This is a genomic window from Pseudomonas sp. MEJ108 (genome assembly GCF_030208985.1).
GTDB classification, from domain to species: Bacteria; Pseudomonadota; Gammaproteobacteria; order Pseudomonadales; family Pseudomonadaceae; genus Aquipseudomonas; species Aquipseudomonas fragariae.
Map to the genome: position 1 here is coordinate 1 of NZ_JARVSW010000027.1, position 57671 is coordinate 57671.

Sequence of the window (57671 nt, forward strand, 5' to 3'; positions counted from 1 at the left end):
AAGGCGTGATGATCGAACACCGCAACACCGTTAACTTCCTGACCTGGGCGCACACGGCTTTCGACGGCCCCGCACTGGGAAAAACCCTGTTCTCCACTTCGCTGAACTTCGACCTCGCGGTCTACGAGTGCTTTGCGCCGCTGACGTCGGGCGGCAGCATCAACGTGGTGAAAAACGTCCTTGAACTGCAATACGGCGAACACGATATCGGCCTGATCAACACCGTGCCGTCAGCGCTTAAAGCACTGCTGGACGTTGATGGCCTGCCAGAATCGGTACACACCGTGAACGTGGCCGGTGAAGCGCTGAAGCGCAGTCTGGTTGAGTCGCTGTTCGAGAACACCGGCGTGCAGCGCCTGTGCAACCTCTATGGCCCGTCTGAAACCACTACCTACTCAAGCTGGGTGGCGATGGACCGCGAAGATGGCTTCGCTGCGCACATCGGCAAGCCGGTTGGTAATACGCAGTTTTACCTGCTGGACGAGCAACAGCAGCCCGTGCCACTGGGTGTTGCCGGTGAAATCTACATCGGTGGTGCCGGTGTGGCACGGGGCTATCTGAACCGCGACGACCTCACTGCCGAGCGCTTTGTCAAAGATCCGTTCAGCTCGCAGCCAGCGGCACGCATGTACCGCACCGGCGATCTGGGCCGCAACCTGCCAGACGGCAATATCGAATATCTGGGCCGTAACGACGATCAAGTGAAAATCCGCGGCTTCCGCATCGAGCTCGGCGAGATCGATGCACGCCTGGCCAAACACCCGGCGGTCCACGAAGCGGTGGTCACTGCCCGCGAAGACATTCCCGGCGACAAGCGTCTGGTGGCTTATTACACCTTGGCGTCCGGGCACACCTCGGCGGACATCGACAGCCTGCGCGGCTGGCTGCAGGAGCAATTGCCGGCCTACATGATCCCGGTGGCCTATGTGCTGCTCGATGCACTGCCACTGACGCCAAACGGCAAGCTGGACCGCAAGGCCTTGCCGGCACCGGAAGCCGATGCACTGATCAGCCGTAGTTATGAAGCCCCACAAGGCGAAACCGAAACGCAGATCGCGGCTATCTGGCAAGACCTGCTGGGCGTTGCTCAGGTCGGTCGTCACGACAACTTCTTCGAGCTGGGCGGTCATTCGCTGCTGGCCGTCAGCCTGATCGGGCGTATGCGTCAGTCGGGCTTGAGCTCGGACGTACGCGTGCTGTTCGGTCAGCCGACGCTGGCGGCGCTGGCAGCAGCAGTTGGCGGCGGCACGGAAATCGTGGTGCCCGCCAATCTGATTACCGAGCACTGCGAACACATCACCCCGGACCTGCTGCCGCTGGCCGACCTGACCCAGGCGCAGATCGATCAGGTGGTCGCCACAGTGCCGGGCGGCGTGGCGAATGTGCAGGACATCTACCCGCTGTCGCCGTTGCAGGAAGGCATCCTCTATCACCACCTCAGCGCTGAGCGTGGAGATCCGTATTTGCTGCAATCGCTGTTCGCCTTCGACAGCCAGGAACATGTCGACGACTTTGCCCGCGCCTTGCAGTTCGTTATCCAGCGCCATGACATTTTGCGCACCGCACTGGTCTGGGAGGGGCTGGACGAACCGATGCAAGTGGTCTGGCGTCAGGCGTTGCTGATGCGTGAAAGCTTTGAGCCGGACCCGCAAGGCGGTGACGTCGCGACACAGTTGCACCAGCGTTTCGACTCCCGCCACCAGCGTCTGGACATTCGTCGGGCGCCGATGATGCGTCTTGTACATGCCTGGGATGAGCCAAACCAGCGCTGGCTGGGCTGGCTGCAGTTCCATCATCTGGTCATGGACCATACCACGCTGGAAGTAGTGCGCCATGAGATGCAGGCCTGCCTGCTGGGGCAGGGTGCTCAACTGGGCTTGACGGTGCCATATCGCAATTACATCGCTCAGGTCCGCCTGGGCCTGAGTCAGGAGGAACATGAGGCGTTCTTCCGCGACATGTTGAGTGACGTTGACGAGGCGACGCTGCCGTTTGGTTTGCAAGAGGTGCAAGGTGACGGTCATGACATCGAAGAAGGCTGTCTGGCGGTGGATCTGGAGCTCAGCCGTCGTTTGCGCGCTCAGGCCCGTCAACTGGGCGTAAGTGCCGCGAGCTTGGTCCACCTGGCCTGGGCGCAGCTATTGAGCAAGGCCTCGGGGCGTGACGACGTGGTGTTCGGCACCGTGCTGCTGGGCCGGATGCAAGGTGGTGAAGGCTCAGAACGGGCGCTGGGCGTGTTTATCAACACCTTGCCGCTGCGTGTGAGTCTGGGCGACCAAGGCGTGCGTGACGGGGTCAAGGCCACGCACCGACGGCTGACCGCATTGCTCGGGCATGAACACGCGTCTCTGGCGCTGGCCCAGCGTTGCAGTGGCGTGGTCGCACCGGCGCCGTTGTTCAGCGCGCTGCTCAACTATCGCCACACCAGCGTTGCCGTGACCGATGAGACGCTGACGGCCTGGAATGGCATGCACGCCCTGGCGCTGGGCGATGAAGAACGCACCAACTATCCATTGACCCTCAACGTCGATGACCGGGGCGAAGACTTCCTGTTGACCGTACAGACTGTACCGCTGATCGACGGCGCACGTATCTGCGCCTACATGCAGCAAACCTTGAGCAATCTGGTCAACGCGCTGGAGCAGGCGCCGCAGACCCCGTTGCACGCTATTTCCATACTGCCGGACAGCGAGCGCGAGCAGCTGCTTGAACAGTGCAAGCAGCCCGGCACTGCCTATACGAGCGAGACACCGATTCACCTGCAATTCGAAGCCCGCGCCGCACAACAGCCAGACGCCGTGGCGCTGGTGTTCGAAGCGCAGACCCTGAGCTACGGCGAACTCAACGCCCGCGCCAACCAGGTTGCCCATCGCCTGCTGGCTCACGGCGTTCGTCCGGATGATCGGGTGGCGATCTGCGTCGAACGCGGCCCGGCGATGATCATCGGCTTGCTGGGCATTCTCAAATCCGGCGCTGGATACGTGCCACTGGACCCGGCATACCCCCTTGAACGGCTGGCCTACACCCTTGGTGACAGCGCGCCAGTAGCGTTGTTGAGTCAGCGGTCAGTGCAGAGCACCTTGCCAGCCTCGGAAGTGCCGGTGATCCGTCTCGACGATGACTTGCAGGGCGAATCCGTCTGCAATCCGCAGGTGCCGGTAAAGCCCACCAACCTGGCCTATGTGATCTACACCTCCGGCTCCACCGGTCTGCCCAAAGGTGTGATGGTCGAGCATCGCAACGTTGCGCGGCTGTTCTCGGCCACCGAAGAGTGGTTCGGTTTCAACCAGCAGGATGTCTGGGCGCTGTTCCATTCGTTCGCCTTCGACTTCTCGGTCTGGGAAATCTGGGGCGCATTGCTGCACGGCGGCCGTCTGTTGATCGTCCCGCAACTGGTCAGCCGTTCGCCCGAAGACTTCTATAACCTTTTGTGCAGTGCCGGGGTGACGGTGCTCAACCAGACGCCAAGTGCGTTCCGTCAGCTGATTGCTGCCCAGGCTGAGAACACTCAGGCACATTCGCTGCGTCAGGTGATTTTCGGTGGTGAAGCGCTGGAAACGGCGATGCTCAAGCCGTGGTACGCCCGGCAAGCGAACGCCGGTACACAACTGGTGAACATGTACGGCATCACCGAAACCACGGTGCATGTGACCTATTACCCGTTGCAGCCTGAAGACGCCCGGCGCGTCGGTGCCAGCCCGATCGGCAAACGCATCCCTGACCTGCAGCTTTATCTGCTCGACGCCCATGGCGAACCGGTGCCGGCAGGCGTGATCGGCGAGCTGTACGTGGGCGGTGCAGGTGTCGCACGGGGCTACCTGAACCGAGAAGCACTGACGGCCGAACGTTTCCTCGACAACCCGTTCAGCCACGCAGCGGATGCGCGGATGTACCGTACCGGCGACCTGGGACGCTGGCTGGCCGACGGTAGCCTTGAATACCTGGGGCGCAACGATGAGCAGGTGAAGATTCGTGGTTTCCGTATCGAACTGGGCGAGATCGAAGCGCGTCTGGCTGAATGTCCTGACGTCCGCGATGCCGTTGTGTTGTGTCGTGAGGATGTGCCCGGCGACAAGCGTCTGGTGGCCTATGTCACGGCGCAGCAGCCGGAGAGCCTGCTGGACATCGAAAGCCTGCGCGAGCATCTGCAGAGTGCATTGCCGGAGCACATGGTGCCCGCAGCCTACGTGCAACTCGATGAGTTGCCACTGACGGCCAACGGCAAGCTCGATCGCCGGGCGTTGCCGGTGCCCGACCGCTCGGCGCTGGCCAGTCGTGGCTACGCAGCACCTGAAAACGACACCGAGATGGCCATTGCGCGGATCTGGCAAGACCTGCTGCAACTGGAGCAGGTCGGTCGGCATGACAACTTCTTCGAACTGGGCGGTCACTCACTGCTGGCCGTGAAACTGATCGAGCGCATGCGCCAGATTGATCTGGTTGCCGATGTGCGCGTGCTGTTCAGTCAGCCGACCCTGTCCGCCCTGGCGGCGGCGGTGGGCGGCAAGGGTGCAGTGGAAGTACCCGCCAACCTTATTCCCGCCGGCTGCGAGCGCATCACCCCGGACATGCTGCCTCTGGCAGCGTTGAGCCAGGATGATATCGACCGCGTGGTGGCAAGTGTGCCCGGCGGTCTGGCCAACGTGCAGGATATTTACGCTCTGGCGCCGCTGCAGGAAGGGATTTTGTATCACCACCTTGCCGCGACCGAGGGTGACCCGTATCTGCAATACGCACTGTTTGCCTTTGACAGCCTCGAACGTCTGCACAGTTTCGCCCAGGCACTGCAAGGCGTGATCGACCGGCACGATATCCTGCGCACCGCTGTGCTTTGGGAGCGTCTCGATGCAGCGGTGCAAGTGATCTGGCGTGAAGCGCCTCTGGGTATGGATGAGTGGGTACTGAACCCGGCCGATGGCGACATCGCCGAACAACTGCTCAAGCGTCTGGACCCTCGTCACACGCGTCTGGACATTCGTCAGGCGCCGATGTTACGCATCGGCTATGCACATGACACGGAAAACGACCGCTGGCTGGGCATGCTGCTGTTCCATCACCTGGTGGACGACGCCACATCGCTGCGCACTCTCAGCAGCGAAATCGAGTCGTACATGCTCGGGCAGCAGGCCTCTCTGCCACCGTCCGTGCCTTACCGCAATTACGTGGCGCAAGCCATGCTCGGCGTGAGCCGCGAGGAGCACGAAGCGTTTTTCCGCGACATGCTCGGTGACATCGATGAGCCGACGCTGCCGTTCGGCCTGCTGGACGTGCAGGGCGACGGTCGCGGTATCGAGGAGGTGCACCAGCCGGTCGATATGGACCTGAGCCGCCGCCTGCGCTTGCAGGCCCGGCAGTTCGGGGTCAGCTCCGCCAGTCTGTATCACCTGGCATGGGCACGTGTTCTGGGCGCTGTGTCAGGCAAAGAGGAGGTGGTGTTCGGCACCGTATTGCTCGGCCGCCTGCAGGGTGGTGCCGGGTCTGACCGGGCGCTGGGGATGTTCATCAACACCTTGCCGTTGCGTGTCACGCTGGGCGAGCAGGGCGTGCGCAGCGGTCTGAAGGCTACCCACGCCAGGCTCAGCGGGCTGCTTGCCCATGAACACGCCTCGCTGGTACTGGCACAGCGTTGCAGTGGCGTGGCCGCTTCAACGCCGCTGTTCAGCGCCTTGCTCAACTACCGGCATGTCGCCGGTCAGGCCAACCAGCAGACACTGGACGCCTGGCAAGGCATTGAAAGCCTGCGTGGCGAAGAACGCACCAACTATCCGCTGACCCTTTCAGTAAACGATGAGGGAACGGGCTTCAGTTTGACGATTCAAGCCAGTGCCTGCATCGATGCGCAACGCATCTGCGCGTATGTGCAGACCACTCTGGAGAATGTGGTCAGCGCACTGGAACAGTCCGGCGAGGTGCCGATGGCAGGCTTGTCGGTTCTGTCGGCGGCGGAGCGTGAGCATCTGGTGTATGGCCTGAACGCTACCGCGCTGGATTACCCGCAGCAGCAGACCATTCACGGGATGTTCGAAGCCCAGGTCGAGCGCACGCCGGAAGGGGTGGCAGTGGTCCACGGCGAGCAGCGTCTGAGGTATCGCGAGCTCAACGAGCAGGCCAACCGCCTGGCCCATGCTTTGATTAAGCAGGGCGTACAACCGGATTCCCGCGTCGGCATCTGCGTTGAACGCGGCGTGGAAATGGTCGTCGGTTTGCTGGCGATTCTCAAGGCGGGCGGCGGGTATGTGCCGCTGGATCCGGCTTATCCGGCGGAACGTATTGCCTACATGTTGCAGGATAGCGCTCCGGCCGCAGTACTGGCTCAAACCGCTACTCAAGGCCTGCTGGCCGACGTTTCGGCACCTGTCATCAATCTTGATCTTAGCGATTGGCAGGACCAATCCGTCCAGAATCCGCAGGTGCCAGGGCTGACTTCAGCGCATCTGGCGTACCTGATCTACACCTCCGGTTCGACCGGTCTGCCAAAAGGCGTGATGATCGAACACCGCAACACCGTTAACTTCCTGACCTGGGCGCACACCGCTTTCGACGGCTCTGCACTGGAAAAAACGCTGTTCTCCACCTCGCTGAACTTTGACCTTGCGGTCTACGAGTGCTTCGCGCCGCTGACCTCGGGCGGCAGCATCGAAGTCGTCAAGAACGTGCTGGAACTGCAGCACGGCGAGCACGATATCGGCCTGATCAACACTGTACCGTCAGCGCTCAAGGCCTTGCTGGACGTTGATGGCTTGCCGAGGTCGGTGCACACCGTGAACGTGGCCGGTGAAGCGCTGAAACGAAGCCTGGTTGAATCGCTGTTCGAGAACACCGGCGTGCAGCGCCTGTGCAACCTCTATGGTCCTTCGGAAACCACCACCTACTCAAGCTGGGTGGCGATGGATCGCGAAGTCGGCTTCGCTCCTCATATCGGCAAGCCCGTCGGCAATACACAGTTCTACCTGCTGGATGAACAGCAACAGCCTGTTCCGCTGGGCGTCGCGGGCGAGATCTACATCGGCGGCGCCGGTGTGGCGCGGGGTTATCTGAACCGCGACGACCTCACTGCCGAGCGCTTTGTCAAAGATCCGTTCAGCCCGCAGCCAGCGGCACGCATGTACCGCACCGGCGACCTGGGGCGCTACCTGCCAGACGGCAATATCGAATACCTCGGTCGTAACGACGATCAGGTGAAAATCCGCGGCTTCCGCATCGAACTGGGCGAGATCGATGCACGCCTGGCCAAACACCCAGCCATTCATGAAGCCGTGGTGGCTGCACGCGAAGATGTACCGGGCGACAAGCGTCTGGTGGCCTATTACACCCTGAGCGCAGGCCATGCTTCGGTAGACATCGACAGCCTGCGCGGCTGGCTGCAGGAGCAATTGCCGGCCTACATGATCCCGGTGGCCTATGTACTGCTCGATGCACTGCCACTGACCCCGAATGGCAAGCTGGACCGCAAAGCCTTGCCGGCACCGGACGCCGATGCACTGATCCGTCGTGGTTACGAAGCCCCACAGGGCGAAACCGAAACCCTGCTGGCGCAAATCTGGAGCGACTTGCTCCAGCTTGAACGCGTCAGCCGTCACGACCAGTTCTTCGAGCTGGGCGGCCATTCATTGCTGGCGATGCGCCTGATTTCGCAGATTCGCCAGCAGTTGGGCGTCGAACTGAGCCTGGCCGCGTTGTTTGCCCACCCCGAACTGAGTGCACTGGCGCTGGCCATCGCCCAGGCAGGACGCAGCATCCTGCCGGATATCGTGCCGGTGGCACGCGATCAGGCCTGGCCATTGTCGTTCGGCCAGCAACGTCTGTGGTTCCTCGCCAAGATGGAAGGCGCCAGCGCGGCCTACCACATGCCTGTCGGTCTGGGCCTGCGTGGCGAGCTGGATCGCGCGGCGATGCAACGGGCGCTGGAGCGCATCGTGGCGCGCCATGAGGGCTTGCGCACCACCTTCATTCAGGGCGATGACGAACAGCCATTGCAACGGATCAGCCCGGCGGATGCCGGCTTCAACCTGCAACTGCATGATCTGCAAGGGCTGGTGGATGCCAAGGAGAAGCTTCAGGCACTGGCCAGCGAAGAGTCGCTGCAAGGCTTCGATCTGGAACAGGGCCCGTTGATCCGTGGCCGCCTGATCCGTATGGCCGAGGACCATCACGTCCTGTTGCTGACCATGCACCACATCGTTTCCGACGGCTGGTCGATTGGCGTGCTGACCCGTGAACTGGCCGCGCTCTATGCGGCATTCAGCCAGGGCCAGGACGACCCGCTGGCGCCACTGACGCTGCAATACCTGGACTACGCAGTGTGGCAGCGTCGCTGGCTGAGCGGCGATCTGCTGCAGCAACAAAGCGACTACTGGCAGCAAACCCTGGCAGACGCTCCGGCGCTGCTGATGTTGCCCACCGACCGGGTACGTCCGGCGCAGCAGGACTACGCCGGCGCGGTGCTGCCCATCGTTTTCGACGAGGATCTGACTCGCGGCCTCAAGGCCTTGAGCCAACGTCACGGCAGCACCCTGTTCATGACCATCATGGCCGCCTGGGCTGCGCTGCTGGGGCGTCTGTCCGGTCAGGACGACGTGGTCATCGGCACGCCAGTGGCCAACCGCACACGCAGTGAAGCCGAAGGGCTGGTGGGCCTGTTCGTCAATACCCTGGCGATCCGCGTCGACCTCAGCGACAAGCCCACGGCAGAGACTCTGCTGGCGCAGGTCAAGACCAACACCTTAGGCGCCCAGGACCATCAGGACCTGCCGTTCGAACAAGTGGTGGAAGTGATCAAGCCGGTGCGCAGCCTGTCACACAGCCCGGTGTTCCAGGCCATGCTCAGCTGGCAGGACATGAGCGGCGGGGATTTGGTCCTCGGCGATCTGCAACTGGAAAGCCTGAGCGCAGGCCATACACTGTCCAAGTTCGATCTCTCGCTGGACATCGGCGAAGCGCAGGGTCAGCTGCTTGGTTCGCTGGAATACGCCACCGCGTTGTTCGATGAAAGCACCATCGCCCGTTATCTGGGCTACCTGAAGCGCTTGCTGCACGCCATGGTCGCCGATGACCGCCAGGTGCTGGAACATGTGCCACTGCTTGATGCGGTGGAGCGTAAGCATCTGCTGATCGACCTTAACGCTACCAACGTGCCTTACCCGCAAGACGCCACGATTCATCAGCTGTTCGAAGAAAAGGTCCGGGCACAGCCCGAGGCCATCGCCGTGGCTTTCCAGGCGCAGCGCTTGAGCTATGCCGACTTGAACCGTCAGGCCAACCGTCTGGCTCATCACCTGATCAGCCTCGGCATCGGCCCTGATGATCGGGTGGCGATCTGCGTCGAACGTGGGGTGAAAATGATAGTCGGCCTGCTCGGCGTGCTCAAAGCCGGTGCTGCCTATGTGCCGCTTGACCCGGCTTACCCGGCCGAGCGTCTGGCCTACATGATCAACGACAGTCAGCCAGCGGCGTTGCTCACCCAGCGCGGCTTGCAGGAGCGGTTGCCCGCACTGTCCATGCCGCTGGTATTGCTCGACGACGAGCATTGCCAGGGCTTCACCGAGTGTGATGACAACCCGGTCGTACCGACCCTCGGCGTGCGCAACCTGGCGTATGTGATCTACACCTCCGGTTCCACCGGCAACCCGAAGGGCGTGATGATCGAACACCGCGGCCTGGTCAACTACAGCGTCGATGCTGCACGCCTGTTCGGCCTGTCCCAGAGCGACACGGTGCTGCAACAAAACACCCTTAACTTCGACCTGTCGGTGGAGGAGATCTTCCCGGCACTTCTGGCCGGTGCCACCCTGGCGCCAAGCCGCGAGATATTCGGCAGTGAAGGCACTGAAAATCACGGCATTTACCCGACCGTTCTGCACTTGACCGCTGCGCACTGGCACACGCTGGTGGCCGAATGGCACAACCAGCCGCAGGCTGCTGAACAACGCCTGGCCGAGGTGCGCCTGATCAACGTCACCGGTGACGCATTGTCGGCACAGAAACTCAAGCTCTGGGATGAGGTGCGCCCGGCACACACGCGCCTGATCAACACTTACGGGCCGACCGAAGCGACGGTGTCCTGCACTGCGGCCTACGTCAGCCATGACGCTGCGGCCGGCAGCGAAGGCAGTGGTAACGCGACCATCGGCAAGCCGATGGCCAACACCCGCATCTACCTGCTCGACGAACACCAGCAGCCAGTGCCATACGGCGTGGCCGGTGAGATTTTCATCGGTGGCGACGGCGTGGCACGAGGTTACCTGAACCTTGAAAAAGTCAACGCCGAGCGCTTCCTCGCTGATCCGTTCAGCGAAAGCCTTGATGCCAGAATGTACAAAACCGGTGACCTGGCACGCTACATGGCCGACGGTCGTATCGAGTACCTGGGGCGTAACGACTTCCAGGTCAAAGTGCGTGGTTTCCGTATCGAACTGGGCGAAATCGAAGCGAGTCTGGGCAATTGCACCGGGGTCAAGGAAGCGGTGGTGATCGCCCGGGAAGACAATCCCGGCGAAAAACGCCTCGTGGCCTACGTGATCGCCCAGCCACAAACAAACCTGGACGCCGCCAGACTGCGCGCCGAACTGGCGCCGCAACTGGCCGAGTACATGCTGCCAAGTGCGTTCGTGCTGCTTGATGCACTGCCGCTGACGCCGAATCGCAAGCTCGATCGCAAGGCCCTGCCGGCCCCGGCGGACGATGCCTTTGCCAGTCGTGAACATGTCGCCCCGCAAGGCACCAGCGAAAAAGCCCTGGCGCAGATCTGGCAGAACCTGCTCAACCTGGAAGCAGTAGGGCGTCATGACCACTTCTTCGAACTGGGCGGGCACTCGCTGCTGGCAATGCGCCTGATTTCCCAGGTGCGTCAGCGCATGGGCGTCGAGCTGAGTCTGGCGGACATCTTCGCCCAACCGGAACTGGCGGCGCTGGCTCAGGTAGTGGCGCACGCTGCCGGCAGCAGCCAGCAGCCCATCGTGCCGGTGTCCCGCGATCAGTCCTTGCCGCTGTCGTTTGCCCAGCAACGCCTGTGGTTCCTCGCGCAGCTGGACGGCGGCAGTGCGGCTTATCACATTCCAGCCGGTCTGCGTCTGCGCGGCAGCCTCGATCAAGTCGCCCTGAAGCGGGCGCTGGACCGTATCGTTGCGCGCCACGAGGCATTGCGTACGACCTTTGTCCAGGAGCAGGACCAGGATCCGCTGCAGTGCATCGCCCCGGCCGATATCGGCTTCAGCCTGCAACTGCAGGTGCTGACCGGGCAGGCGGATGCGGAACAACAACTGCTCGCCATCGCCGCAGAAGAGGCCGAAGAGGGCTTTGATCTGGTGAACGGGCCGCTGGTGCGCGGACGCCTGGTGCGCATGGCCGATGACGACCATGTGTTGCTGGTGACCATGCACCACATCGTCTCTGACGGCTGGTCCGCTGGCGTGTTGACCCGTGAACTGGGCCTGCTCTATGCAGCGTTCAGCGAAGGCGCCGAGGATCCGTTGCCAGCGTTGCCGGTGCAGTATGCCGACTACGCGCTGTGGCAGCGCAACTGGCTGAGCGGCGACGTGCTGCAGCAACAGCGCCAGTACTGGCAGCAGACTCTGGCCGGCGCGCCGGCCTTGCTGACCTTGCCGACCGACCGGCCACGCCCGGCACAACAGGACTACAGCGGTCAGTTGCTCGGGCTGGTACTCGACGCCGACCTGACCCGTGGCCTCAAGGCGCTGAGCCAGCGGCATGGCAGCAGCCTGTTCATGACGGTCATGGCCGCATGGGCTGCGCTGCTCGGACGCTTGGCGGGTCAGGACGACGTGGTGATCGGTACGCCGGTGGCCAACCGCATGCGCGCCGAGGTGGAGGACCTGATCGGGTTCTTCGTCAACACCCTGGCCGTGCGCGTCGACCTCTCGGGGACACCGAGCGTGCAAAGTCTGTTGCAGCAGGTCAAACAGCAGACCCTGGCCGCCCAGGCGAATCAGGACCTGCCGTTCGAACAGGTGGTTGAGGTGGTGCGCCCGCAGCGCAGCCTGTCCCACAGCCCGATTTTCCAGGCCATGTTGTCGTGGCAGAACAACGAAACGTCCGATCTGGCGCTTGGCGACATGAGCCTGCAGGGCGTCGCAGTGGCTGGCCATACCGCCAAGTTCGACCTGACGCTGGACATGACCGAGGTCGGCGATCAATTGATCGGCACCCTGGAATACGCCACGGCACTGTTCGACGAAAGCACCCTGCAGCGCTACATGGGCTACTTCCAGCGCTTGCTGGAAGCCATGGTCGCCGACGACCGCCAGTTGCTGGAACAGGTGCCGTTGCTCGATGCGGTGGAACGCCAGCATCTACTGGTCGACCTCAATGCTACCGACGTGCCTTACCCGCACGACTGCACGATTCATCAGCTGTTCGAAGCAAAGGTTCAGGCACAGCCCGACGCCATCGCCGTGGCTTTCCAGGCGCAGCGACTGAGTTATGCCGAACTGAACCGTCAGGCCAACCGTCTGGCTCACCACCTGATCGGCCTGGGCATTGGCCCGGATGATCGGGTGGCGATCTGCGTCGAGCGCGGCGTGGAAATGATGATCGGCCTGCTCGGTGTGCTCAAGGCAGGGGCGGCTTATGTACCACTTGACCCCGCCTATCCGGCCGAGCGTCTGGCATACATGATCACCGACAGCCAGCCAGCGGCGTTGCTGACCCAGCGTGATCTGCAGAAGCGCTTGCCAACCCTGACCTTGCCGCTGGTGCTGCTCGACGATGATCAGCGCAACACCTTTACCGAGCGTGACGATAACCCGGTGGTGGAAGCCCTCGGCGTGCGCAACCTGGCGTATGTGATCTACACCTCGGGCTCCACTGGCAATCCGAAAGGGGTGATGATCGAGCATCGCGGTCTGGTCAACTACAGCACCGATGCGGCGCGCCTGTTTGGCCTGGCCCCGACAGACACCGTGCTGCAACAGAACACCCTGAACTTCGACCTGTCGGTGGAGGAAATCTTCCCGGCGCTGCTGGCCGGCGCCACCCTGGCGCCAAGTCGCGAGATCTTCGGCAGTGAGGGGACTGAAAATCACGGTATTTACCCGACCGTTCTGCACTTGACTGCTGCGCACTGGCACACGCTGGTGGCCGAATGGCACAACCAGCCGCAGGCTGCAGCGCAACGCCTGGCCGAGGTCCGTTTGATCAACGTCACCGGCGACGCATTGTCGGCACAGAAGCTCAAGCTCTGGGACGAGGTGCGCCCGGCGCATACCCGTCTGATCAACACCTATGGCCCGACCGAGGCGACGGTGTCCTGCACCGCGGCCTACGTCAGCCACGATGCTGTAGCTGGCAGCGAAGGCAGCGGTAACGCGACCATCGGCAAGCCGATGGCCAACACGCGTATCTACCTGCTTGATGCCCATCAACAACCGGTGCCGTATGGCGTGGCCGGTGAGATCTTCATCGGTGGCGACGGCGTGGCACGGGGTTACCTGAATCTTGAAGAGGTCAACGCCGAACGCTTCCTCGCGGACCCGTTCAGCAACAGCCCTGAGGCCAGGATGTACAAAACCGGCGATTTGGCACGCTACATGGCCGACGGCCGGATCGAGTACCTGGGTCGTAACGACTTCCAGGTCAAGGTGCGCGGTTTCCGTATCGAGCTGGGTGAAATCGAAGCCCGTCTCGGTAATTGCGCCGGGGTCAAGGAAGCGGTGGTGATCGCTCGGGAAGACACTCCGGGAGACAAACGCCTGGTGGCTTATGTGGTCGGTCAGCCACAAGCGAGCCTGGATGCCGCCAGCCTGCGCGCTGAGCTGGCACCGCAACTGGCTGAATACATGCTGCCAAGTGCGTTCGTGCTGCTTGATGCACTGCCGCTGACGCCGAATCGCAAGCTCGATCGCAAGGCGCTGCCGGCTCCGCAAGCCGAGGCCTTTGCCAGCCGTGAACATGTGGAACCGCAAGGCGACACCGAGATGGCGCTGGCGCAGATCTGGCAGAACCTGCTCAACCTTGAACAGGTGGGCCGTCATGACCAGTTCTTCGAGCTCGGCGGGCACTCGCTGCTGGCGATGCGCCTGATTTCCCAGGTGCGCCAGCACTTGGGTATCGAGCTGGGCCTGGCGGATATCTTCGCCCAGCCTGAACTGGCCGCCATGGCACGCATACTCGCCGACGCCAAAGGCAGCAGCCAGCCGCCTATCGTGCCGGTGTCCCGCGACCAGACCTTGCCGCTGTCGTTTGCCCAGCAGCGTCTGTGGTTCCTCGCACAGCTGGAGGGCGGCAGCGCGGCTTACCATATTCCGGCAGGGCTGCGTCTACGTGGCACTCTGGATAACCCTGCGCTGAAACGCGCGCTGGACCGCATCGTCGCCCGCCACGAAGTGCTGCGCACGACCTTCGTGCAAGTACATGGCGAGGACGTTGCACAACACATAGCCTCGGCCGATATCGGTTTCAGCCTGCAACTGCAGGTGCTGACCGGGCAGGCGGATGCTGAAGAGCAGCTGCTCGCCATCACCGCTGAAGAAGCCAACGAAGGCTTCGATCTGCTCAACGGTCCGCTGGTACGCGGACGGCTGGTGCGCATGGCCGAGGACGATCACGTGTTGCTGGTGACCATGCACCATATCGTCTCCGATGGCTGGTCCGCGGATGTATTGACTCGTGAGCTGAGTGCGCTCTATGCCGCGTTCAGTGCCGGTGCCGAGGATCCGTTGCCCACCTTGCCGGTGCAATACGCCGACTATGCCGTGTGGCAGCGCAACTGGCTGAGCGGCGACGTGCTGCAGCAACAGCGTCAATACTGGCAGCAGACCCTGGGCGGTGCACCAGCCTTGCTGACCTTGCCGACCGACCGGCCGCGCCCGGCACAACAGGACTACAGCGGCAATATTCGCGGCCTGGTGCTCGATGCCGAGCTGACCAGCGGCCTCAAGGCCCTGAGCCAGCGGCATGGCAGCACGCTGTTCATGACCGTGATGGTCGCATGGGCCTCGCTGCTGGGGCGTCTGGCCGGTCAGGATGATGTGGTGATCGGTACACCGGTGGCCAACCGCCTGCGTGCCGAAGTGGAGGACCTGATCGGGTTCTTCGTCAACACCCTGGCGATACGCGTCGATCTCTCCGGCGCACCGAGCGTCGAAGCGTTGATGCAGCAGGTCAAGCGTCAGACGCTGGCAGCGCAGAGCCATCAGGACCTGCCGTTCGAACAAGTGGTCGAGGTGGTTCGTCCGCAACGCAGCCTGTCCCACAGCCCGATCTTCCAGGCGATGTTGTCCTGGCAGAACAACGAAACGTCCGACCTCTCGCTCGGCGCCATGAACCTGCAAGGCGTGGCGGTAAACGACCACACGGCCAAGTTCGATCTGGTGCTGGACATGACCGAGGTTGGCGGTCAATTGATCGGCACGCTGGAATACGCCACGGCGCTGTTCGACGAAAGCACCATGGACCGTTACCTGGGCTATTTCCAGCGCCTGCTGGAAGCCATGGTCGCCAATGAACACCGCATACTGGAACACGTGCCATTGGTGGATGCGGTCGAGCGCGAGCACCTGTTGACCGGTCTCAATGCAACCGACCGCGCTTACCCTCAGGGTCAGTTGATGCATCGCCTTTTCGAGGCGCATGCAGCGTCTCGACCTCAAGCGATTGCGGCCCGTCAGGGCGAGCAGACGCTGACCTACGCCGAACTCGACAGCCGCGCCAACGCCCTGGCTCAGCACTTGCGCCAGCACGGTGTGAAAGCGGGAGCCCGAGTGGCGATCCTGCTGGATCGTTCGGTGGAGCTGCTGACCAGTATGCTGGCCACGCTCAAGTGCGGCGCGGCGTACCTGGCGCTGGATCGCCTGGCCCCCGAAGAACGTGTGCGCTTCATGCTCGAGGACAGCGAAGCACTCATGTTGCTGACCCGCAGCGAACTGACAGCACCTGAAACGACGCCGCGACTCGATCTGGACACCCTGGATCTATCAGTGGCCGGCCAAGGGCCAGTCGCGCTTGCAGCTGAAGTCGCAGGCGAGACCCCGGCGTGCATCATCTACACCTCCGGCTCCACCGGCATACCGAAGGGCGTAATCGTGACCCACAACGGCATCGTGCGGCTGGTGCGGGATAACTACGACTTCCGTGCAGATGACCGCGTGGCGTTTTCTTCCAACCCGGCGTTCGACGCCAGCAGCCCGGAGATATGGGGTGCGTTGCTCAATGGCGGCCAGTCGATAATCGTCGAGTCTTCCGTGTTGCTTGAGCCGGCTGCCTTTGCCGCCCTGCTCAAACGCCACGCAGTCACGGTGATGTTCAGCTCGACCGCCTTGTTCAACCTGTATGCCGGGTTGATTCCCGAAGCCCTGGCCGGCTTGCGCATGCTGGAGTGCGGTGGCGAACGGGCGGATCCGGCGTCGTTCCGCCGGGTGCGTGAGCACTCGTCCCAAGTGCGCCTGTTCAACGGCTATGGCCCAACCGAGGCCACTACGTGCGCCACTCGTTACGAAGTGTTTGATGTGCAGCCAGGCACCCTGAGCCTGCCGATCGGCAAACCCAACGCCAACGTGCGCATCTATCTGCTCGACGTTTGCGGCGAGCCGGTGCCGATGGGCAGCGTCGGCGAGATCTACATCGGCGGTGTCGGGGTCGCGCTTGGCTACCTGAATCGCCCGGAACTGAGCGCCGAACGCTTCAGCGACGACCCGTTCAGTCAGCAGGCGGGCGCGCGGCTCTATCGCACTGGCGATCTGGCGCGCTGGTTGCCGGACGGCAACCTCGAATACCTGGCGCGTAACGATGGCCAGGTGAAGGTCCGTGGCTTCCGCGTCGAGCTTGGGGAAGTCGAAAGCAGCCTGCATGGGTGCGATGGCGTGCGTAACTCCGTGGTGGTGGCGCGCGAAGACAGCCCGGGCGACACGCGTCTGGTGGCGTATTACACCGTGCACGCTGACGTTGAAGCACCCGAGCCGGAGGCCCTGCGTGCGCAACTGAGCGCCGGATTGCCGGAATACATGGTCCCGAGCGTCTTCATCTGCCTGCCAGACTTGCCGCTGACGCTCAATGGCAAGGTGGACGTCCAGGCATTGCCAGCGCCGACAGCGGATCAGTTCGCGAGCCATGCGTTTGAAGCCCCGGCAGGGGAGTTGGAGATTCGTCTGGCTAAGGCCTGGGCGGAGGTACTCGAATTACAGCAGGTGGGACGTCATGACAGCTTCTTCGATCTCGGCGGTCACTCGCTGATGGCCGTGCGACTGGTCAACCAACTGGTGCAGAGTGGCTTGGCGGTGTCCCTGGCCGATGTTTTCCAGCACGCCAGCGTGGCCGCCCTGGCCAGCCTGCTGGGCAGCCGCAGCGAAGAGGTTGCAGCGCAGCTTCATGAGCAACTGGTGCCGGTGCGCACCACCGGCAACCAGCGTCCATTGTTCCTGGTTCACGAGTTTACCGGTCAGGATGTGCACTTCGCGGCGCTGGCGGTACACATCGACAGCGATATTCCGGTCTATGGGCTGAGCGGCATCCCGCTCGGTCAGGAACAGTTGCTGACCATGGAGTGCCTGGCAACGCGCTTGCTGGGGGCGATGCGCAGTGTTCAGCCGCACGGACCTTATCGCCTGGCGGGCTGGTCGTTCGGTGGGCTTCTGGCCTACGAAATCGCCATTCAGCTGGAGGGCATGGACGAGCAGGTAGAGTTTATCGGCATGCTCGACACCTACATGCCGCGCCTGGTGGATCAGGGTCGCGAGCGCTGGAACCTGAAGACCGCCCACCGTCAGCACCTGCTGGAACACTGCGAGCAGTTCTGGAAAGCCCGCGGCGAATGCGCGCAGGCTCTGGAGGCCCTGGAGCGAGTGCGTGCAAACCGCCAGGACTTTGATTTCGGCGGGCTCCTGCAGCACTGCCGTGAGCAGGGTGCACTGCCGCCGGAGCTGGACATCTACACGAACGAGGGTCTTTGCCAGTACCTCGACCGAGAGGTGGCTCACGGTCATGCGCAGGCCAATTACACGGTTTACCCCAACAGCGTGCCGCTGCACCTGTTCACTGCCAGCGAGTGGCAACCCAACTCGCAGAAACACAGCGGTTACCTGGGTTGGGACAGCGTCCTGCCCGTCAGTCAGTTGCGCAGTATCAAGGTTGCGGGCGATCACATGAGCATGATGAAGCCGCCGCATATCGAGGGCCTGGGTCAGGCGATCAGCCAGGCGCTGGCTGATCTGCCCGATCGGCTACGGGAGGCTGACAGCGCCCACCGGCCGTTGCTGACGATTCAGGGCGGACGTCGCGACCACGCGCCAGTGTTCTGCGTACCGGGGGCAGGAGACAGTGTGACCGGCTTCATCGGTCTGGCCGAGGCATTAGGCCCGCACTGGCCGATCCACGGGCTGCAACCGCGCGGGCTGGATGGCCGCACGGTGCCTTACAGCCTGGTGGAAACCGCCGCCGAGGCGTATCTGCAAGCACTCGACAGCACTCACCCCGAAGGGCCGGTGCATCTGCTCGGTCATTCGTTCGGCGGCTGGGTAGCCTTTGAAATGGCCCAGCGCCTGACGGCACGCGGCCGCGAAGTGGCTTCGCTGACACTGATCGACAGCGAGTCGCCGGGCGGCAACGGGGTGGTGGGCAAACCTTACACCGCGATAGGCGTACTGGAGCGTTTGATCGAGACCATGGAACTGGCTGCGGGCAAGTCGCTGGGCATCGATCGTGCGGCCTTCCGGGCCCAGGACGATGTCGGCCAGATGCGCTTGTTGCATGCCGGGATGGTGCGCGCAGGGATGTTGCCGCAGCGTTCGTCGCCGGACGCAATGCGCGGGCCTGCGCGGGCATTCGGTACGGCGTTGCGTACACGTTATCAACCGTCGCAGATCTACACCGGGCCGGTGCGTCTGGTGCTGGCCGATGACCCGGTGCTGGATGCGGCGGGCAATCAGCGCGAACAACAGGCGATGGTCAGCGGCTGGCGCCAGTGTGCCCCGGATCTCACTGTCTGGCGTGGACCGGGCAACCATTTCACCATCCTCAAGGCGCAGCATGTACGGCATCTGGCGAACTGGTGGCTACCCCATGAATAACGTCGTTTCTTCAAGCCCGGCGGCTGATCGCCGGGTCAATCCTCAACACATTCGTGGCTTTCTATGAAAAAGTTGAAGTTTCGCAAAGTGCTCATCGTTGTCGTGCTGTTGGTTCTGGCAGCGGGTATTGCCTACAGCGTCCAGTCCCCGGAAAAAGCTCCGGAGTACCTGACTGCCAAGGTCGAACGCACCGATATCGAAAACTCGGTGCTGGCCAGCGGGGTGCTGCAGGGCATCAAGCAGGTTGACGTCGGCGCGCAGGTCTCGGGCCAGCTCAAGTCTTTGAAGGTCAATCTGGGCGACAAGGTCAAACAGGGTCAGTGGCTGGCGGAAATCGATCCCGTGGTGCTGCAGAACACTCTGCGCCAGTCGCAGGTCAACGAACAGAACCTGATCGCCCAGAAGGATGCGGCTGTCGCACAGCTCAAGGACGCCAAAGCCATTTACCAGCGCTACAAGCAACTGCGTGCGGATGATGCGATCTCGCAAAAGGACTTCGATACGGCGCAATCGGACTTCGAGGTCCGGAGTGCCAACCTGCGGTCGCTGGAAGCCCAGGTGCGCGACGCAAGAATCCAGATCGAGACCGCCAGGATCAACCTGGGCTACACCCGTATCGTCGCGCCGATCAGTGGTGATGTGGTGGGTATCGTGACGCAGGAAGGTCAGACTGTGATCGCCAGCCAACTGACACCGGTGATTCTCAAATTGGCGGATCTGGACACCATGACCGTCAAGGCTCAGGTCTCCGAGGCCGACGTGATTCATATCACCCCCGGGCAAGAGGTGTATTTCACCATCCTCGGCGATGCCGAAAAACGCTATTACGCCAAGCTGAAAGGCACGGAGCCAGCGCCGCAAAACTTCCTTGATGCGCAATCCAGCACCGCCAGCAAACCGAACAGTGCGGTGTTCTACAACGCATTGTTCGACGTCCCCAACCCTGATCACCGCCTGCGTATTTCGATGACCGCCCAAGTGCATATCGTGCGTGAAAAGGCCAAGGACGTGTTGACTGTCCCTGTTGCGGCCCTGGGCGACAAGAATGGCGACGGCAGCTTCCCGGTGCGTGTGGTGGACGCGCAGGGCCAGGCCCAGAGCCGCAATGTGCAGACCGGCATCAACAACAACGTGCGGGTCGAGATCAAGAGTGGCCTTGCCGAGGGTGACCAGGTGGTGATCGGTGAACCGTCGGCTACACCAGCAGCAGCGGGGGCCTGACCATGAGTCGAGCTCTTCTGGAACTCAACGGTGTCACCCGTCGTTTCGTCGCCGGCGAAAAGGACTTCATCGCGCTTAATGACATCAACCTCATGATCAATGCCGGCGAACTGGTTGCCATTACCGGGGCCTCGGGTTCCGGCAAGTCAACGCTGATGAACGTGCTGGGCTGTCTGGACCACCCCAACAGCGGCAGTTACAAGGTCGACGGGCGTGAAACCGGTACGCTTACCGATGATGAGCTGGCAGAGCTGCGTCGCGATCACTTCGGTTTCATTTTCCAGCGTTATCACCTGTTGCCGCACCTGGCGGCGATCCAGAATGTCGAAATGCCAGCCATCTACGCAGGCACCGGCAAGGGCATGCGCGTGGAGCGCGCGCAGAAGCTGCTCGAGCGTCTGGGCCTGTCCGGGCATCTGGAGCATCGGCCAAGCCAGTTGTCAGGCGGCCAGCAGCAACGGGTGAGTATCGCCCGGGCCTTGATGAACGGCGGCGAGATCATTCTGGCCGACGAACCCACTGGCGCCCTCGACAGCGTGAGCGGCAAGGAGGTGATGAATATCCTCCTGGAGCTCAACAGCGCCGGACACACCGTGATTTTGGTGACTCACGACGAGAAGGTGGCAGCGCACGCCGAGCGCATCATCGAGATGCGTGACGGCGAGATCATCGCCGACCGGGTCAACACCGATCGCCCGATAATCAACGAAAAAACCACCGAGCGCCTGCCGACCAAACCCAGGCAGGGCAACCGGCTGATGGCTAACATCGGCCTGTTCCAGGAAGCTTTCGTCATGGCGTGGGTGGCGCTGATCTCGCATCGCATGCGCACGCTGCTGACCATGCTCGGGATCATCATCGGCATCACCTCGGTGGTGTCGATCGTAGCGATCGGCGAAGGGGCCAAGCGCTATGTGCTCAAGGACATCCAGGCCATCGGCAGCAATACCATCGAGGTGTTCCCAGGCAGTGACTTTGGCGACACCAAGTCCATGGATATCCAGACCCTGGCGCTGTCCGATGTGGCGGCATTGAGCAGTGAGTACTACATCGACAGCGCCACACCGAATATCGGCCGCAACCTGCTGGTGCGCTACCGCAATATCGACGTATCGGCGACGGTGAGCGGGGTCAGCCCGAGCTACTTCCAGGTGCGTGGCACAAAGATGGGCCTGGGGGTGGGCTTCAACAAGGATGACGCCCGGCGGCAGGCACAGGTGGTGGTGATCGATCACAACACGCGGATTCGCCTGTTCGGTCCCAAGGTCGACCCGCTGGGCCAGGTGATCCTGGTGGGTAACCTGCCGTGTACGGTGATCGGCGTGACCGAGAACAAGAAAAACATCTTCGACACCAGCAAGAACCTGAATATCTGGATGCCCTACGAAACCGCCTCCGGACGCCTGCTGGGTCAGACCTACCTGGACGGCATCACCGTGCGGGTCAAGGACGGACAGCCAAGCAAGGTGGTCGAGGACAACGTCAACAAGCTGTTGCAAAAGCGGCACGGGACCAAAGACTTCTTCACCTACAACCTCGACAGCGTGATGCAAACGGTGCAGAAGACCAGTCAGTCGCTGGCCCTGTTGCTGTCGTTGATCGCGGTGATCTCGCTGGCGGTCGGCGGCATCGGGGTGATGAACATCATGCTGGTGTCGGTCACGGAACGGACGCGCGAGATCGGCATTCGCATGGCCGTCGGGGCACGCCAGTCGGATATCCGTCAGCAGTTTCTGGTGGAGGCGGTGATGGTCTGCCTGATTGGCGGGGTCATCGGCATCAGCCTGTCGTTCGTGATCGGCTATGTGTTTTCACTGCTGGTCAAGGAGTGGCAGATGGTGTTCTCCCTGGGCTCGATTGTCACTGCGTTCATCTGCTCGACATTGATCGGCATCGTGTTCGGCTTCGTACCGGCACGTAACGCGGCACAGCTCGATCCGATCGAGGCACTGGCACGGGATTGACAGGGGGGATGTCCTGCCCAGTGGAGAAGGGCGCGTGCGTGCGACCGCGCACTGACAAGCGCTTGCTGCCGGTGGAGTCACAAAGATCGGCTTATTACATCCAGGCAGGAAGCCAAAGGGGGGAATGCTGCTCGCGAGACTGGCGCAGTCGACGGGTAGCTGTCGTCTGCGCCAGCCTCTCTGGCAAGCTGTTGCGAGGACTCAGCCTACCGCGCTGACACTGGAAACCCGAGCCGCGCTACTGCTCTTGAGGGACTGTTCGAAGCGGTCGAGGATCATGCCCACTTCCGACTCGGTAATGTTCAATGGTGGCAGGAAGCGCAGGACTGCACTGTTGCGTCCACCGGTCTCGATGATCATGCCGTTGTTGAAGCACTCCAGCTTGATCGCCCGCGCCCGCGCGCCATCGCCAGCCCCCGGACGTGACCCGTTGGTCGGCTTGACGATTTCCACACCGAGCATCAGGCCACGACCACGAACATCGCCTATAAACGGAAACTGCCGGGCGATGTCCTCCAGCCCGCTGTGCAATTGCTCACCCCGGCGCGTGGCATTGCCGACCAGATCGTGCTCCTTGATATGACGCATGGTCGCAGCCCCGGCCACCATTGCCACCTGGTTGCCACGGAAGGTACCTGCGTGCATGCCAGGGCCCCATGTATCCAGGTGCTCGGCATAGACGATCACTGATATCGGGTAACCGCCACCGATGGCCTTGGACAGCACCAGAATATCCGGCGTTATCCCGGAGTGTTCGATGGCAAACAGGTTGCCGGTACGTCCGAGGCCGGTTTGCACTTCATCGATAATCAGCAAGATCCCGAGCTCATGGGTGATCTCCCGCACGGCGCGCAGCCACTCGGCCGATGCTGCGATGCAGCCGCCTTCGCCCTGGATCACTTCGACCACCACCGCCGCCGGTTTGGGCACGCCGCTCTCCGGGTCACTGAGTACAGTGCGGATGTACTCGATGGAGAGGCGGTCAGTATGTTCACCATCGGTGCCGAACGGGCAGCGGAAGCGATAGGGGAAGGGCAGGAAGTGGGTGCCCTGGGCCAGCAGGCCTGCCTTGGGGTTGAGGTTGCCCATGGCCGACAACGCACCAGCGGTCATGCCGTGATAACCCCCGTGGAAAGACATCAGCGGCGAGCGCTGGGTGTAATGACGGGCCAGTTTGATTGCGGCTTCGACCGCGTCTGAGCCGCTGGGGCCGCAGAACAGGATTTTGCTGTTGTCACGCATGCTGGCAGGCAACGTTGCGAACAGTTCTTCGACGAAGGCGTGCTTGGCCGGTGTGGCCAGGTCAAGGGCCTGCTGCAGATGATCACTGTTCAGAAATTCGATCACCGCTTCACGGACCACCGGTGGGTTATGACCCAATGCAAGCGTGCCAGCGTTGGACAGGCAGTCAAGGTATTCCTGGCCGTTGGCGTCCTTGACTCGCATGCCTTTGCCGCTGACAAACAGCTGCTGGAAGGTCGCTGCGTAGGTGCGCGCATTCGACTCCAGTTTCTTGAGATTGCTTAACTCTTCCATAGTCGATCCCTTGGTGGCACAGGTACGGATTCATTGATACTCGCTTCGAGCAGAGCCCGATTCTGTAAGAACCTCAGGGTGATCGCCAACTTATCGCCGTGGGACTGTCCCCGTATTCCACGACAGACTTCCTGCGGTCTCAGGCGTTAAATGCATGCTACGAAAGGGATTTATGGCGCTGTAAGAAACCTTGCGACAACGCTCCTGATCGTCCGGATTCTTGCCCCGTTGCTTCCTTTCTCAAGACGCCACTGTTCCGGAATCTTCGAGAGCTTTATGTCTATTGGCAAACCTGCTGGCCACTTCCTGTTGTCGACGCTTCTGGTCTCATTGCTGAGTGGCTGTACATTAGGCCCGGACTACCAATTGCCTGCGGTGAAGGTTGCCAGCCAGTGGCATGCGCCGCTGCCCCATGGCGCGTCGATGGTCGGACTGCAGGATTGGTGGCAACAGTTCAATGACCCGGCACTGGCAACCCTGCTGCGTATGGCACAGGCAGACAGCCCGTCTCTCGATAAGGCTCTGGCACGCATTGCCCAGGCACGCGCGACGCTGGACGGCAGCGTTGCCGACCGGCTGCCGCAAGTAAGCGGCGGCGTGAGCAAGTCACGCGCCGGCATCAGGCAGAGCGGGGTGCGCCAGAGCGGTAAGACCTCCGGGGCAACCCTCGATGCATCCTGGGAACTGGACCTGTTCGGCAAACTGCGACGCACCGACGAGGCGTCGCGCAATCTGCTCGAGGCACGTGTCAATGACTGGCATGACGCTCGTGTATCGCTGGCCGCCGAGGTCGGTGATGACTTTGTGCAGTACCGCGGCTGCCAGATGCTGGTGAACGCTTACCGTGATCAGGCGCAATCCCAGGAGCAGACCGCACGCCTGACTCGCGTATCGTTTCAGGCCGGGTTTACCGCAGCAGCCGACTCATCGTTGAGCGACGCCAGTGCGGCATCCAGTAATGCGACCCTCATCAAACAGCAAGGCGAGTGCGATGTGCTGCTCAAGAGCCTGGTGGAGCTGACCGGCAGCGACGAGGAACAGGTACGAGAAGTGCTCAGCCATAATCCGGCGAGACTGCCGCAGCCTGCGTTGCTGGATGTTCGGGAAATACCTGCCAACCTGTTGCGCCAGCGCCCGGACCTGGCGTCCAGCGAACGCGAACTGGCCGCCGCGAATGCGAAGATCGGCGCTGCCCAGGCTGATCGTCTGCCCAGCCTGAGCCTGGTTGGCTCGTTCGAGGTGGGGACCACCACCGGAGTATTCAGCCGCGAATGGAGCCTCGGCCCGCAACTGACTGTTCCGCTGTTCGACGCAGGCAAGCGCCGGGCGGCAGTGGACTCGGCGCGGGCAGATTATGACTCGGCGCTGGCGACCTACCGGCAAACCCTGCGCACAGCGGTAATGGAGGTCGAGCAGGCGCTGGTGCGCCTGGACGCGGCGCGGCGTTCGCAAGCCAGTACGCAACGGGCCAGTGAGGGTTATGAAGCGTCGTTCCAGGCCACAGACCGCAACTGGCAGGCCGGCAATGCCAGCCTGCTGGACCGCGAAGAGGCTCGACGCTCGGCGCTGTCGGCAGAAATCGAATTGATCACCGTGCAACAAAATCAGGTTCGCTACTGGATTGCCCTGTACAAGGCCCTGGGCGGTGGGTGGCAGGACAGTCGCGAAGGTTTGGCCGGTGAAACACCGAAGCGGGGCGGCGTATGAGGAAGATACACGTTTATGGGCTGCTGACGCTGGCGGTGTTGGGCGTTTCGGGCTGGCTATTGTCTGGCCGCGCAGAGCCGCCCCCGGCCGCTGCGGCGCCGCCGGCCACCAGCCTGACGGTGGAGGCAGTGCAACCGCGCCGCGAAGACTGGCCGCAGGAACGGGTGGCCAGTGGTGCGCTTGCGCCGTGGCAGGAAGCCGTGATCAGTGCAGAGACCGGAAGCTTGCGTATCGCCAGCCTGAAGGCTGATATCGGCGATCAGGTGAAGAAGGGCCAGGTTTTGGCGACCCTGGCCGATGACAGCGTGCTGGCCGAGGAAAACAAGCAGAAGTCGGCGGCCGCCCAGGCCACTGCGCAACTGCAGGAAGCCCGCTCCAATGCCAGGCGGGCGGCCTCGGTAGGGCAGAGCGGCGCCCTGTCCGAGCAGAAACTGGAAGAGTACCGGGTCAAGGTGCAGACCGCCGAAGCTGACCTGGCCTCGGCGAATGCCGATCTGCGCAGCATCCGGATCAAGCTTGCGCAGACGCGCATCGTCGCGGTGGATGACGGGATTATCTCCGGGCGCAAGGCCTTGCTTGGCGATGTGGTATCGGCGGGCAGTGAAATGTTCAGGATGATCCGCGATGGCCGCATCGAGTGGCAGGCGGAACTGGATGCCCAGCAACTGCCAGGCGTTAAGGCCGGTCAGCTCGCCCGTGTGGCGCTGCCCAGTGGTATTGAGGTGCAGGGGCGCGTGCGGCTGGTCTCGCCAATGCTCGACAGCAAGACCAGCAGGGCGCTGGTCTATGTCTCCCTGCCGGTGGGGTCTGTGGCGCGCGCCGGCATGTACGCCAGCGGTCGCATCGAACTGCCGTCCAGCCCGGCGCTGACGGTTCCGGACACCAGCGTGATCCTGCGCGACGGGCGCTCTTATGTGTTTGTGCTGGGCAAGGACATGCGCGTCAGCCAACAGGTGGTCGAGGTCGGAAGACGTCGTGGATCGGCGCTGGAAATCCTCGGCGGCCTGGCAGAGCAGGCACAGATCGTCCGCAGCGGTGGGGCCTTTCTCAATGACGGGGCCAGCGTGACACTGGTCAACGCCGAGGCCAGTGCGCAATGAATATCTCCGCGCTGTCGATTCGTTACCCGGTCCCGGCGGTCATGCTGTTTTTACTGCTGACCCTGTTTGGTTTCCTCGGGTTCGAGCGCCTCGGTATTCAGGACTTTCCCGACACCGATCTGCCTGCAGTGGTCATCAGTGCCTCGCTGGAAGGGGCCGCCCCCGAACAACTGGAAACCGAAGTCGCGCGCAAGCTCGAAGACCAGCTGACCTCGTTGCGCCTGCTCAAGCATGTCACCACGCAAATTACCGAAGGTAGCGTCCTCATCAATGTCATCTTCGACATCGACAAGGATGGCAACGAAGCCCTCAACGAAGTACGCAATGCGGTGGACAGCGCTGCGGCTGAATTGCCCGCCAACCTCGACACGCCATCGGTAACCCGCCTGACCACCAATACCACGGCGTTGCTGACCTATGTGGTCGATGCGCCACGGATGGACGAAGAAGCGTTGTCATGGTTTGTCGACAATGAGTTGAGCAAGCAGCTGCTGACCGTACGTGGTGTCGCAAAGATCAGCCGCGTGGGCGGTGTGGACCGCGAAGTCCAGGTTGACCTTGATCCGGCGTTAATGGCCGGCCTGGGTCTGAGTGTGACCGACATCGCGGATCGTTTGCGGGCTATGCAGAAAGACAATTCTGGCGGCCAGGGCGATCTGGGCAGCGGTCAACAGGCGTTGCGTGTCCTGGGCGGCATTGACGACCCGGCGGCGCTGGGCGCCATCCGCATTCCCGTCAGCGATGGACGAATGCTCGCAGTGCAGCAACTGGCAACGGTGCGTGACACCCATGCCGAGCGCAACACCCTGGCGTATCGCGACGGCAAACCGGTGATTGGCTTTCAGGTCATCCGCTCCCTGGGTTTTTCCGACGTCGGCGTGACCAGGGATTTGCGTCAGGCAGTCAATGAGTTCGCCATACAACACCCTGATGTGCGTATCGAAGAGGCGAGTAATGCCGTCGAGCCGGTGATGGAAAACTATCGCGGCTCCATGGCCCTGCTCTACGAAGGGATGTTACTGGCGGTTTTGGTGGTCTGGTGGTTCCTGCGTGACTGGCGGGCGACGATTATCGTGGCCACGGCACTGCCTTTGTCGATCATCCCGACCTTCGGCGTGATGTATTTTGCCGGCTTTAGCCTCAATACCGTTTCGCTGCTGGCGCTGGCGCTGGTAATCGGCATTCTGGTCGACGATGCCATTGTTGAGGTCGAAAACATTGCGCGACACCTGCGCATGGGCAAAACCCCGCGACAGGCCGCGATTGAGGCGTCCGACGAGATCGGCCTTGCGGTATTGGCAACCACCGTGACCCTGGTCGCGGTATTCCTGCCGACCGCTTTCATGGGCGGGATTTCCGGCAAACTGTTTCGCCAGTTTGGTGTGACGGCCAGCGCTGCGTTGATGTTTTCGTTGCTGGTCGCCCGTCTTCTGACGCCGATGATGGCGGCGTATTTACTCAAGCCACGTCCGCATGGCGAGCATGACAGCGGTTTGATGAGACGTTACCTGGGCTGGATTCACACCAGCCTGAGCCGCCGCAAGACCACCATGGCCATTGTTGGTGCTTTGTTTATCGGCTCGCTGGCGCTGATCCCGTTGCTGCCGACCAGCTTTCTGCCTGCCCAGGACATTGCCAGCAGCACCGTCAGCCTGGAACTGCCGCCCGGCAGCAGTCTGGCTCAGACCGGTGAGGTTGCCTTGCAGGCTGAAAAGCGTTTACGCGCGATTCCTGAAGTGGCCCACGTGTTCATCGCGGCGGGCAGCGGCGAGGCGGGCGGTGCAGGTGATCGCGATGCGAAACTGACCGTCGATTTGCTGCCGCGTGACCAGCGCGCACTGAAACAATCCCAGGTGGAAGCAAGCATGCGTGAAAGTCTGCGCAGCTTGCCTGGTGTGCGGGTGACGGTCGGCGGTGACGCCAGCGGCGAACGGCTGGACATCGTCCTTGCCAGCGATGATGGCGATTTGCTGGAGCGGACTGCCGCCGCGCTTGAACCGCAGTTACGCCAGATAAAAGGCATCGGCAACGTCACCTCAAGTGCTGCGGTACAACGGCCGGAAATCCAGATGCGCCCGGATGTTGTCCGCGCGGCAGAGCAGGGCATCAGTAGCCAGGACATCGCCGACACTCTGCGCATGGCCACCTATGGCGAATACAGTTCGTCCCTGGGCAAGATCAATCTGTCCCAGCGCCAGGTCAATGTGCGGGTGCGCATGCAGCCGCAAGTACGTACCGACCTGCAGAGCCTCGCTCAGTTACGGGTCGCAGGGCGTGATGGCCAGATAGCACTGGCGTCGCTGGGCGAACTCAGCATGGGCAGCGGCCCCGCGCAGATTGATCGTATCGATCGCTTGCGCAATATCACGCTGTCCATCGAACTCAATGGCAGCAACCTGGGCGAAGTGATGGAACAGGCCAGGCAAACGCCGGTCATGCACAACCTGCCAGCGCAAGTAAAACTGGTGGAGCAGGGCGAGTTGCAGTTGATGAGCGAGTTGTTTGGCAACTTCAGTCTGGCGATGGCCGTCGGCGTGTTCTGTATCTACGCGGTACTGGTGCTGTTGTTCCATGACTTCATGCAGCCGCTGACAATCCTCTCGGCGCTGCCTCTATCGCTCGGCGGCGCACTGTTGGCACTGTTGATCGGCGGGATGAGTTTTTCCATGGCGTCAGTCATCGGTTTGCTGATGCTGATGGGGATCGTGACCAAGAACTCGATCCTGCTGGTGGAGTACGCAATCATGGCCCGCCGTGCACCGACCGTGAGCCGCTATGACGCGTTGATCGACGCCTGCCACAAACGCGCCCGGCCGATCCTGATGACCACCATCGCAATGGGCGCGGGCATGTTGCCGACCGCATTGGGATGGGGTGGCGAATCAGGTTTCCGCCAGCCGATGGCGGTGGTCGTCATCGGCGGACTATTGGCCTCGACCGTACTAAGCCTGTTGGTAGTGCCCGTTATCTTTACTTATGTCGATGATGGTCATGAGAGGCTTAAACGTTTGTTCCGCAGACCTTGATAAAACAGTGTAATCCGCCATGGCGGCATGCGCCCGGACAGGGATAAGCACCAGAGAGAGTACTTCGCATTTCGATACGTTTCCTCTCTGGATTCCACTGAACGCACCCAGCGCAGCAGTGCCCGCGTTCATCTAATCACCACTTTTTTAGTCCGTTCCACCCTAGGCCTGTTCATAAAATCCAATCCATGCCGATAAAGTCAGGGATCGCGAAAGGTTAGAGTGCCATGAACAGCACTCCCCAGCCTTGCGGCCTGTAAAGCTCACGACTTGAAGGCAGATAGCCACTACACAGCGGCACCGTTACTTGTTGTTATCGGCAGGTTCCACTCTGGCGCAGAAATGGCTGACCATTTCTGTAGTGCAACGAACCGCTTATAGCAAACGTGCGCAAAATCCACGTGTAACTGCTTGCCTCTAGTGCAGTAGGGCTCTCGGACAGAAGTGACCCCTTACTTAAAGATGATGGATAATCAATGAACATGATAAATCGCACCAGTTTCGCTAAAAAACTCATGGCCGCGTTCATCGTTTGCGCCATGATCACATTGGCTGTGGGTGGCTTGGGGATGCTCGGTATCAACCGGCTTTCCGATGCCCTTGAGCTGACATTCTCGAATAACCTGGTTTCAGTGGCCAACACCAACGAGACGATGACCGCCCTGACCACTCATAACCGCGGGCTTTACCGTTTGCTCGATGCCAAGGACACGGCCACGGCTGAGAAAATGCGCCAAAGCATCAACGGCGAGCTGGAGCGTGCGCAGAAAGTCTATGCCATCTACCGCGCGACTCCGTTGGAGGACGATGAACGCGCAGCGGGTGACCAGTACGACGCCTTGATGCCGGCCTACATGTCTGCTTCCCAGAACATCTTTGACCTGCAGCAGGCAGGCAAACTGGAAGACGCGCGCAATCGCCTCAACGCACTGGCGGAAGGAGAGTTCAACAAGGCTCGCGGCTATCTACAGATCATGATCGACTCCAACAAGCGCCAGATCAAAGAGGGGGCAGAGGCCGCTGACAGGTTGCAAAGCACCTCGGTATTCATGCTGACCGCGGGTATTGTCATCGCGTTTGTGGTGGCGATCATGTTGGGTATTCTGATCACTCGCATGATTACCGGACCACTGAGAAGCGCTATCGAAGTTGCACAACGTATTGCATCGGGTGACCTGACCCAGAGCGTTTCCAGCACCCGAGGCGATGAAGCGGGGCATCTGCTGAATGCGATCGGCACGATGCAGGGCAATTTGAAACGAACGATTCAGGAGATTTCCAGCGCGTCCGATCAGCTCGCGTCCGCTGCCGAAGAGCTTGGCGCGGTCACTGAAGAAAGCACCCGCGGTCTTACTCGGCAAAATGACGAGATTCAGCAGGCTGCAACGGCGGTGAACGAAATGACTGCTGCTGTGGAAGAGGTAGCCCGCAATGCGGTATCTACGTCGGAGGAGTCGAAATCACTGGCAACCGACGCCGCTAACGGTCGTGGCCAGGTGGATAACACCGTCAAGGGCATAGGCACGATGGTCAGCGAGATTACCGAGTCGACGGGGTCTGTCACTACGCTTGCTGGCCACGTCCGGGATATCAGCAAAGTGCTTGAGGTCATCCGCAGCATTGCGGAACAGACCAACCTGCTGGCGCTGAACGCCGCCATCGAGGCAGCACGCGCCGGCGAACAAGGCAGAGGGTTTGCCGTAGTAGCCGACGAAGTGCGCGCGCTTGCACACCGCACTCAGGCTTCAACGGTGGAAATCGAAGGCATGATCGGTACTGTGCAGTCCGGCGCCGACGGTGCGGTCGCGGCCATGAGCAAAAGCCTGGCAACGGCCACCAACACCCAGGAACTCGCGCAGCGCGCCGGCAGTGCGCTGGAAAAAATCACCAGCGGCGTGGGGATGATCAACGAGCGCAACATGGTGATTGCCTCGGCGTCCGAAGAGCAGGCCCAGGTCGCACGCGAAGTGGATCGCAACCTGGTCAACATTCAGGAGCTGAGTGCCCAGTCGGCGGCAGGCGCCAATCAAACGAGCGCATCCAGTCAGGAACTGTCACGGCTGGCGACTTCGTTCAACACCATGGTTGCGCAGTTCAAGCTTTAACGGGCTTGTGCAGGTGTATTCCCGGTCTGGTCGTCTGGACCATTTGGGCCGGGAATACACGCTGCTTTCCTTTGCTTTTCTCTTGTTTCAGGGTTGACCTCGCCAGTTCGCGGGGCCGAAGCGCATGAGAGTGATATGAGTCTGGTCTCGACGCTGAAGACGAATAGCGACCAGATGCGAAATATCTTGAAACATTCGTGTCACATACCGAGTCAATGGAATAACCCTCTTCAAGGTTTTCCAATGAAAACGCCTCGCCCCGACACCCGTCTCAAATCCCTCATCAACTTGCGCAATTTAAAGATGGCGCGGTCTGCGCACGCGTTCGTGCGAGGCAATACCGCCCAGTTCTATGAGTGGCTTCACAGTCAGTCAGGCAGACGTCTGCCCAGCGGTCCGCCGGTCTGGATCTGCGGAGACTGTCATGCCGGCAATCTGGGGCCCACGGGGGACTCGAGAGGGCGCATCGACATGCATATCCGCGACCTCGATCAAGCCGTCATCGGCAATCCTGCCCATGATCTGGTGAGGCTGGGATTGTCGTTAGCGACGGCTGCTCGTGGCTCGGATCTGCCCGGTGTCACCACTGCAAGAATGCTGGAAGAGATGATGCAGGGCTACGAAGAAGCGTTTATGGGCGACGACGATGAAGAGCCCGATCGTCCTGCGCAAGTGAAAGCCGGAATGCGTAGCGCGGTGCAACGCACGTGGAAGCATCTGGCCAAGGAACGCTTCGAAGGTACGCAACCGACCATTCCGCTGGGCAAGCATTTCTGGCAACTGTCGCGTGCGGAACGCGATGCGATCAAGGCGCTTTGTGAGACGCCGGAGATTCATGCGCTGGTGACATCGCTTAAAGGCAGGTCCCAGGATGACCGTGTGCGCTTGCTTGACTCCGCCTATTGGGTAAAAGGATGCAGCTCTCTGGGGCTGCTTCGCTACGCAGTGCTGATGGGGGTTGGCGATGAAGAGGATGAAGAGTTCTGCCTGCTCGACGTCAAGGAAGCCGTCGCAGCAGCGGCCCCACGTACGGCGAGGGCTCGCATGCCCAGAGACAATGGCAAACGGGTAGTGGAGGGCGCCCGCAACCTGTCGCCCGGCCTGGGCAGCCGAATGGTTGCCGTGCGAATGCTGGATCATTCGTTCTTCATACGTGAGCTGCTTCCCCAGGACATGAAGCTGGAACTGGATGAGCTCACTGAGCAAGAGGCCATGCAGGCCGCAGCATATCTCGCAAAAGTGGTTGGTAACGCCCATGCCAGACAGATGGACCTGGCCACACGTGCGGCGTGGATCAGGGATCTGCAAAGCAATCGGTCCGAGACCCTGGACGCTCCCTCCTGGCTATGGTCGAGCGTCGTTCAACTGGTCGGCAGTCACGAGCAGGGCTACCTTGAGCATTGTCGGCGCTACGCGCTGTAGCGCCTTATGAATGCCGAGATGAGCGGAACAGAATTCAGTTAATCGATATTCCGCTCATATTCTTCGGGAACGCATAAGGCGGTCAGCGCCAGGTACTTATCGGTTATGGCGCAGAATGGAGAAGTTCAGCGCCGCTGCCACCGAGAGCCAGACCAGATAGGGGAACAAAATCAGCCCGGTGATGATGTCCAGCTGCAAGGCCATTACGATCATCGCGGCAACCACGACCCACAGCAGAACCAGAATCACCATCGCAGCAACCAGGCGGTTCGCACCAAAAAATACCGGCGTCCACAACGTATTCAGGGCAATTTGAGCCGCCCACAGGGCCAGCACGACCTCGCTGCCGGGGATCAGCGTCAGGCGATAGCCTGCCCAGGCGAGAAGCAGATAAATCGTCGTCCACGCCACCGGAAACGCCCAGTCAGGCGGCGTGAAGCTCGGTTTTTCAAGAGATTCGTACCAGGCTCCCGGCTTGAAGATGATGCCGGTTGCTCCGGCGGCGCAGCAGGCTAGAAGGAAAATGAAGAAGGTCATGGGTTGTCCTGGGTCGAGGGCTTATGAGGGTGGTAGCGATACCCAGGTTGGACGCCTTTGCGTTGAAAAGGTCCGTTTTTTTGATGTGAGGGGCAGGGCGAGGAAGGGTCGATCCTCCAGCTCGCCCCGTGGGGCATACCCGGCGCCTCGATAAAGTCTGCCGAGGCGTGCCGTTTAAACGGTGGTTTCTACCATGTAGCCCTGCGTTTAAGCGCTTATTGACGGCCTCACGGTGCTGTAATAAGCCCTTTATGGCCAGATGCCCGGTACACACCACAGTGGTTGGCGCCGTATCGGTGGGCAGGCCGGATCGGGCTCTAGCAACACGTCACTCTTCTGAACTCAGGTGGATAACCAGAACATGCCAGCACCTTTAACTCCCGTGCATACCTCTGCAGATCTGCCGGCGCAGGCCGATGTGGTTGTGATCGGCGGCGGTATCATCGGCGCGTTTACCGCCTATTACCTTGCCAGGCGCGGCATGAAGGTCGCGCTGGTTGAAAAGGGCCGCATAGGCGCCGAGCAGTCAAGCCGTAACTGGGGCTGGTGCCGCCAACAGAATCGCGATGCGCGTGAATTACCGATGGCCACCAAAAGCCTGGAACTGTGGGAGCAATTCGCCGAGCAATCCGGTGAACAGACCGGCTTTACACGTTGCGGCTTGCTCTACCTGAGTAACAACGACCAGGAGCTGGAAGGGTGGGCGCGCTGGGGCGAGTTTGCGCGTACCGTCAACGTGCAGACCCAGATGCTCACCGCCGAGCAGGCCGCCAAACGGGGCAGGGCGACGGGCAAGCCTTGGAAAGGCGGGGTGTTTGCGCCCACCGATGGCATTGCCGACCCTTCCCGCGCAGCTCCCGCAGTCGCGCGCGCGATCATGGCACTGGGCAGTAGCGTTCATCAGGACTGCGCCGTGCGAGGCGTCGAGACCGAAGGTGGTCGCTTGTCGGCAGTGGTCACCGAAAAAGGCACCATCCGCACCCGGCTCGCGGTGCTTGCCGCAGGCGCCTGGGCATCTTCGTTCTGCCGCCAGTATGGTATTCGCTTCCCGCAAGCGACGATTCGTCAGACCGTACTTTCGGTCACCGCCCCGAGCCAGGAAATTCCCAGTGCGCTGCATACCACCGGCGCATCCATGACCCGCCGCTTTGATGGCAGTTACACGCTAGCGATCAGTGGCCGGGGGCGAGTCGATATCACGCCGCAGTTGCTGAGGTTCTCTACACAATTCCTGCCAATGTTTCAGCGCCGCTGGCGCAACCTTGCGCCTGGGGGGCTGGAAGGCTGGCAAGCAGGCCACGAAAGCTTGAAGCGCTGGCGCCTGGACCAGCCCACGCCGATGGAGAGAATGCGCATTCTCGACCCAAGCGCTGACGCCTCCGCGGTTGCGCTGACTTACAAACGCGCGGTGGAATTGGTGCCGGCACTGCAGGGTACGTCGATCAAGGCGTCGTGGGCCGGTTACGTGGACAGTACGCCGGACGGCGTTCCCGGTATTGGCGAAATGGCCAGCCTGCCGGGGTTGGTGATCGCGGCCGGGTTCAGCGGGCATGGCTTTGGTATTGGCCCGGGCGCGGGTCATCTTATTGCCGATATTGTCAGCGGTGTGAGCCCCATTGTTGATCCGCGTCCTTATCATCCGGACCGCTTTCAAACGTCCGCCTGGGGCAAGGTGGCGGACTTTTGAGCTGAAGCCGTCTTGTTGAAAACGTTTGGCCGGGTGAGCGGGTGGGTTTATTTCGCCTTTTCAGTCTCGCGCATGAACTGCCCGAGTTCCTTGCTATAGAACTTCGCCATGCTCGTGGTGCCGTGACCACGGGTGTCGGCGCTGGCGGGGATAAGTAATAGCCGTGCGTGCTTGAGCTCTTTCATCGACGCCTCCATCAGGCCAGTTTCCGGCGGGATGCGCTCATCGTCCGCCGAATTGATGGCCAGCACCGGCGCCTGGATTTTCTTCAGACCGGGGGCTGCGTTGAAGTCGGCAGAAGATTGCCATTGGTAGATGAAGTCATTGGCGTCGCCGGTTTGCGGAGCGCTGAGGCGTTCATCCACCAGCTTGTCAGCCTGGGCGCGGGTCGGGGCAGTCGCCTGATATGCCAGGGTACCGCCACTGGTAGCGACGCTGAACATCGCGTTGGCCAAGCGTAGGGAGGGCGGTTGGGCGCTGTAGTTACCGTTGTTCCAGGCCGGGTCTTGCTTGATCGACTCGACCAGCAAGCGGCGCATCATCCAGTTGCGGGATGACATTTCGGTGGGTTGAGACGCCATGGGCACCAGCGCATCCATCATCTGCGGCCAGTTCTGGCCCCACATCCAGGTTTGCATGCCGCCCATGGAGTTACCGATGATCAGCCTCAGGTGCTTGATACCCAGACCTTCGGTGACCAACCGATACTGGGCTTGAACCATGTCATTGTAGTTGTACGCCGGAAACCGGGTACGCAAGCCATCTGATGGTTTGCTGGACTGGCCCACGCCGATGCCATCGGTGGAAATGATGTAGTACTTGCTGGCATCCAGCGGCTGACCAGGCCCGAACAGCTCACCGCCAAAATCCTTGCTCAGCATATCGCTGCCTGGCCGATAGGTGCCGTGCAGGAAGAGGATGGCGGGGTTCTTGGGATTGCCAAGGGTGATGTAGTGCAGTTTGAGGTTGGCGAGTTTTTCACTGGTATGGAAGGTGAACTGCGGTGCAACCCAGTCGCCCTCGGTCGCGGCGGGTAAGGGCGCGGCACTGACGGCAGAGCCGAGTAAGGCCAGAGAAAACAACAGCCCGACCGTGGGACGTGAAATGAGTCTATGCATGGTTTTGTCCTATTGTTTTTGTTTTAGGAGGTCCTGCGCTTCAATGCTTGCAGGAGATTGATCAGTTGGCTAATTCTCAGAGCGAGGGCAGCATGGCGCAACGTCGCCGGGTCTCAATACGGGGATCTTCGTTCCCGTCCTGCATTGTATTTTTGTCATGGCGTCATGGGTGTTGGAGAGATGATCTGCCAACGATCAGATAATGTTAAGTTAATTTTTATATAACATTATTTAACATAGCAATAGGCTGCGCGCTTTCGGAAGGCCTCAGCCGGGCAGGGGGCCGATGCAGGATCTCGTTCAATTTGCCCATCGGCTCAATCACGATATGGGGTTACCCTGAAGACCGGGTAAAAAGGCGGGGATTTGAAACAGCTCAGGTCTTAGGTCTTAGGTCTTAGGTCATGCGGCCCAACTGCCATCAATATCTCGCTCAAACGTGGCTTTTGAGCCTACAGTCTTGAGTGTCGCTCACTGCAAGGAATACAAATACAAATGAACGCATTGCCTTCAACCTCTCTGCCAAAGCACGTCAGCCTGCTGGGTTATGGCGGCCTTTTGCCGTTTATTTCTCTGGCGCTGCTGATCCCGTTCTCTAGCGACTATCGGCCGCTGTTTGCGATTGCGCTTGTTAACTATGGAGCCGTCATCCTGAGCTTCGTCGGCGCCTTGCACTGGGGCTTCGCCATGACCGCGCAAGACATGAAAGCCGAGCAGCGCAGCGGCCGGTTCATCTGGAGTGTCATTCCTGCACTTATTGCCTGGATTGCCACGTTACTGCCAATGCCATTGGGTTGCTTGCTGTTGGTCATCGGCTTTGTTGTCCACTTCTGGCAGGACAGACTGCTCTTGCGGGTTATAAGCTTGCCTGCCTGGTACCTTCCGATGCGATTACGGCTTACCGCTGTGGTTAGCGTCTGCCTGCTGCTTGCTGCGATGGTTGAGGCGCTTCATTTATGAAACCTCTCACAATCAAATGTTGGCCGTAGAAGATTCGCCGATGCAGCGTTGGTGAAAGAGGCTACGCATAACAACTGGATTCGGGCACACCAGTTCAATGATGGATTGTCGCCCGCTCAGTACGAGAAAAACCTTAACGTCATGTCCGGGATCAGTTGACCACTACATCTGTTCAACGGTGAGCCCCGCTCCTGGGTGTTTGAGTTCGAGCAGGACACCTTTTCAGGGACGGAGTAGGGCGTGTATTGATGGTTGGGGATTCGCCCAGGTGTGACAGGGATGGCCCTAGAGCGACGGGGATATTGGGATTTCATCTAGATCGAAGCAGTAACGGGGGAATCCATCAGCTCGATGAATTCGCACAGTTGGTCATTGAAAACTCACTATGAAGCTGATGGGACATCCGCCTAGATTTTACCGCATCGGGTACGAGTGGTCGCGCCGGGTTGTCCATCGGGATGCCTATTCTCAAGCTTTCTCCTCGCATAATGCATAAAATGCTTCGGTTAATGGCCGAGCCACTGCTGGGTGATCAGCTCTATTCAGGGCGGACTGGGCTACACGGCATTGTTACCTCGCCGGAGCGTCAATAGTGCGTCTGGTGCTGATGGCATTAGCTTTTGCCTAGTGTTACAGATCGAACGCAAGTGCGGCGGTATGACTTCTGTGGAAAGGTTATCGCCATAGTGACGGTTAACGACCCAAGATGCCGGTTACGCTGTAGGCCATGAGCGCTTAAGATACCCCGCCCATCACATCTGAGCCGTCGAACCATGTCAGAACCCCGTATACGACACCTTGCAATTTGTGTTTTTAACCACCGGGGCAAGATTTTAGTCAATCCGTTTCACGACCCGATGAAGCGTCAGTTGCTGTTCCGCCCGCTAGGCGGTGGTGTTGAGTTCGGTGAGAAGAGCATTGATGCCATTACCAGGGAAATCCGCGAGGAGCTCAACCTGCCGATCGCAAATCCTCGCCTGTTGGGTACTTTGGAAAGTATATTCACATATTTAGGTGAGCCAGGGCACGAAGTTGTACAGGTTTACGACGCTGAATTTGAAGACTCCACCCTGTATGAAAAGCCTTGGTTGGAAGGGCGAGAAAGCGACGGCGAAACCTTCCGCGCCGTCTGGCGGGACAGCGCAAGTTTAAACCGTGAAGGCGTACTGGGGCCGGAGGGGCTATATGAGCTACTGCAGTCTTTGTCGTTGCTGGACTGATTGCTTATGATGCAGTTGCTGCATTTTGGATTCTCTTTGGGCACCAACGTGTGTGGTGAAATTCGTCGTACCGATAAGCCGGTCGTCAAAAGCTGGCGAGCAGCTATCTCAATAACGTCGTTAGTGGTGAAGGCAAAGAATTGATTGTAAAATATCCGCAATGTGCCTAACGAGTGATGTCGACATCCGCGAAGAAACAGGGGAGGCTTGGGAAGTCTGACTACTCGAGCACCCTGCATACGTGTTGTGCGCGCCCTTCCAGGGCCAGCTGTCGTAAACCGAGTTCCTCCGGTCTCGGCCCTCCGGGCTTCCAGCTTCACGCCTTCCGCCGTCTTGGCATGCGCGCTCCGCTTGTACAGTTGGTGAGGCCTTGGCCAGATAGAGCTTTTGGGGAGAGGGGCTATTGAGAAAATGCCCTTTCGGACACAGGTCGCTGTTGTTAATCGATATCCAGCCCCCGTCTTCGCCAGTCGACCTACGCGCTTCACTTGCGTGTTGGAGGCTGCTACCAAGATCCAATGTTGAGTATTTAGTGTAGGTTGGACGAATGCGCCGGGCAAATATACGCGAGTAGTTTTGGCGCATATTATCCAAATTTATTAGTAGTTAATTTCAAGCCTGCGGCAGCCAGCCCTCAGTAGGGAGAGTTTGACCGTTCGTGGGGCGGCAGTCCTGCTTCAGGATCACACCCCTGCCTAACAAAATCTTCAAGATCTGAATGTCTCTTGTCTAATAAGCACGGATCATTGTTGTAGAGTAGGCCTGCATATGAAGTAGCAACATGCAAAGGCATTCGATCACCGGTTTTTACTCTCAGCATAGCCTTGATTAAAAAGTCAAGATGGTAGTCTTGGCAGTTTTCATCAATCTGACGATCAAGCTGGTGTTGCAGACTGCCGGAGTGGATTAGCTCTACATATTCCCCAAGTGAATCAGCAATTTGAAGGAGCTTTCCAGTTGCCATTTTATGTAGGAGCAGACCAAGTCCCCAGCTGTCAAATACGCCCGCATGAGCAATGCTTTTGTAATAATCAGCAGTCAAAAACTCGGGGGCGAGGCTATAGAATGAACCTGCGTACCGCCTGTGAAAGTCATCCCACATGTCTTCTTCAAGGACTCGGGATATCCGAAGTCGTACGGTGAGATTGATGCTCCTAAATCGAGAATTCTAACTTCGGGAAATTCTGGTCTTCGGGTCAGCCAGTCTTCTAAACCGGATTCAAATATTATATTTCCGGGATGGAGGTCTCCATGTACAACTCCCATGAACGTGTGGTGGTATGCCCAGCAGACTCGAAAGAAAGCTGCAGCCACTTCCAATGTGGTTGAATAGCCAGCTTCAGGGATCGCATCTGTAAACGTTACTCCCGTGATATGCTCCATGAGATAGCTTCTGACAAAGCCGTCTGTCGAATGGAACTCTCGGTAGATCTCGGGCGTGACCTTGGTTAGCTCCCACCCCCGCATCTGAAGGTCAATCTCATTCCTGAGTTTTTTATGCGCAACGGGGCTTGGCCCCATGAAGAAGAATTTCGCTACTGCTAAGACATCGCCGTTGCGATACTTTGCGGTAATGTTAGTGCCGCCGCCTGTCAGAATTGAATCGAAATGGAAGTCGCCAATCACCAACAGATCCATGCGGGCCAAAAAAATCCGAAGCGGGCATTCAGTTACTTGTCCCATATTATGAGTAATCCTTCACGAATCTATAGCCGTAAGAGTCGGCAATAATCATGACTTCGCACCCTGAGTTCTCGGCGATATGAAGTCCCCCATCGATATAAGACTGATAGTCTAAACTATCAAGCTCCATGCGTACTTCCTCCGAAGAATTAGAGTCTCCTTGGAAAAAAACGCATTTCAGATGTTCGAATAAATCTCTAATTCGCTCACTGAAACAGAGTCGATATGATCCTAACGGCCATACTTCAATCAGAACATTTTCAGAGGATAGATATGTCTTCGCCTGCTTGATATCCCCTGTACAAAATATAGCTCTGCTTCGATAGTCGATCTGGTGAGTATCCTGGAACCATTCGCCACATAATTTATGAGTCACGGGAGACATCGACACAGGAGTGCGCGGAACAAGTTTGAAAGGGTTGTCAAATACACCGGAGTCTTCAACAAGACTGAGGCGATAGTGAGCTCAATATAATGTCATGCTTCCCTACATATAAAGTATTATTGGCTTTCATGAGTCTGCATATGGCTGGTCATAGCAGTGGAATCGTGGAAACCAGCCCTGCAGATTAATCTTCGCACATTGTCGGTAGCATCACCAGATTCAACCTTGGTATTGATATTAAAGAGCATTAGGCGATATTCCGGCCTCTTATGCCAATTCATGTCAAGCTCGTCGGCGAATGAGGAGGGGCCTTGGTTTACCTTTCCGGGGTGAGAGTCGTGCCTCAGGTCAGATTTATTGCTTGCACTAATCTTCATCATCTGGTGCTGCCTCAGAGGGCATGATCAGCATTGGCCGTTTGATTTGGGTTGACTACGACTTTAAGGTTTTTTTCACCAATCTTGACGACCTTGATAGCCCATCCGACAAGAGAGGCTTAGCTTTGCCGCTTCCACGGAACGTTAGCCCTCTTCAGGGGGCATTCTCTCCAAGATGGCTTTGAGCTCGTCTATGATCCGCCGGTGGCCCGCCAAGTCTGGCATGGCATTCTCTAGTATGAAAGGCTCTGATTTACCCAAGCGCTGCTGCAGGTTTGAAGCCCAGATTTCCACCGACGCATTGCAGTACAAGGCGAATTTAAACTCCTGCAGAGACAGCTCCGACTGTATGTCACTTCTGCTATCACGCCGCTCATTTAGTAAGCCACAGCCCGCTAGAGGATCTATTAGGAGACGCTCGTTTCTGAAATCCATCCAGAAAATAAACGCCACTCGACCGTTGGCCGACTCCAGACAAACACCTACCTTCCCGTCATCCATGCCAGCGGATACAAGGCGCATATTTCCAAGGGGAGCGCATGACTTTCCTTTGCGTGCGAGTACGTAAAACTCATCAGGAATTTCGCATTGCCGGTTCGGAGCGAGCTCACCCCGCTTCAGGCTGTCCAACTGCTCCTGGTCAAACAGAGTACGAAATCCTTCGAGCTCATACAGGTGCTCCCGTTCAAATTCCCATCGTGCTGGCACCTCAAGACGCTCCTCCATAGCGAGCTCAGCAAGATGTCTCATCAGTGGCTTGTCCATGTGAATTCGCTGGTGATCATCCGGGTCATCAGGATCTACGATATCGTCGCGTTCGGCATGGGCGATAGCATGGCGGCCTTGTGTTGCTAGGTAGTTGGAAATGTCGGTGGCAAGAGCCTGCAACTCATCACGACGGGCAATTGAGTCTCTGTCCGTTAATACCGGGAGGGCTTGCTGGATCCACGGCCCTCGTTCTCGGCCAATAGGTAAAGAGCGGGCAAACGCTTTGTAGAATCCGAGAAACGAGTAGAAGGGATTGCTGAGTGACAGCCCTTCGCGATAGTAGGCCATTGCTTTGCGGGCTTCATCGCTTTGAGGGGAGTGGAGATTCTCGTCAGAAAAAAACTCGGTAAAGGCATTGTTGCGAAGCATGCCTACTCGATGTGGATGGCTACCACCACCCCACATGACGATCTCTACTTTCGCACCCTCACGCCAGGCAATTGCAGTGGCCAGGCGCATCACTGCAGCTCGCCCTTCATTGACAGTCATGCCTTGACCATCAACTCGAAGCGCGATTGCAGGGAGGCTCCGATGCTGCCCTTCGGATATAGCTGGTTGCAGCAAAAACTCTAGCGCCTCAAAGTTTATCAGCTGAGCCCTATTCATTACAGGTGACGCCTGGGCACCTGTTCGGCGATCAGCATGACCAGATCGCGATGGTGGGCGATTCGCTGAAGTGCGATCAAGATGGGCCCAGGGCAGTGGGGATGCTGGGATTCCATTTGGACAGGTCGGGTAGGGGGCCCGTGCGGGATTTGGCTCAGTTTGCGCAGCTAATTATCGAATCCAGGGCCAGGAACAGCGCGTGAAGGGGACAAATGAGCTGGGCCACATTTGACTGGTGGCACTGTGCAACCAACCAGTCTGGAATTACACTCCGGTGGTATGCATCCCCCGCTAAGGAAAGCCCGTGATAAACAGAATTTTACTTCGTAACGTGTCTAGTTATTCCCCCACCTCCGTGGTGAGCGTTGGACCCCTGAAGCGGGTCAGCGTATTTTACGGTCAGAACGGTACCGGCAAAACAACGATCGGTAACTATCTACAAGCGCCGGCGGATACGAAGTTCAGTGAGTGCCAGCTCGAACCGGTCAAAGAGCGGGAAATCCTCGTTTACAACCACAGCTTCATGGAGAAAAATTTCCACGAGGAAGCCTCTCAACCAGGTGTATTCACACTGAACGAGGGAAATATTGAAGCGGAGAAAGCCATAGCTGACGCCGAAGCGGCTATCAACTTACTTACCGGTACCCTCGATGCTCACATGATGGCAGGCAAAGAGGCTAAGGCAGCTCAGGAGCTAGCCAAAGATAAGCTTAAAGACAGTATCTGGAAGCACAAGACTCCTTTTGACAACAGCCCACTCGCCTACTGCTTCAATCGCCTTAATACTAAGGAACGAGTGCTTGAAGCAGTCGCACAGGTGGCATTAGCGCCCACGACGGATACGCCTGACGCTCTACGTGCTGAGGCTGCAGCCCTTCACGGAGCAAGTGATGCCGTGCTCCCGGCTATACCTTCGATAAAATTTACAGGCGGTGAAATTGAAGCAGACCTGATCTTAGTAGAGGTAATTTCAGGTAGCGGAGATTCCTACCTTTCGGCTCTGATACAGGAATTTGGTAACTCAGATTGGGTGAAACACGCACTCAAATTTGAGTCACATGCGAAAGACCAGTGCCCCCTGTGCCAGCAGTCGCTACCTCAGGACTTTTACGGGGAAGTGCGCAAGGTCTTTGACGTGACCTATGAGAAACGCCTGGCTGCATTGAACGCCCTACAGCAGAGGTACCAAGGTGCTGTCGAACAGCTTCTCCGCCAGTGCAATGGGCCAACCTATGAAATAGAGGCGATCCAAATCCATGCCGTAAATCTGCGGGCGCTTCTGCAAAGGAACCTTCAAATCTTAGCGACGAAGGTTTCTAACCCTACAACTGCCGTATCTCTGGACTCTAGCGCAGCCCTGCTCAAGTCTTTGAATGACTCTATTGCCGTTGAGCAGCATAAGATTGATGAGTTCAACGCCAAGGTCAAGAACAAGCAAACACACCTGGATAGCATCAAAGACCGTTTTTGGGTTTGGCTAAAAAATGCTTGCGAACCCCAGTTAGCGGCGTTCGAGACAGAAGACCAGCAGCTATCGAAAAAAAGGCAGCAGGCCAAGGACGGCGTCGTGCAAATGAGGGCTGAGATCGCCGTTCAGCGAAATTTAATTGCCGCATCGCGCGCCGCGACCACGAACGTAGATCAGTCCGTGGAAAGCATTAACCAATGGCTCAAGATCCTTGGGTTGAAAGGGTTCGAGTTGGTCAAGGAGGAGGGCGCGGTTCCCCGATACCGCCTTCAGCGTGAGGCGGTGAACGATGGCGTGTTCAGGACACTGAGTGAAGGGGAAAAAACCCTGATTTCATTCCTGTACTTCCTGGAGGTGTGTAACGGTGAGCTGAATGCCCAAGGAGGTACGCTGAAAGGTGAGCGCATTATCGTTATTGACGACCCTATTTCGAGCCTGTCACATAACTACGTCTACGACATTGCTTCCTTGATTCGCCGCCTGGTGCTGCACCCGAGGACTCGTTTCAAGCAAGTAGTCATCCTGACCCACAATTTGTTCTTCTTCCATGAGATGCACAAGCTGTTAAAAGAGGACAAGGAAGACTCTCTGGCCCTTTTCCGCATTTGCAAGGCCCACTACAGCACCGTGGTGCCTATGGGTGAAAACGAAATCCAGAATGATTACCAAGCCTGCTGGCACACACTCAAGGACGCCTTGAATGGCTCAGCTTCAGCCAGCGTCATTCCCAACGTCATGCGTAACATCCTTGAGCATTACTTCACCTTCGTACATCAGAAGGAGAGCTTGCGCAGGGCATTAATGGAGCTCAGTGACGAGAACCCTCAGTTCCGGGCCCTCTATAGGTATGTAAACCGAGAGTCCCATGCCGACTCCATCAATTTAACGGACTTCGGCGAAATTGATCCACACGCGTTCATACAACGGTTCAGAGAGGTTTTCGTAAAAACCAATTTTGAGGCCCATTTCGACAAAATGATGGCCTGACAGCGATACGTGTTTACCCAAGGGACTGGCCCTAGCGAACGCGCGCTGATAGCATTAGGCCTGCAGCTACCACCTAGGACTCTCCATCCTGCCTGTCATGCATAAGCGCGCTTTGCATATGTCGTGTAAAGGCTGTCAGCGGCCCGCTGAGATCAGATGGAGAAAACGCCATGAATGATGGAAAAGTTGTCCTGGTTCGCCAGTATGACCGGTTCCGGTTTGGGCAATGGGAGACCGTGTGCAAGCACATGCGCTCCCTTCCGCGCCGGTAATTGAACGTCTCCCTACGTGGTAGCTGCACCTCTCACAGCCCCCCGCCAAGCTGCATATCTCACGCCGTAAGTCTCCCTTCCCAGCCTCTGACGATGCCTCTGCATCATGGTTCTGCTCAAAGATGCTACGGCTGTGGCGCAAGTTTTCGCTATGAGACCTTTAGCAGCTTTTCCAACTCCGCGTGCTCCCATGTGCTCAACAGCTCAACCGGATCAGTACCAAACTGCTGCGATGAGTCGAAGGTGTACGCACGACCGTCTGGGCAATAGCAGCTATCGCAGTAATCCAGAGTTTCGCAATCGTTGTAGAACGTGATGACCCAGCCATCGGTTTCGACGCTCGTCATGCCACTGTACATTTCAGTCCACGGTTTCTCACCCAAACGGCGCATGACGCTAACGCCCAAGCCGATGTCGCGAAGCACTTGGTAGGCCTCGCGAACGGTAAGCGCTTTTGCTGACAAACTAAACGTACCTGTGTGGGGCGGCCTGGCGTGGATGGTAACGAAACTTCCTTGAGGCGGCATGCCGCGCCACGGGCGCTTGGCAGCCTCGCTCTCTATCCGGTCATCTCGAATGACATCCAAGCCCGATCGACGAAGGCCTGGCGGGATTGAGGCTCAATGGCCATACGAGCTCATGGGCTTGCTCACCAAACCAAAGTTGTTGCACGTTGCCTCGTGCATCTTCGAAAAGCTGCCCAGTCGAGTGCTTATGTGAGGGGCCTGACGGGGTGATCATGAAGATCCAGCGCATGCCGCGCTCAGCCCTGCTGACCTTGCGACAAACGCGGAACGCTATTCTGCAGGTGATATTGCGGCTATCTGTTCGTAAAATCTTCGATACCGCATCTAAATTAACGCGCCTAACCATCAAAATGTCCATTTGTTACAAAATGGATCCATTTATTGAAATTTTCATTTGTTTCTGTGATTGTGATGGCACTTCAACATGCAAGGAGTAGGTCATGTCATCAGCAGTTGCCAAAGTCGAACAGCCGGCCCCCTCGGCCATCCGCCAACGCTTGTCCAAAGGTCAAAGCACCAATCCGGCTATCCAGCGCTTGCGCTCGCGCGTGCTGACCGAGTCGGATGTAGGCCAGGTCATTACCAGCTATGACCGTATGCACCACCGTCACAACCGTTCGTGAGGTGCCCGCATGGACGCCGCTAAAATCTCGTCGTTTTTGGTAAAGGTGGCATCGCGCTGCAATCTCGATTGCGACTACTGCTACGTCTACCATCATGCAGATCAGAGTTGGCGCTCCATGCCCAAATTTCTCTCTGCCGAGCATCGTGAAGCTTTTGCTCGGCAGCTTGCGCAATACGTGACGCAAACGGATCTCAAACAATGCGCGGTCATTTTGCATGGCGGGGAGCCGCTGCTGGCAGGGGTACAAACGCTGGCGGACTTCGCGATACTTCTGCGCTCGACGTGCCCCATTCTTGTTGACGTCAGTCTGCAAACTAACGGGTTGCTGCTGACTGACGAGGCACTCCAGATCTTGGCTGCAGCAGACATTGGTGTCTCACTGAGCTTGGATGGGCCAAAAATCGCGAATGACAAACACCGTTTGACCCGGAAGGGGCGTTCAAGCTTTGAGCAAACCCAGCAGGCGCTCATTCGCTTGCAAAATTACCCCTCTGTCTTTGCCGGCGTGATCGCGGTCGTTGACACCTCCACCAGCGCCAGCGAACTCTTCAGCTATTTCGACCAGTTCAAGATCCCGCGGCTCGATTTTCTGCTTCCAGATGCCCACTGGCTTCGGCCACCACCGGGCAGAAATCAGGATCCGGGTTTGTACGAGCAGTGGCTTGTGAACGCCTTTGATGTTTGGTTCGACGAGTACCCACACATCCCCCTGCGCACCTTCGAGGCACTGCTGGATGTCTGTGCGGGACTGCCTTCCGGGACGGATGCGTTTGGCTTCGGTGACGTGAGCCTGTTGTCCATCGAAACTGACGGTACTTATCACGACCTTGACGTCTTGAAGGTCACACAGGATGGCGCTACCCGACTGATCGGCTCTGTCCTGGATACACCGATCGCTGAGGTGGCTCAATCACAGGCCATCGAGCAGCACCGGCGCTACCTGCGCAAAGAAGGGTTGTCAGAAGCATGTCAATCTTGTGGGATCGTCGACATCTGCGGTGGTGGCTCTCTTCCTCACCGGTTCAACCAAGAGGGTTTCGTCAATCCTACCGTGTACTGCAATGAGATGAAGCGGTTGGTAGCTCACATCACCGAACGCTTGAACGTGCACTTGAACGAGGGCTGGCAGGGGGAGGAGCAGATACCGCTTCCAGAAACCTTTGACCTGGCTGAGTTTGAATTAGCCGAGACCTCGGCAGTCCATCTCCAGTGGCTGTGTGCAGGCGCCGATGTTGATGCGGTACACGGCCTGCATAAAGCATTGGATCTATATCCCGACGATCCGAGGGCGATGCAATTGCGCTCATTGGACGATGCTTCATTCGCACTAAAGGCGCAGCAGCCTGGTGCAATCGCCTGGGCAGGTGCTGCCTTAGCTCAAAGTAGGGGGCATGCGTTGTTGGCTGTCGATGGACAGCCCATCACAGCGGTTTCCGACTACTTGGCCAGAATTCTTAACGACGAAGCGCAGCACGATTGCGATGGATTTTTGGTCGCAGAGGATGACTTGTGGCTGAGGGCACCATTCGGCACCTCCATCTGTTTCGAGGATGAGGGGCTCGCGGCAAAGGGCAGGGGGCTGGTTCGCCAAGCGCTGAACATCGTAAAGGCATGGCGTCCGGAGCTTGCTGCTGAAATGCAGCTTGCCTGCAGTGCTATCCAGTTCATCCGTGATCCGAGTGCAGACCCACGCAAGATCGTTTCCTTCAGCGACAATTCTGTTCCAGGGGCCTTGTACGTGTCGATTTCTCAGGGTGATCGACTGATTGATCCCTACGATCTAGCGGACTCCGTGATCCATGAACACCGACATCAAAAGCTTTACCTGCTTGAGCGATATGCCGCCACCGTAGAGCACACTAGTGCGCAGGTCGTCTCTCCTTGGCGCGAAGACTTGCGGCCGCCCTCAGGCTTGCTGCATGCGGTTTTCGTATTCGTCGAGCTGAGGCGTTTTTGGCTCCACGTCCGTGAATATGGCCCTGCCGAGATGAATTCACGAGCCATCAATCAAATCGCGGACACCGACCTGCACCTTGAGCAAGCATTCGAGACCTTGAAGGAATGCCCGTTGACCGAAGTCGGGCAGCACCTGGTAAAGGTGTTGCGCATTGCATCCACAGAGGGGATAACAACTGATGAGTTCGCAGCTTACCGTCCCGCTGTCCAGCCTGTCGGCTGATCTGCGTCAGAGGCATGCCCAGCTTCGCGATTACTTTTGTGACAAGGACGCGCAAGCAAACTGTATTGATGGGCAGTGGGCACTGGCTTTGAGTTGGTCTGATGACCCCTACCGCTATGTCGATCCTCGACTCGATGAAGGGCTGGCATGGTGGGGCGCAGATGTTCAATATCAGGACATGGCCAAGGCTCGTAAGCGTAGAGGAAAGTTGTTGTTGGCGCTCAACGATACGTGGACTTTGCAAAGCTGGAGCGAGTGGCTAGCGCGAACCCCTCATCATGAAGATATCGTCGTCCTCCACGTCGATGATCATAAAGACTTGGATGCGCCTCGCTTCTTCAACCGTCCGGATGGCTGGTTTGATCCCATCGGTTGCCGACCTGTCGACCTGCATGTGCCGCATTCAGTAACAGATGCCATCATGAGTGGAGCACTGGGCATGGGAAGTTTCCTGACACCCTTTCTGCACAGGCATCCCGACACCGAGGTGCGACAGCTCTGCCAAGGGCCCAAATGCACTCGAACTATCGACTCGCAGATCATACTGGAGTCGGTGGCTGATACCTTGCTTGACCCGTCCGCTTTGCGTCCCGCTGTTTCACTCATCGCTGATGATCAGGGGACTGGGAATGGTCGGTACCGATTTACCCATGACCTTGATTTATGGCTTGAAGGCCTGTCGAAAACTTGCGCTCCCATTCTTCTTCACGTGGACATGGATTACTTCTGCAACCGGTACGATGGAGATAGCGATCACATTGATCATCCCGGCCCGCTAAATGATGCGCTGCCGCAGATTCTGAGCAGCATCGATGCACTGACCAAAGCGTTACACCGGCACGGCCTGGCCGAACGACTCGTTGATATCGTTATCGCGTTTTCCCCTGGGTTTTTCCCCGCGGAATTCTGGGCTGAGAGCTGTGATCGGCTTCTGATTGGTCTGGGAGAGCAGCCGTGGGGCGATCAGTGAGTACTCCAAGATCCAAGGTAACAGCGCGGACGACTCCTAAGCCCCCTTCGGTGAAAGCAAAGTCTAGACTCGGCCCGGTATTGCCGGAAGATCTGGAGTTTACGCGCACCCCGGGAAGCCGCGAGCGCGGCGGAGGGCCTGGGGGAGAAGCTTGGGTCATCTCGGTTAAAGGCAAGCGGGCGGGCATCGCATACATTAATCTGGTGAAGGACGAGGTTCGAGGCCGCCACGCGTCGTTCCATGTCTTCCTCAACCGACCAAGCCAAGGGCGACAGATTGGCCGGAGCGCTTACCAGTATTGCTGTCAGAACAGCCAATACGATGTCATCTACGCGCACATGCGTAAGTCCAACTTGGCGTCACGCAAGGCGGCTGAGCATGCCGGGTTCATAGAGGCGCCGGTAGGCGACTCCCAACTCGTCCTGGTCTGGTATCGAGATAATAACCGACCTGCCAAACCTGAATGCGCAGAGGTCTCTTCAGACAGGCACGACAAGGGTGCGCACGAACATGTCACTCAGACTCAACCTACTACAGCGGTGAGAACTTTCGACGAGGTGCCTGTGAGTTCGTTGGAGCTGCAGTTTGACGAAAAAAACAGCGATGTCCTTGTCTGGAACGGTCAGGTAGTTATGTCACGTACTGAAGAAGCGTACTTTGAAATGCTTTTTTCCAGGCTTGGATACCTCAATCCTCGCACTGTACTTGAGATAGGGTTTGGCTTAGGAATCTCCGCTACGTTGATCCAGCAGTACCTCAAACCTGAGCGTCACGCCATTTTTGAAATAGAGACCACCATCTACCAAGACCTGCTAGCTTTCTCCCAGCGCCATCCTTCAGTGCAACCGTTTTGCGGTGACTGGAACCGCTGTCACATCGCAGGGAACTACGACTTCATTTTCTTCGACCCCTTTGACTATCACATGGAGGAGGGCGCTCAAGTTGAAGGGCTTCACTGTGAGAAGGCTCAGCGAGCGACCCGAGCTCTGAAAATGCGGGCGCTGTTGAATCCTAATGGTGTTCTCTGCCATCCGCATTTCGGCGATGGCGATGTGCCTGAACTCCCCGGATTTGCGACTGTGATTGTCGAACGGGCGAAAGTTTCACCCATCCGGATGGCGGATGAGACGCTGTGTGAGGATGTGGCAATCGTCTATCACAAGCCTCTCGATTGCTGATCCGGGCCTCGGTCAGCGCGTTCTTATGACCAGACGCTGGCACGGCTTTTTGGAGAAAGATTCGTCGTACGCTTTTTCAGAATGCCTCGATGGCAACGGAGCAAAATGACCCCAGTAAGCTTGAACTCTGATGAGCTGTCAAAAGAACTGGTGGCCCCCGATGAAGTGGGCGAGCGGGTCATTATCTACCAAGAAGTCGATGAGAGCGGAGTTGCGACTGGACGTAGTGCGACATTTGCTGATATTGAGTTCCGTGGCTTGGGGTATGCAGATCTTATAGGGCATACGCTGGGTACTCCCCTAGTCATGCCATTGCGCCTGGCGAATGCTAGGGTCGTTGAGAGCAATTTGCTAGACCTTTCATTAGAGACCCAAGAGACCCAGGTGTCGGTCAGCGCAGTCTTGGATAGCCCGTACTCGTCCAAGGCACTTGGCTTGGTGCGAGATGGCTGGCTACCTTCCGGCATCGCGTTCAGTGATTCGATGATTGTGCTCCCTGACAGATGCGTCTTCAGCGAGTTGGCCGGAAGATTTCGTGCTGGGGAGAAAACAAAATTGGAGGATAAGGACTTCCTTGATTTCCTCATTGGGCGCAAGGTTCGAATCAATCCTCTGTTGTATATGCTTGAAGGCAATCTCAAGAGAAATCCCGACGATGCGAGCATAGAACACCAGTTCGAGGTCGCAACTAAAATTATTAACGCTGCATTGCCATTGGCTCAGATAGTACCGAACGGGCGGGATGGTCTTGAGGGGGTAAGAGGCCTCATTCGCGACAGCGAGGCGGGCATGGCGCGCAAGCAGGAATTCCTGACGCGTTTAGCGCCGAAACTGCGGGCTCCGATAGCCGCGCGACGCGTCAATGAGGTCTGGGATGAAGTGTTGGCCACCGCGAAAGCATGTGAAGTCCCAGTACGATCACTTGTCGTGCTGGCTGCCTTGAGCACTGTATGTGTCCCAAACGGTAAGAGTCCGGCCAAAGGGTTGCTCAAGTTTAACGTAAGGAAATATACGGTTGAGGACGCCTACAACGCCCTGGCCGACCTCCGATCGCTTGAAGTGCTGATGCACCTGTTCGCAGCGTTCCCGGATGAGAAGATTCTGCTTTGCACTGGGGATAAGGATCTTGTGCTCTTCTGGGCGGGAATCAGGCCGTCCGAACTCGCCATGGTCAACGGGGTTTTCAGTGCTAAGTTCTCGCTCGTCGAAGATCTGTTGCCGAACGTCACGCCTGAGCGAAAGACTGCCTACTTTTCCGCAGGTGATGAATGACGCTTGGAACCTCACTCTGTAGCAGCGATTGCTGCTTATGCAGTTTTTGCGTGGCCCGCTGCAGAAGCAGCCGACTTGCTGAGTACGTACAGATGGCCCTGTCTGTTAAGGGTGGATAGCTGGTCATTCGTTTTTTGAGCCAGACTCGCGGTCACTGCAGTCTTGACCCATCTCAAGACTGGGGTTCTCCGGATGCTGAAGATAGCTTGTTGAGACGCCTGTCATGATATGTTGGCCAATCGCTATACAGGAGTTCAGCTGGATGCCCACTTTCACGACAGATCAAGCAAAGAGCGTCGTTCCTTTGCTCGCAAAAACCGCTGTACCCAGAACAGGCTCGGATAACCTGCCAGGTTATTACTCTCCACTCCACGACATGTGGGTGGTGGAGACAATCGATGGAGTCAAACCCATCATCACTCGCGGTGCGCTCGATGAGCTTCTCACCAAGACCAAAGTAAACACCGAAGAGGACGATGACTCCTTCGTCACGCTTGAGACGTTGACCAAGACGTCCGCTACTCCAGAGAGTGATGATGACCTGAGCAACAATGGGCGCGGATCACACCTGCTTCAGTTAGTGACCAAGACCGACACAGTGGTAGAAGAAGACGATCCGGGTAGCGGCTACGCCATGCTAGAGCTAATGACCAAGACTGAAGCTGAGCTCGAAAACGATGATCCAGGAGATCCGCTGTTCGGCCTAGACCAACGTTTCTACCTAGACTGAGGCACGTCGTCATGTTTTTGTTGGTGACAAATCGCCGCGATATCACAATGGACTTCGTGGTAGCGGAGCTTCAGAAACGGAGTTTGCCTTACTTCAGGCTAAATACCGAATTACTCCCGCAATCCCGAAGCTCTATGGGTTGCATCGCCATAGACGACTGGTCTATTGAGTTCGAGGGGCGAGAGATCTCCGGGCGGGATGTGACGGCCGCATACTTTCGTCGTCCAGGTGCTCCCCAAGCGGCGGCACTTGTCGAGGATCAAGGCCAGCGTGCATACATTGAAGCGGAATGGAGCAGCTTCCTTAAAAGCCTTTATTTCCGTTTGGAAGGGAGATGGTTCAGCGACCCTACCCGGATCTTTCTTGCTGAAGACAAGCCTCGACAGCTCATCGTTGCCCACCAGCTTGGTTTCAACATCCCCAACACAACCATCACTAACCGACTGAAGTCGGCTGAGCCCCTGACAGCAGGGGGCCGTGCAATTGGGAAGCCCTTGCGCCAAGCGGTTTTGCCGGGTGCGCTGGAAAAGGTGATGTTCACATCACGGCTGCAGCCTTTGACCGCTGACGATGAACCCGCCCTCGGCCTTGCTCCCCTGATCATTCAAGCTGAGGTGCTCAAAAAATACGATGTCCGCGTAACGGTAGTGGGTTCACAGGTTTTCACAACGGCTATCTGGTCTCAGGAAAAGGACGATACGGAGGTTGATTGGCGCAAAGGTAGTCATCCTGATTTGAAGCATGAAGCAATTAGCCTGTCCGATGAGGTAGCCGAACAATGCCGGGAACTCGTTCGACGGATGAATCTAAGGTACGGGGCTATCGATCTGGTGTGTGATCGAGGTGGAAAGCTCTGGTTTTTAGAAATCAACCCCAACGGGCAGTGGGCTTGGATTGAGAATCAGACTGGATACCCGATTGCTGCTGCAATTGTTGATGAACTGGAGAGCATCAAAAATGGCTTGGTTTGATAGGGAAATACTCTGGCCGACGCTGGTGCCTCTTACACCTGCTCAAATTGCAGCAAACAACCAGATGCGCGACGGGTGGAAGGCATCGGTCAGTAATGGTGACTGGGATGCGGAAAGCGAAGTCGCACTTGATGAAGCTCGCCGTATGTACGATGCGGAGCAGGAGCGGCGCAAGGGCGCTGACACCAAAGCAGGTGTGTACCTGGCGGCAGTGACCGCGCTTATACCCGTGCTGGCTTCCTTGCTACCAAGTCTGTGGAGCGACAAGACCAATAAAGTCCTGGGAGCCATATCGCTCACCGTATTCGCTCTTGCGGTGATCTACGTCCTACGCGCCGGCTATTGCGCGTTCTGCGTGCTTCGAGTGAGTGCAGCGAACACAGTTGGAGCCAACGATATCTCTCAGTCCTGGAGCACATCGCAGCCTGTAGCCAGCCTCGCGAAGAACATCGCTCTCAAAGTGATTGATAATTACCCGGGGAACAACGCCAAGGTGAGCCATATCAAGCTCGCCCACGACTATTTGTTGAGGGCTTTCCTTGTCTTTGCCGTACTGCTCGCTGTGCAGGCACTGTGGCCATGCGCTGCATGGGTGATCGAAGAGATCACCAAGCACATGGCCCCCGAGGTCAGGCAACCGCTGATGATGTGCTACTCCTGATCAACCTAGCTGCGGCAGGAACCAGGATAGAGCTTGGGATAACCGATTGAGACCGTGCGCTACACTTCTTTAACAGGCATCATGCCGCCGTACATCTCAGTCCATGACTTTTCACCCAAGCAGCGCATGGTGCGAACGCCCAAAGCGATGTCGCGAAGCACCTGATAGGCCTCGCGGGCAGTAAGCGGTTTTGCTGACAATCGAAACATGCCTTTGTGGGACTGCGTGGGCCCCATGGTATATGAAACTTCGCGCGGGAAGCGTGTAGCACTGCCGGCGATTTGGTAGCCTCGGGCTCTATTTGGAGATCTCGAATGACAGTCAACGCACAATCAAAACTGGCTTCCCGCTACGGCGCCGCGGACATCTCACCCCTCATGCCCTGGAACGAGACGATCGATCAGTTGCTCGACCATCGCAGCGTCCGTGCTTTCATTGATCAGCCACTGCCTGACGGCACCATCGAGACCCTGGTCGCCGCGGCGCAGTCCGCCTCCACCTCTTCAAACCTGCAGTTCTGGAGCGTTGTCGCTGTTCAGGACAGCGATCGGAAAGCGCGCCTCTCGGCACTGGCAGGAAACCAGGCCTACATCGGGCAGGCGCCTCTGTTCTTTGTATGGCTTGCCGACCTGTCTAGGGTCACCCGCGTTGCTGAGCAGCAGGGTGTAGAGCTCGAAGCAGTGCCTTACTTGGAGAGCCTGTTGCTCGGTACGATTGACGCCGCCTTAGCCGCTCAGAACGCCGTGGTTGCTCTGGAGTCTCTGGGACTTGGGAGCGTGTACATCGGCGCCATCCGAAACGACATTGAAGGCGTGGCCAAGGAGCTTGGTCTGCCTCCGCAGGTCTATCCAGTTTTCGGTCTCTGCGTAGGATATCCATCTACCGAGCGACCAGCTCAGGTAAAACCACGGCTCCCCCAAGGCGCAGTGCTTCACCGCGAGACCTACTCGGTAGCGGCAGATGTGGAAGCGGTGGCTGTATACGATGAGCGCCTGGGCGCCTTCTACCAGCGTGAGGGCATGACGGCTTCCGGCTGGTCGGAGCAAGTGGTCAATCGGCTTCGCAGTGTCTCGAGCCTGCATGGGCGAGAGGAGCTGGTTGAGGAGCTGAAGCGGATGGGGTTTGGGCTGCGCTGAAGACTCATCGCGCCGCTGTCGGGCTGAAAATTGGCTCACCGTTACCTTGGCCCTGTTAAGCGAAGTTCACTAAAGGCACGACGCTTACATCGTCGCTCACACGAAGCCCCTACGTCCCATCTGGTTGTAGCGCTAAACGCATACTCCCGGATATCTACTCCTCGTTCGCTTCTAGACCTTGAAAACCAACCCGGGCCGGGGAGGGCTTCCTAGCCAAGAACAGATATTGAACTCAGAAGGATCGTCGTAGGAGGTCAGGCAGGAAGCCCAATGCTTGACCTCCTCATCCCAGTCCGGCTCACAAAAGTCGACGCTAGGCCAGTAGTTATGTACATCGCTGTAATCAAGCTGCGCGGCAAGGGCTCGTTCGGCGCCGCCAATGATGCTCCAGGCGGCAAGCATCCGGGTTTTCCAATTGGGAGCGGTGAGTAGTGGCTTGTGACATAAAATGCGCTCCTTGTTGTTCTTGTTCTTGTTCTTGTTCTTGTTCTTGTTCTTGCCATGGTGCCCATGAGCAAAAGTCGGCACAACTCTCGATGTATGAATCCTCAGCGCATGGCGCGGTAAGTCAATCTGCAGGGTCTACGCGGCTGCTAAGTCGATCACCGATGGTAGTGACCTTACCGGGCCTCAGGTAGAATCGAACGCAATCCTTACGAGATAACTGGCTAATGGATAAGCTTCCGATACCTGCGTACGTTTTGGCTGCTATCGCTGACGCTGTGTCCGAGACAGAGACGCATGCGAGCTTGGATAGCCTGTTCATGTATGCCGAGGCACCCGGTGATCCGCCTGACGGAAGCAAGGCTGTAAAGGCACTTGAATGGCTTCGCCGTATCAATAAAGAGTGCGGCGACCGCTCGCTCTCCGTCATTGGACGCATCATCGAAAAATACATGGAACCGGCTGACCCGAGTACCAGTTTTTGGCAGACAGAAGACGCCATTGAGGTTCAAAAAACTAGGGTGAAGAGGATACGGGACAGCTTGGCCAGGGCCGGATTCACTTACAGCTCAGGAGGGGTATTGAACCGGGGCCAAGGAATAGCCACCAAATCTCTGGCAGAGCTGGTCAAGTCGCGGAACATTGAGGTTATAGATTTTGAGTTCGATCGAGCACTGAAAAATGTGACGGCGAGTCCCCGTGAAGCTGTATCCGCTGCATGCAACATTCTTGAAACCGTATTCAAGATCTACATCGAGGAACATACTCACCTGAGTATGCCTGCCAAGCAGGATCTTCAGGCGGTGTGGAAGGTTGTTAAAATCGACCTCGGCTTGGATGCGTCTATCGTCGAAGAGCGAGATCTGCAGGAGATCATCAGTGGGATCATGGCCACTGTTAATGGGATAGGCGCGTTGCGTACGCACGGCAGCACAGCACACGGATCGGTGAAGCGCCCCTACAAGCTCAAACCTAGGCATGCGAGGCTTGCCGTCCATGCAGCGCACACTATCGCGGCGTTTGTCCTTGAGACTTGGGATGAGCGAGTGTCGAAATCGGTCGGCTAACTGTGTTCACCACCCACAGAGAGGCAGGATGTCCTGGCGTAAGCTGTGGACTAACCCATTGTGGGGCGTCATGCCAAAAGACGTCGGCGTCTGGTGAGACCTAAGGACAAATAGCTCCCTTGCAAAAAAGCAAGAAGCCGGCTCTCATAGGTGGCCCATAACCTTGGAGACGGGCAGTGCTCATAGGTACCGCAACGTTAAAAATCTTCGCGGCCTGACGGTTCTTCGGACTCAGGATCAGCTTCATAAAGGGTGATGGGTAGCAATCCATGTTCGATGGATTTAGTCTGCGGATCATAGTAAGCCTGATAGAAATTGAACGACTCAATGCCTTCTCGCTCGCAGTGGGCTCTGATTATTCGGATGCATTTCAGCTTGTCTTCCAGCGGAGTCTTGATGCCAAAAATCAGGCCATCCAGGCTTGTGAAACGGTACTTGAGGATCCGGTGCTTTTTGTCGGAAATATCGAGGTAGGAACTCAGCACCAGGCGATACTCTTTTTCTGATCCCCATTGAGGAAGCTTGGACGTCAGCGCGAAATCGATATTTTGGTGGTGTTCCATCCAAAGCTCATTCGAGTGGGATCTCAACCACTCGCTTTTGCTGCTGAGATTTCCTTGGGTATCGCTGTACCAGAAGCCACTCAGAGCTTCATTCGAAACGTTACCGAGGAATCTGAAGAAGTCCATCTCTGAAAATTCTCGATCATAAAACACCTCTTTGAAGCTCATGTTTTGGAAGCTGTG

At 58.4% G+C, this 57671-nt stretch carries 29 protein-coding genes and 5 pseudogenes (1 of these 34 running past the window's edge); 24 read left to right on the top strand and 10 right to left on the bottom strand.

Annotated features, from left to right (window positions below):
- From sypC to QRN50_RS14040, 3 genes and pseudogenes are all read left to right on the top strand, one after another.
- Positions 1–19016: pseudogene (gene sypC / locus QRN50_RS14030) on the top strand (syringopeptin non-ribosomal peptide synthetase SypC); the annotation flags it as partial.
- A gap of 63 nt (positions 19017–19079) precedes the next feature.
- Positions 19080–20237: a macrolide transporter subunit MacA gene (macA, locus tag QRN50_RS14035; protein WP_011267826.1), complete on the top strand. Its 1158-nt coding sequence runs from the start codon at positions 19080–19082 to the stop codon at positions 20235–20237.
- A 2-nt stretch (positions 20238–20239) separates the two neighbouring features.
- A complete protein-coding gene (locus QRN50_RS14040; RefSeq protein ID WP_096127072.1) occupies positions 20240–22201 on the top strand; it encodes a MacB family efflux pump subunit in 1962 nt (653 codons plus the stop codon).
- A 201-nt stretch (positions 22202–22402) separates the two neighbouring features.
- On the opposite strand, the gene QRN50_RS14045 is transcribed toward QRN50_RS14040, so the two are convergent.
- Positions 22403–23737, bottom strand: coding sequence for a diaminobutyrate--2-oxoglutarate transaminase family protein (locus tag QRN50_RS14045; protein WP_003401177.1), 1335 nt, complete (start codon positions 23735–23737; stop codon positions 22403–22405).
- 276 nt (positions 23738–24013) lie between these two features.
- Here QRN50_RS14045 and QRN50_RS14050 point away from each other — a divergent pair, with 276 nt between their 5' ends.
- The 6 genes and pseudogenes from QRN50_RS14050 (at position 24014) to QRN50_RS14070 (ending at position 33097) form a co-directional block, all read left to right on the top strand.
- Positions 24014–25444, top strand: coding sequence for an efflux transporter outer membrane subunit (locus tag QRN50_RS14050; protein WP_024651665.1), 1431 nt, complete (start codon positions 24014–24016; stop codon positions 25442–25444).
- The gene (locus QRN50_RS14055) at positions 25441–26544 is read left to right on the top strand and encodes an efflux RND transporter periplasmic adaptor subunit (RefSeq protein ID WP_096127073.1); all 1104 of its coding nucleotides are present in this window, start codon (positions 25441–25443) and stop codon (positions 26542–26544) included. The genes QRN50_RS14050 and QRN50_RS14055 overlap by 4 nt, the downstream gene beginning before the upstream one ends.
- Positions 26541–29570: an efflux RND transporter permease subunit gene (locus QRN50_RS14060; RefSeq protein WP_058822427.1), complete on the top strand. Its 3030-nt coding sequence runs from the start codon at positions 26541–26543 to the stop codon at positions 29568–29570. The genes QRN50_RS14055 and QRN50_RS14060 overlap by 4 nt, the downstream gene beginning before the upstream one ends.
- A gap of 482 nt (positions 29571–30052) precedes the next feature.
- A pseudogene (locus tag QRN50_RS25875) lies at positions 30053–30817 on the top strand (MCP four helix bundle domain-containing protein); the annotation flags it as partial.
- A gap of 273 nt (positions 30818–31090) precedes the next feature.
- Positions 31091–31675 (top strand): annotated as a pseudogene (locus QRN50_RS25880) (methyl-accepting chemotaxis protein); the annotation flags it as partial.
- A 243-nt stretch (positions 31676–31918) separates the two neighbouring features.
- Positions 31919–33097, top strand: coding sequence for a DUF2252 domain-containing protein (locus QRN50_RS14070; RefSeq protein ID WP_011267844.1), 1179 nt, complete (start codon positions 31919–31921; stop codon positions 33095–33097).
- 96 nt (positions 33098–33193) lie between these two features.
- Here the strand turns inward: QRN50_RS14070 and tspO are convergent, their stop codons facing one another.
- On the bottom strand, positions 33194–33634 hold the full coding sequence (gene tspO / locus QRN50_RS14075; protein WP_011267845.1) for a tryptophan-rich sensory protein TspO: 441 nt from the start codon (positions 33632–33634) through the stop codon (positions 33194–33196).
- Positions 33635–33995: 361 nt separating this feature from the next.
- Between tspO and QRN50_RS14080 the strand changes: the two genes are divergently transcribed.
- Positions 33996–35321, top strand: a complete 1326-nt coding sequence (locus QRN50_RS14080; RefSeq protein WP_096127076.1) for an NAD(P)/FAD-dependent oxidoreductase — start codon at positions 33996–33998, stop codon at positions 35319–35321.
- A 47-nt stretch (positions 35322–35368) separates the two neighbouring features.
- Here the strand turns inward: QRN50_RS14080 and QRN50_RS14085 are convergent, their stop codons facing one another.
- Complete coding sequence (locus QRN50_RS14085; protein WP_058822429.1) at positions 35369–36439, bottom strand: alpha/beta fold hydrolase; 1071 nt, start codon at positions 36437–36439, stop codon at positions 35369–35371.
- Between the two features lie 495 nt (positions 36440–36934).
- Here QRN50_RS14085 and QRN50_RS14090 point away from each other — a divergent pair, with 495 nt between their 5' ends.
- Together QRN50_RS14090 and QRN50_RS14095 are read left to right on the top strand one after the other, a co-directional pair.
- Positions 36935–37399 (top strand): DUF3429 domain-containing protein, encoded by a 465-nt coding sequence (locus tag QRN50_RS14090; RefSeq protein ID WP_011267848.1) that lies wholly within the window; start codon positions 36935–36937, stop codon positions 37397–37399.
- 773 nt (positions 37400–38172) lie between these two features.
- On the top strand, positions 38173–38619 hold the full coding sequence (locus tag QRN50_RS14095; RefSeq protein WP_096127077.1) for an NUDIX hydrolase: 447 nt from the start codon (positions 38173–38175) through the stop codon (positions 38617–38619).
- 634 nt (positions 38620–39253) lie between these two features.
- Here QRN50_RS14095 and QRN50_RS14100 read toward each other — a convergent pair.
- From QRN50_RS14100 to mauJ, 3 genes are all read right to left on the bottom strand, one after another.
- Positions 39254–39661 (bottom strand): hypothetical protein, encoded by a 408-nt coding sequence (locus QRN50_RS14100; RefSeq protein WP_011267850.1) that lies wholly within the window; start codon positions 39659–39661, stop codon positions 39254–39256.
- On the bottom strand, positions 39658–40302 hold the full coding sequence (locus QRN50_RS14105; protein ID WP_096127078.1) for an AarF/UbiB family protein: 645 nt from the start codon (positions 40300–40302) through the stop codon (positions 39658–39660). The genes QRN50_RS14100 and QRN50_RS14105 overlap by 4 nt, the downstream gene beginning before the upstream one ends.
- Positions 40303–41208: 906 nt before the next feature.
- Positions 41209–42321: a methylamine utilization protein MauJ gene (mauJ, locus tag QRN50_RS14110; RefSeq protein ID WP_181426694.1), complete on the bottom strand. Its 1113-nt coding sequence runs from the start codon at positions 42319–42321 to the stop codon at positions 41209–41211.
- 113 nt (positions 42322–42434) lie between these two features.
- Here mauJ and QRN50_RS25745 point away from each other — a divergent pair.
- Positions 42435–42641: pseudogene (locus QRN50_RS25745) on the top strand (HAD family hydrolase); the annotation flags it as partial.
- Positions 42642–42742: 101 nt separating this feature from the next.
- The gene (locus tag QRN50_RS14115; protein ID WP_164920480.1) at positions 42743–44893 is read left to right on the top strand and encodes an AAA family ATPase; all 2151 of its coding nucleotides are present in this window, start codon (positions 42743–42745) and stop codon (positions 44891–44893) included.
- A 421-nt stretch (positions 44894–45314) separates the two neighbouring features.
- On the opposite strand, the gene QRN50_RS14120 is transcribed toward QRN50_RS14115, so the two are convergent.
- Complete coding sequence (locus tag QRN50_RS14120; RefSeq protein ID WP_164920560.1) at positions 45315–45629, bottom strand: DUF7693 family protein; 315 nt, start codon at positions 45627–45629, stop codon at positions 45315–45317.
- A gap of 503 nt (positions 45630–46132) precedes the next feature.
- Here QRN50_RS14120 and yhhA point away from each other — a divergent pair.
- The 8 genes from yhhA (at position 46133) to QRN50_RS14160 (ending at position 54278) form a co-directional block, all read left to right on the top strand.
- Positions 46133–46315 carry a YhhA family cyclophane-containing RiPP gene (gene yhhA, locus QRN50_RS14125; RefSeq protein ID WP_096127081.1) on the top strand — a complete coding sequence of 61 codons (183 nt, stop codon included), beginning with the start codon at positions 46133–46135 and terminating at the stop codon, positions 46313–46315.
- A gap of 9 nt (positions 46316–46324) precedes the next feature.
- On the top strand, positions 46325–48496 hold the full coding sequence (yhhB, locus tag QRN50_RS14130) for a cyclophane-forming radical SAM/SPASM peptide maturase YhhB (protein ID WP_096127082.1): 2172 nt from the start codon (positions 46325–46327) through the stop codon (positions 48494–48496).
- The gene (locus tag QRN50_RS14135; RefSeq protein ID WP_164920481.1) at positions 48453–49466 is read left to right on the top strand and encodes a hypothetical protein; all 1014 of its coding nucleotides are present in this window, start codon (positions 48453–48455) and stop codon (positions 49464–49466) included. The genes yhhB and QRN50_RS14135 overlap by 44 nt, the downstream gene beginning before the upstream one ends.
- A gap of 80 nt (positions 49467–49546) precedes the next feature.
- On the top strand, positions 49547–50644 hold the full coding sequence (locus QRN50_RS14140; protein ID WP_258373771.1) for a GNAT family N-acetyltransferase: 1098 nt from the start codon (positions 49547–49549) through the stop codon (positions 50642–50644).
- 105 nt (positions 50645–50749) lie between these two features.
- Positions 50750–51916: a hypothetical protein gene (locus QRN50_RS14145; protein ID WP_192873893.1), complete on the top strand. Its 1167-nt coding sequence runs from the start codon at positions 50750–50752 to the stop codon at positions 51914–51916.
- Positions 51917–52178: 262 nt separating this feature from the next.
- On the top strand, positions 52179–52646 hold the full coding sequence (locus tag QRN50_RS14150; protein WP_011267859.1) for a hypothetical protein: 468 nt from the start codon (positions 52179–52181) through the stop codon (positions 52644–52646).
- Between the two features lie 11 nt (positions 52647–52657).
- On the top strand, positions 52658–53617 hold the full coding sequence (locus tag QRN50_RS14155) for an MvdC/MvdD family ATP grasp protein (protein ID WP_011267860.1): 960 nt from the start codon (positions 52658–52660) through the stop codon (positions 53615–53617).
- Positions 53604–54278 carry a hypothetical protein gene (locus tag QRN50_RS14160; protein ID WP_011267861.1) on the top strand — a complete coding sequence of 225 codons (675 nt, stop codon included), beginning with the start codon at positions 53604–53606 and terminating at the stop codon, positions 54276–54278. The genes QRN50_RS14155 and QRN50_RS14160 overlap by 14 nt, the downstream gene beginning before the upstream one ends.
- Before the next feature lie 68 nt (positions 54279–54346).
- On the opposite strand, the pseudogene QRN50_RS25885 reads toward QRN50_RS14160, so the two are convergent.
- Positions 54347–54478, bottom strand: a pseudogene (locus tag QRN50_RS25885) (DUF7693 family protein); the annotation flags it as partial.
- Positions 54479–54592: 114 nt separating this feature from the next.
- On the opposite strand from QRN50_RS25885, the gene QRN50_RS14165 reads away from it, so the two are divergent.
- Positions 54593–55414 carry an NADPH-dependent oxidoreductase gene (locus QRN50_RS14165; RefSeq protein ID WP_011267863.1) on the top strand — a complete coding sequence of 274 codons (822 nt, stop codon included), beginning with the start codon at positions 54593–54595 and terminating at the stop codon, positions 55412–55414.
- A 171-nt stretch (positions 55415–55585) separates the two neighbouring features.
- Here the strand turns inward: QRN50_RS14165 and QRN50_RS14170 are convergent, their stop codons facing one another.
- A complete protein-coding gene (locus tag QRN50_RS14170) occupies positions 55586–55942 on the bottom strand; it encodes a hypothetical protein (RefSeq protein ID WP_096127084.1) in 357 nt (118 codons plus the stop codon).
- A gap of 143 nt (positions 55943–56085) precedes the next feature.
- Here QRN50_RS14170 and QRN50_RS14175 point away from each other — a divergent pair, with 143 nt between their 5' ends.
- Positions 56086–56925 carry an abortive infection family protein gene (locus QRN50_RS14175; protein WP_011267865.1) on the top strand — a complete coding sequence of 280 codons (840 nt, stop codon included), beginning with the start codon at positions 56086–56088 and terminating at the stop codon, positions 56923–56925.
- Between the two features lie 197 nt (positions 56926–57122).
- Here the strand turns inward: QRN50_RS14175 and QRN50_RS14180 are convergent, their stop codons facing one another.
- A protein-coding gene (locus QRN50_RS14180) for a DUF2971 domain-containing protein (protein ID WP_192873894.1) crosses the window boundary here: on the bottom strand, positions 57123–57671 show its 3' portion. Its footprint extends 924 nt past the window's final position; 549 of the gene's 1473 nt are visible here — the last part of the coding sequence; its start codon lies off the right edge, out of view — the gene reads right to left on this strand; it ends in the stop codon at positions 57123–57125.

What these genes read in the sequence shown, in the direction of transcription:
- QRN50_RS14135 (WP_164920481.1), top strand. Translation starts at nt 48,453, where the DNA reads ATGAGTTCGCAGCTTACCGTCCCGCTGTCCAGCCTGTCGGCTGATCTG.
- QRN50_RS14150 (WP_011267859.1), top strand. Translation starts at nt 52,179, where the DNA reads ATGCCCACTTTCACGACAGATCAAGCAAAGAGCGTCGTTCCTTTGCTC.
- QRN50_RS14060 (WP_058822427.1), top strand. Translation starts at nt 26,541, where the DNA reads ATGAATATCTCCGCGCTGTCGATTCGTTACCCGGTCCCGGCGGTCATG.
- QRN50_RS14165 (WP_011267863.1), top strand. Translation starts at nt 54,593, where the DNA reads ATGACAGTCAACGCACAATCAAAACTGGCTTCCCGCTACGGCGCCGCG.
- QRN50_RS14175 (WP_011267865.1), top strand. Translation starts at nt 56,086, where the DNA reads ATGGATAAGCTTCCGATACCTGCGTACGTTTTGGCTGCTATCGCTGAC.
- QRN50_RS14040 (WP_096127072.1), top strand. Translation starts at nt 20,240, where the DNA reads ATGAGTCGAGCTCTTCTGGAACTCAACGGTGTCACCCGTCGTTTCGTC.
- QRN50_RS14155 (WP_011267860.1), top strand. Translation starts at nt 52,658, where the DNA reads ATGTTTTTGTTGGTGACAAATCGCCGCGATATCACAATGGACTTCGTG.
- QRN50_RS14055 (WP_096127073.1), top strand. Translation starts at nt 25,441, where the DNA reads ATGAGGAAGATACACGTTTATGGGCTGCTGACGCTGGCGGTGTTGGGC.
- QRN50_RS14080 (WP_096127076.1), top strand. Translation starts at nt 33,996, where the DNA reads ATGCCAGCACCTTTAACTCCCGTGCATACCTCTGCAGATCTGCCGGCG.
- QRN50_RS14090 (WP_011267848.1), top strand. Translation starts at nt 36,935, where the DNA reads ATGAACGCATTGCCTTCAACCTCTCTGCCAAAGCACGTCAGCCTGCTG.
- QRN50_RS14050 (WP_024651665.1), top strand. Translation starts at nt 24,014, where the DNA reads ATGTCTATTGGCAAACCTGCTGGCCACTTCCTGTTGTCGACGCTTCTG.
- QRN50_RS14105 (WP_096127078.1), bottom strand. Translation starts at nt 40,302, where the DNA reads ATGGGACAAGTAACTGAATGCCCGCTTCGGATTTTTTTGGCCCGCATG.
- yhhA (WP_096127081.1), top strand. Translation starts at nt 46,133, where the DNA reads ATGTCATCAGCAGTTGCCAAAGTCGAACAGCCGGCCCCCTCGGCCATC.
- yhhB (WP_096127082.1), top strand. Translation starts at nt 46,325, where the DNA reads ATGGACGCCGCTAAAATCTCGTCGTTTTTGGTAAAGGTGGCATCGCGC.
- tspO (WP_011267845.1), bottom strand. Translation starts at nt 33,634, where the DNA reads ATGACCTTCTTCATTTTCCTTCTAGCCTGCTGCGCCGCCGGAGCAACC.
- QRN50_RS14085 (WP_058822429.1), bottom strand. Translation starts at nt 36,439, where the DNA reads ATGCATAGACTCATTTCACGTCCCACGGTCGGGCTGTTGTTTTCTCTG.
- QRN50_RS14145 (WP_192873893.1), top strand. Translation starts at nt 50,750, where the DNA reads ATGACCCCAGTAAGCTTGAACTCTGATGAGCTGTCAAAAGAACTGGTG.
- mauJ (WP_181426694.1), bottom strand. Translation starts at nt 42,321, where the DNA reads ATGACTGTCAATGAAGGGCGAGCTGCAGTGATGCGCCTGGCCACTGCA.
- macA (WP_011267826.1), top strand. Translation starts at nt 19,080, where the DNA reads ATGAAAAAGTTGAAGTTTCGCAAAGTGCTCATCGTTGTCGTGCTGTTG.
- QRN50_RS14095 (WP_096127077.1), top strand. Translation starts at nt 38,173, where the DNA reads ATGTCAGAACCCCGTATACGACACCTTGCAATTTGTGTTTTTAACCAC.
- QRN50_RS14045 (WP_003401177.1), bottom strand. Translation starts at nt 23,737, where the DNA reads ATGGAAGAGTTAAGCAATCTCAAGAAACTGGAGTCGAATGCGCGCACC.
- QRN50_RS14070 (WP_011267844.1), top strand. Translation starts at nt 31,919, where the DNA reads ATGAAAACGCCTCGCCCCGACACCCGTCTCAAATCCCTCATCAACTTG.
- QRN50_RS14160 (WP_011267861.1), top strand. Translation starts at nt 53,604, where the DNA reads ATGGCTTGGTTTGATAGGGAAATACTCTGGCCGACGCTGGTGCCTCTT.